The 45,827-nt window shown below is 51.1% G+C and carries 40 protein-coding genes; 17 read left to right on the plus strand and 23 right to left on the minus strand.

What is annotated here, in order from left to right; all coding sequences use genetic code 11:
* The 3 genes from ACP5SG_RS01260 to yajC form a co-directional block, all read left to right on the plus strand.
* Positions 1-570: glutamate ligase domain-containing protein (locus tag ACP5SG_RS01260; RefSeq protein WP_428121239.1), on the plus strand; the 570-nt coding region annotated here is incomplete at its 5' end.
* Positions 567-1,682 (plus strand): tRNA guanosine(34) transglycosylase Tgt, encoded by a 1,116-nt coding sequence (tgt, locus tag ACP5SG_RS01265; RefSeq protein WP_237889736.1) that lies wholly within the window; start codon positions 567-569, stop codon positions 1,680-1,682. The genes ACP5SG_RS01260 and tgt, both read left to right, overlap by 4 nt.
* Positions 1,676-2,020: a preprotein translocase subunit YajC gene (gene yajC, locus ACP5SG_RS01270; protein WP_237889732.1), complete on the plus strand. Its 345-nt coding sequence runs from the start codon at positions 1,676-1,678 to the stop codon at positions 2,018-2,020. The genes tgt and yajC overlap by 7 nt, the downstream gene beginning before the upstream one ends.
* A gap of 148 nt (positions 2,021-2,168) precedes the next feature.
* On the opposite strand, the gene ACP5SG_RS01275 is transcribed toward yajC, so the two are convergent.
* From ACP5SG_RS01275 to ACP5SG_RS01290, 4 genes are read right to left on the minus strand one after another with little or no spacing between them, the layout of a single operon-like run.
* A complete protein-coding gene (locus tag ACP5SG_RS01275) occupies positions 2,169-3,002 on the minus strand; it encodes a cytochrome b N-terminal domain-containing protein (protein ID WP_428121243.1) in 834 nt (277 codons plus the stop codon).
* Positions 2,999-3,403 carry a ubiquinol-cytochrome c reductase iron-sulfur subunit gene (locus ACP5SG_RS01280; protein WP_237889728.1) on the minus strand — a complete coding sequence of 135 codons (405 nt, stop codon included), beginning with the start codon at positions 3,401-3,403 and terminating at the stop codon, positions 2,999-3,001. The genes ACP5SG_RS01275 and ACP5SG_RS01280 overlap by 4 nt, the downstream gene beginning before the upstream one ends.
* On the minus strand, positions 3,400-3,621 hold the full coding sequence (locus ACP5SG_RS01285; RefSeq protein ID WP_424661687.1) for a DUF2905 domain-containing protein: 222 nt from the start codon (positions 3,619-3,621) through the stop codon (positions 3,400-3,402). The genes ACP5SG_RS01280 and ACP5SG_RS01285 overlap by 4 nt, the downstream gene beginning before the upstream one ends.
* Before the next feature lie 6 nt (positions 3,622-3,627).
* Positions 3,628-4,218, minus strand: coding sequence for an epoxyqueuosine reductase QueH (locus ACP5SG_RS01290; RefSeq protein WP_237889727.1), 591 nt, complete (start codon positions 4,216-4,218; stop codon positions 3,628-3,630).
* Positions 4,219-4,523: 305 nt separating this feature from the next.
* Between ACP5SG_RS01290 and ACP5SG_RS01295 the strand changes: the two genes are divergently transcribed.
* Entirely contained in the window at positions 4,524-5,255 is a 732-nt protein-coding gene (locus ACP5SG_RS01295; RefSeq protein ID WP_424661688.1) for a class I SAM-dependent methyltransferase, read from the plus strand.
* On the opposite strand, the gene ACP5SG_RS01300 is transcribed toward ACP5SG_RS01295, so the two are convergent.
* Together ACP5SG_RS01300 and ACP5SG_RS01305 are read right to left on the minus strand one after the other, a co-directional pair.
* A complete protein-coding gene (locus ACP5SG_RS01300; RefSeq protein ID WP_424661689.1) occupies positions 5,185-5,784 on the minus strand; it encodes a hypothetical protein in 600 nt (199 codons plus the stop codon). The two genes, ACP5SG_RS01295 and ACP5SG_RS01300, sit on opposite strands and share 71 nt — an antisense overlap.
* Positions 5,785-5,792: 8 nt before the next feature.
* Positions 5,793-8,792 (minus strand): AIR synthase-related protein, encoded by a 3,000-nt coding sequence (locus ACP5SG_RS01305; RefSeq protein ID WP_424661690.1) that lies wholly within the window; start codon positions 8,790-8,792, stop codon positions 5,793-5,795.
* 209 nt (positions 8,793-9,001) lie between these two features.
* Between ACP5SG_RS01305 and ACP5SG_RS01310 the strand changes: the two genes are divergently transcribed.
* The 6 genes from ACP5SG_RS01310 (at position 9,002) to ACP5SG_RS01335 (ending at position 15,945) form a co-directional block, all read left to right on the plus strand.
* Entirely contained in the window at positions 9,002-11,608 is a 2,607-nt protein-coding gene (locus tag ACP5SG_RS01310) for a TIGR03960 family B12-binding radical SAM protein (protein ID WP_424661691.1), read from the plus strand.
* Positions 11,609-11,706: 98 nt separating this feature from the next.
* On the plus strand, positions 11,707-12,321 hold the full coding sequence (gene yedF / locus ACP5SG_RS01315) for a sulfurtransferase-like selenium metabolism protein YedF (RefSeq protein ID WP_237889719.1): 615 nt from the start codon (positions 11,707-11,709) through the stop codon (positions 12,319-12,321).
* 168 nt (positions 12,322-12,489) lie between these two features.
* A complete protein-coding gene (locus tag ACP5SG_RS01320; protein WP_424661692.1) occupies positions 12,490-13,620 on the plus strand; it encodes an MlaE family lipid ABC transporter permease subunit in 1,131 nt (376 codons plus the stop codon).
* Positions 13,617-14,417, plus strand: coding sequence for an ABC transporter ATP-binding protein (locus ACP5SG_RS01325; protein ID WP_424661693.1), 801 nt, complete (start codon positions 13,617-13,619; stop codon positions 14,415-14,417). Before ACP5SG_RS01320 ends, ACP5SG_RS01325 begins: the two co-directional genes overlap by 4 nt.
* A complete protein-coding gene (locus ACP5SG_RS01330; protein WP_424661694.1) occupies positions 14,390-15,358 on the plus strand; it encodes an MlaD family protein in 969 nt (322 codons plus the stop codon). The genes ACP5SG_RS01325 and ACP5SG_RS01330 overlap by 28 nt, the downstream gene beginning before the upstream one ends.
* A 50-nt stretch (positions 15,359-15,408) precedes the next feature.
* Entirely contained in the window at positions 15,409-15,945 is a 537-nt protein-coding gene (locus ACP5SG_RS01335) for an ABC-type transport auxiliary lipoprotein family protein (RefSeq protein ID WP_428121256.1), read from the plus strand.
* 125 nt (positions 15,946-16,070) lie between these two features.
* Here the strand turns inward: ACP5SG_RS01335 and ACP5SG_RS01340 are convergent, their stop codons facing one another.
* The 10 genes from ACP5SG_RS01340 to ACP5SG_RS01385 form a co-directional block, all read right to left on the minus strand.
* A complete protein-coding gene (locus tag ACP5SG_RS01340; protein WP_428121259.1) occupies positions 16,071-17,531 on the minus strand; it encodes an efflux transporter outer membrane subunit in 1,461 nt (486 codons plus the stop codon).
* A 1-nt stretch (position 17,532) separates the two neighbouring features.
* Positions 17,533-20,703: an efflux RND transporter permease subunit gene (locus tag ACP5SG_RS01345; RefSeq protein WP_428121262.1), complete on the minus strand. Its 3,171-nt coding sequence runs from the start codon at positions 20,701-20,703 to the stop codon at positions 17,533-17,535.
* 9 nt (positions 20,704-20,712) lie between these two features.
* Positions 20,713-21,915: an efflux RND transporter periplasmic adaptor subunit gene (locus ACP5SG_RS01350; protein ID WP_428121266.1), complete on the minus strand. Its 1,203-nt coding sequence runs from the start codon at positions 21,913-21,915 to the stop codon at positions 20,713-20,715.
* Between the two features lie 13 nt (positions 21,916-21,928).
* Positions 21,929-22,627, minus strand: coding sequence for a TetR/AcrR family transcriptional regulator (locus ACP5SG_RS01355; protein WP_428121271.1), 699 nt, complete (start codon positions 22,625-22,627; stop codon positions 21,929-21,931).
* 81 nt (positions 22,628-22,708) lie between these two features.
* Positions 22,709-23,431 carry a response regulator gene (locus ACP5SG_RS01360; protein WP_237889698.1) on the minus strand — a complete coding sequence of 241 codons (723 nt, stop codon included), beginning with the start codon at positions 23,429-23,431 and terminating at the stop codon, positions 22,709-22,711.
* Entirely contained in the window at positions 23,428-26,130 is a 2,703-nt protein-coding gene (locus ACP5SG_RS01365; RefSeq protein ID WP_428121278.1) for an ATP-binding protein, read from the minus strand. Before ACP5SG_RS01365 ends, ACP5SG_RS01360 begins: the two co-directional genes overlap by 4 nt.
* A 182-nt stretch (positions 26,131-26,312) precedes the next feature.
* Positions 26,313-26,897: a potassium-transporting ATPase subunit KdpC gene (kdpC, locus tag ACP5SG_RS01370; RefSeq protein ID WP_428121281.1), complete on the minus strand. Its 585-nt coding sequence runs from the start codon at positions 26,895-26,897 to the stop codon at positions 26,313-26,315.
* A gap of 38 nt (positions 26,898-26,935) precedes the next feature.
* Positions 26,936-29,005 (minus strand): potassium-transporting ATPase subunit KdpB, encoded by a 2,070-nt coding sequence (kdpB, locus tag ACP5SG_RS01375; protein ID WP_237889695.1) that lies wholly within the window; start codon positions 29,003-29,005, stop codon positions 26,936-26,938.
* Positions 29,006-29,026: 21 nt separating this feature from the next.
* Positions 29,027-30,835 carry a potassium-transporting ATPase subunit KdpA gene (kdpA, locus tag ACP5SG_RS01380; RefSeq protein WP_428121288.1) on the minus strand — a complete coding sequence of 603 codons (1,809 nt, stop codon included), beginning with the start codon at positions 30,833-30,835 and terminating at the stop codon, positions 29,027-29,029.
* On the minus strand, positions 30,832-30,924 hold the full coding sequence (locus ACP5SG_RS01385; RefSeq protein WP_237889693.1) for a potassium-transporting ATPase subunit F: 93 nt from the start codon (positions 30,922-30,924) through the stop codon (positions 30,832-30,834). The genes kdpA and ACP5SG_RS01385 overlap by 4 nt, the downstream gene beginning before the upstream one ends.
* A 307-nt stretch (positions 30,925-31,231) precedes the next feature.
* Here ACP5SG_RS01385 and ACP5SG_RS01390 point away from each other — a divergent pair, with 307 nt between their 5' ends.
* The 3 genes from ACP5SG_RS01390 (at position 31,232) to ACP5SG_RS01400 (ending at position 36,099) form a co-directional block, all read left to right on the plus strand.
* Positions 31,232-32,473, plus strand: coding sequence for an MFS transporter (locus ACP5SG_RS01390; RefSeq protein ID WP_424661816.1), 1,242 nt, complete (start codon positions 31,232-31,234; stop codon positions 32,471-32,473).
* A 73-nt stretch (positions 32,474-32,546) separates the two neighbouring features.
* On the plus strand, positions 32,547-34,970 hold the full coding sequence (lon, locus tag ACP5SG_RS01395; protein ID WP_428121293.1) for an endopeptidase La: 2,424 nt from the start codon (positions 32,547-32,549) through the stop codon (positions 34,968-34,970).
* Complete coding sequence (locus tag ACP5SG_RS01400; RefSeq protein ID WP_424661802.1) at positions 34,945-36,099, plus strand: M20/M25/M40 family metallo-hydrolase; 1,155 nt, start codon at positions 34,945-34,947, stop codon at positions 36,097-36,099. Before lon ends, ACP5SG_RS01400 begins: the two co-directional genes overlap by 26 nt.
* Positions 36,100-36,219: 120 nt before the next feature.
* Here the strand turns inward: ACP5SG_RS01400 and ACP5SG_RS01405 are convergent, their stop codons facing one another.
* The 6 genes from ACP5SG_RS01405 to dapA all read right to left on the minus strand — a co-directional run bounded on the left by ACP5SG_RS01405 (position 36,220) and on the right by dapA (position 40,875).
* The gene (locus ACP5SG_RS01405) at positions 36,220-36,489 is read right to left on the minus strand and encodes a hypothetical protein (RefSeq protein WP_237889690.1); all 270 of its coding nucleotides are present in this window, start codon (positions 36,487-36,489) and stop codon (positions 36,220-36,222) included.
* Positions 36,486-36,989 (minus strand): 2-amino-4-hydroxy-6-hydroxymethyldihydropteridine diphosphokinase, encoded by a 504-nt coding sequence (gene folK / locus ACP5SG_RS01410; protein WP_237889689.1) that lies wholly within the window; start codon positions 36,987-36,989, stop codon positions 36,486-36,488. Before folK ends, ACP5SG_RS01405 begins: the two co-directional genes overlap by 4 nt.
* A gap of 5 nt (positions 36,990-36,994) precedes the next feature.
* Positions 36,995-38,161 (minus strand): LL-diaminopimelate aminotransferase, encoded by a 1,167-nt coding sequence (locus ACP5SG_RS01415; RefSeq protein ID WP_237889688.1) that lies wholly within the window; start codon positions 38,159-38,161, stop codon positions 36,995-36,997.
* 9 nt (positions 38,162-38,170) lie between these two features.
* Complete coding sequence (locus ACP5SG_RS01420) at positions 38,171-38,932, minus strand: fumarylacetoacetate hydrolase family protein (RefSeq protein WP_428121302.1); 762 nt, start codon at positions 38,930-38,932, stop codon at positions 38,171-38,173.
* A 45-nt stretch (positions 38,933-38,977) separates the two neighbouring features.
* Complete coding sequence (gene dapB, locus ACP5SG_RS01425; protein ID WP_428121305.1) at positions 38,978-39,784, minus strand: 4-hydroxy-tetrahydrodipicolinate reductase; 807 nt, start codon at positions 39,782-39,784, stop codon at positions 38,978-38,980.
* A 200-nt stretch (positions 39,785-39,984) separates the two neighbouring features.
* Positions 39,985-40,875 (minus strand): 4-hydroxy-tetrahydrodipicolinate synthase, encoded by an 891-nt coding sequence (dapA, locus tag ACP5SG_RS01430; RefSeq protein WP_237889850.1) that lies wholly within the window; start codon positions 40,873-40,875, stop codon positions 39,985-39,987.
* A 161-nt stretch (positions 40,876-41,036) separates the two neighbouring features.
* Here dapA and ACP5SG_RS01435 point away from each other — a divergent pair, with 161 nt between their 5' ends.
* The 3 genes from ACP5SG_RS01435 to rfbD are packed head-to-tail and all read left to right on the plus strand — an operon-like array spanning position 41,037 to position 43,573.
* The gene (locus ACP5SG_RS01435; protein WP_237889685.1) at positions 41,037-42,068 is read left to right on the plus strand and encodes a carbohydrate kinase family protein; all 1,032 of its coding nucleotides are present in this window, start codon (positions 41,037-41,039) and stop codon (positions 42,066-42,068) included.
* Positions 42,069-42,113: 45 nt separating this feature from the next.
* A complete protein-coding gene (gene rfbC, locus ACP5SG_RS01440) occupies positions 42,114-42,659 on the plus strand; it encodes a dTDP-4-dehydrorhamnose 3,5-epimerase (protein WP_237889684.1) in 546 nt (181 codons plus the stop codon).
* A complete protein-coding gene (gene rfbD / locus ACP5SG_RS01445) occupies positions 42,659-43,573 on the plus strand; it encodes a dTDP-4-dehydrorhamnose reductase (RefSeq protein WP_237889683.1) in 915 nt (304 codons plus the stop codon). Before rfbC ends, rfbD begins: the two co-directional genes overlap by 1 nt.
* A gap of 55 nt (positions 43,574-43,628) precedes the next feature.
* Here rfbD and ACP5SG_RS01450 read toward each other — a convergent pair whose 3' ends face one another.
* Complete coding sequence (locus tag ACP5SG_RS01450) at positions 43,629-44,114, minus strand: hypothetical protein (protein WP_237889682.1); 486 nt, start codon at positions 44,112-44,114, stop codon at positions 43,629-43,631.
* Positions 44,115-44,482: 368 nt separating this feature from the next.
* On the opposite strand from ACP5SG_RS01450, the gene ACP5SG_RS01455 reads away from it, so the two are divergent.
* The coding region (locus ACP5SG_RS01455; RefSeq protein ID WP_428121313.1) for a GAF domain-containing protein at positions 44,483-45,827 on the plus strand (1,345 nt) is incomplete at its 3' end.

Consider the following 45,827-nt stretch of genomic DNA (forward strand, 5'->3'; position numbering starts at 1 on the left):
GCGCTCCTCATGGAACTGGGATTCAACCCACAGGAGGTACTCCACGGCCTAAGCCTCTGCCCTGGCGTAAAGCGGCGTCAAGAGGTAAGGGGCATTGAGGCGGGCGTTACTGTCATAGACGACTTTGCGCACCACCCTACGGCTGTAAAGGAGACACTCCGGGCGCTAAAAGAAAAATACCGGGACAGGCGGATAATCGCGGTATTTGAACCGAGGACCAACACATCTAGAAGGGCGGTATTCCAACATGCCTACCCTGAGGCCTTTCTCGACGCCGATATGGTAATGGTGCGCGAAGTGCCTGACCCTGAAAAGGCCCCGCCTGGAGACAGATTTTCATCAAAAAGGCTTGTGGAAGACCTAAGGGCGTTAAAAATCGATGCGGCCCTTTTCCCGGATGCCAAGGCAATTGTGGAGGCACTTCTCCCTTTGTGCCGGAAAGGGGATGTGGTGGCGGTGCTCTCAAACGGGGCATTTGAAGACATACATGACCGACTCCTGGGCGCATTGAAGAATAAAGACCTTTTATGCAAATCATGTGCGACCATTCTGGATGGGGGCGCACATTGAAACAGATCTTTAAAGAGCTTGCTTGCGACCCGTCTTCTCTTGCAAGGACAGGCAGGCTTCTGAGCAGCCATGGCGAGATAGACACTCCATGCTTTATGCCTGTCGGCACACAGGGCACAGTCAAGGCCCTGAGCCCCGAAGACCTCAAGGACTGCGGTGCCGAGATCATCCTTTCAAACACCTACCACCTCTATCTGAGACCAGGCCACGAGCTGATAAGGGAGATGGGCGGCCTACATAAATTCATGTCATGGGACAGGCCCATACTTACGGACAGCGGCGGATTTCAAGTCTACAGCCTGGCCGAATTCCGAAAAATCGAGGAAGGCGGGGTCATCTTCCGTTCCCACCTTGACGGATCATATCACAGGCTCACCCCGGAACTCGCCATCGAGATACAAGAGGCCCTGGGCTCCGACATCATGATGTGCCTCGACACCTGTATTCCATATCCTGCCGGATATGAAGAGGTCAAAAACTCCACCGAACTAACCACCCGCTGGGCCGCAAGGTGCAAAACTGCTAAAAGTCGTGAAGAGCTGCACCTGTTCGGAATCATACAGGGCGGCATGTCCTTTGAACTCAGACAAAAGAGCACAGAGGCGCTCCTGGATATTGGCTTCGACGGTTATGCCTTTGGAGGCCTGAGTGTAGGAGAACCTAAGGAACTGCTCTTCAAGGTAATAGATACCGCAAGGCCCTTGATCCCACGCCATTATCCGGTCTACCTCATGGGCGTCGGGACGCCAGAAGACCTTGTAGAGTGCACGCTACGCGGCATAGACATGTTCGACTGCGTCATGCCGACCAGGAATGCAAGAAACGGTATGCTCTTTACTTCTTTCGGCGGCATTGTTATAAAGAATGCGTGTTTTCAAAGAGACCCGAGGCCAATTGATCCTGAATGCACCTGTTATACATGCAGGAACTACTCAAGGGCATATCTCAGGCACCTGTTTATGACAAAAGAACTCCTTGTTTACAGACTCCTTTCGATACATAACCTTCATTATTACCTGGATCTCATGAAGGAAATGCGCACAGCCATAAAAAACGGTAGATTTCAGGCCTGGAAACAGGTATTTTATCAAAAAAGGGGGGGATTATGCTAGGGACGTCGATAGCGTTTGCAATGGGGGCATCGTCGGGAGGTGCTGGCGAGGCCGGAAATCCGCTTCTGTCGCTGCTGCCGCTGGTCATCATCTTTTTTATCTTTTATTTCCTTCTTATTCGTCCGCAGCAAAAAAGGGCGAACGAACACAAAAAGTTCCTCGATTCCCTTGAAAAAGGACAAGAGGTGACCACGGCAGGCGGCATCATCGGCAGGATCACCGGCCTCACAGAAAAGGTTGTAACCCTTGATGTGGGCGACAATATAAAGATCAAGGTCGCAAGGTCGCACATCTCAGGTCCAGGACCTTCAAAGACTGAAGCCGCAAAGCAGGAATAAAGGCTGCACCGATCAATTACGCTGCAAAGATTTCTGGATTTGGTTCTGCCTAGAACGACTCCATGGACCATCCATAACAGTTCCTTTGGGAGACCCTATGCAGCAATCCACCTCTACCTTTACAAAAGAGGATCGGTGTGCGGATCTGTCATCTGATGCTCATCAAAAGAAGAAGCCCTAGATAGGTCAGCCCCCAACCTGCGATAAACCATAGCCATGGTCTCTTGTCCCTGACCCAGGCAAGGACTGCAAGGGCAAAAACGGGCATGACAGGATAGATGACACCCGCTACAACAGGGGGCAAATATCTCAAGAGCTCCTGCACCCCGAGGAAAAACCATGGACCCTTGATAAGGCCTGACGCCTGCTGCGGGAGGTCTATGGGGGCATGAAAAATAAGACTTACGAAACCAGATGCTATAAGAACTGCGAACCATGCCCACCACCTTAAAAACACCCGTTTTGTATGATACCATGTCCCTATACCCCAAAGTATTGCGGCAAGGAGTATATGCAATGCATAGACTCTGTTCAGCCCTTCATTGGCAATGGCCACAAAAAAACGGTCAAGTGTACGGCCAAGCACCGGTATGTCTAAAAGCAGGTGCTCCGCAATCATGCCAGCCGCCTTACCAGTCGCATCCCACCTCAAGACATAGCCTGTAAACAGCGCAAATACCGCAGGGGGCACAAGACAAACGACCAAAACGGTCCAGTAGATACGACCCTCCACCGTGGCGTAGATACTGGATAGCCTTGGAATGGATTGTACTATATGAAGACCCAAGAGGAGCAAGAATGCCTGGCTCGACCAAAAATGGAGCGCCCTGAAAAATGGACCAAACGGAATGAGGGCCTCCATCGCAGCACACGATATAAATGGATCCGCCACTTCGTATTGATACGCCACCACAAGGCCCGAAAGGATTGAAACAAGAAGGGCGGATGTTGTAAGCTCACCCACACGTCCAAAGGAGGTCAAGGCAACCCCCGCGGTATCTCTACTATATACCCGCCCTTGCCTGCAAGCTTCTTTACGGCGAACCGCGGGAGGTCCTTTTTTGCAGGGCCTGAGATATATCTCCCGTCCCATGAAAAGTGGCTCTGATGACATGGACACACAAAGCCTTTCTTGCGCCCCATGTAATTGATAGTGCACCCAAGATGGGTGCATTGCCTGGAGACGGCTATCGGCCCCTCCGGCGTCTCAAACAAGGCAAACTCGGCCTCCATGACCGGCTCATCGCCTTTGGGCCTTGTGTGCACCTTCACCTCTTTCGGTGGACGGAGCCTTACATATGACACAAAGGCATATATCGGATAGGCAAAAACGGCCGCCAGGCCCCATTTTGCGGCCTTTTTGAGCAGATATCTCCGGTTCATCTACGGAATATAGAAAATATTATGGTAAGAATTATACTTATTATAATAGATGTAGCGAGCGGAAAATAAAAGATAAAATTTTCTCGCCTAATGACAATATCCCCAGGCAATCTACCAAGATATGGAATCTTAGGCCCGAAGATCATGACAAATCCTATGACTGCAAGTAATACACCAATTATTATAAGCGTCTTTCCAAATTCAGGAATGATATTCATCTTTACTTATAAACCTGCAATTTGATTTCTGGCCGAAAAATCTCCCCTGAGCCTCTTTATCCTTTTAGCATAACGTTCTGCCTCGCTGAAGATACAGCCGCAATAGGGTTGTCTGTATATACCAAGCCTCTTTGAAATGGCTATACCTTCATTCCATCCACTGCGAAAGTCTTGGTAATAGAATACTACACCATAACGCCTGCCAGCCTCATCGCCTATCTCGCGTATGAGTCCATGGCGTTGGTACCTGCTGTAAAGGAGCGTTGTAGTGTAATATGGAACTCCTAACTCCGCAGCCTTTTTTGCAGCCTTTTCCACGCGCATCCTGTAGCAGACTGGACATCTTTCATCGACCTTGAATCTCCCGCCCATCTCAACAAGCCATGTCTCGAGTCCATAGATCTCTTCGTCATGGATAACAGGCAACCCATAGGTCTCGGCGACTGTCTTGAGGGCCTCCAGTCTTTTTTCAAGCTCTGTGAATGGGTGTATGTTCGGGTTATAAAAATAGCCCACTGCATCCACCCCTTGTTTCTTCAAAACATCAGCCGGATAGGCGAGGCAAGGACCACAGCATATATGAATCATCAAATCCATAGACTAAAATAAAATTTCAAGGCCGAGTGGTCAACAATCAAATTTATATTATATATCCCATACGGCCTTGCCCGCAACAATCCGCTACGCAAATACACAGTTATGGATAATATGGTGTACAAGCGACGCTCGATGTATCGGAAGGGTTGTTCTAACATCAGATGTTTTTGACAAAGGCTTTGCATCTTAGTCGGAGATGCAATAAATTATTTTTTAAAATTTTACCTGCATCTCCATCTAACCGTTATTAAAAAAATGGTTTATTATCTGACCCGCAGCTGAATCAGACTATTAGGAGTTCTTTTATGCCATTTCAAAAAACAGGCCGGATCGTAAGACGAGGCCAAAAAAAGACCGCAAACATAGATTTAGATATCAATGCCATAAAAAAAGCCTACCGTCGTTATGCGCAAGTCTATGACTTTTATTTCGGCGCCATCTTCAATCCTGGCCGCCGTTCCGTCATAGAACGAATGAACCTCTCAAACGGAGATAGGATACTTGAGGTTGGAGTGGGGACAGGGCTTTCGCTCCTTATCTATCCGCGTAACGTCAGGATTACAGGCATAGACATCTCGCCGGAGATGTTGGAGCAGGCCCGTAAACGAAAAGAAAAATGTGGCCTTGACCATGTAGAATCCCTTGAAATCATGGATGCGGAGGCAATGACGTTCCCTGATAACAGCTTCGACAAGGTCGTGGCTATGTACGTGGCGTCGGTCGTTCCAAACCCAAAACGCCTCATCAATGAGATGAAGAGGGTATGTAAGCCTGAAGGTGAGATATTTATTGTAAATCACTTCCGTCACGGCAACCCACTGATAGGCAAAATCGAATGCATGGTCGCCCCTTTATCGAAGCATCTTGGATTCAGACCGAACTTCTGTCTGGACGATTTCATTAAAGACACAAGCCTAGAACTTATAGAAAAAAGCCCTGTCAATATGTTTGGATACTGGACGCTTCTCAGGGCCCGCAACAACAAAGGGATTCAGAAGACGCATCATCACAGACAAGGAAAGGCGAGAGTTTCTTAATATAATCGAGTACATCAGGATCAGCAAGGCCTAGGTCGGCGGCGAAATCAAGCAATACGTCGAGAGTACAATTTATCGACGTCGGCCTGGCACCGCTCGAAACATCCGAGGACTCCCGGGCAAGAAAAGACTTGAGTGCTGCTGCTATTTCTCTTTTAATAATCCCTATATCCATTGGCACCCTCAATGCAAAGGCCTTAAGCCTCTCCCAGTTGATTAAGGCCCTCTGGAGGCCCCTATATATGCGCTTATCTCGGTTGGCTGGATCCATATCCCTCAAGATTATAAGACGATAGCGGTCAACAACGGCAGTCTTCAGATGCATCAAACCGTTCTCGCCTATATCTTCCATGGATAAACCAGGGCCGTCAGGATCTTCGGTCAAGTAATAAACGGCGCCATGATAAGCTATCTCGGGGATCTCCCCGGAATGAAGGATCATGAAGGCCTCTTCCTCAAGCATGGCAACTATGTCGATTGGGGCAAACGGTTTTTTATAACCTGCAAAACCATCGCCAGTCATCTTCATCTGCAATACTACCACGAAAGGGGTCTCTGCCAGGCCTCTTTAAGTGCATAGATATCTTCCTTCAGCACCACGTTGCCCCCGAACTCAAATATCAGCAAAGGCCGAGGACTCACTGTCCCGATCATCGCAAACTCTGTCCCTGCCATAGTCTCTTCAAATACGAATCTGAAATCGGGACGCACCGTCACAACAAACCTGCTCTGGCTCTCACTGAATAACAGCGTATCAAGGCGATCAACACCTTGTCTCGGCACCTTTTCAAGGTCGATGTCCATCCCTAAGCCGCCACTAAACGCCGTCTCGGCGATGGCCACACCAAGACCGCCGTCAGAGCAGTCATGGCATGAGGCGATAAGACCTGCCTTGATCGCCCTTGAAACCAAATGATACCTCCTGGATGCCTCCTCCATCCTAACCCTTGGGATGCTGTTTCCAACAAAACCGAACTTGGCGTAATATTCAGACGCCCCTAACTCAGGATAAGTTACGCCCAGGACATACACAAGGTCTCCCGGCCGTTTTGCATCAATGGTGACCGCCTGCCTTACGTCATCCATCCTCCCTATGATGGAAAAGAGCAAGGTAGGGGGGATCGATATCTTCACACCGCCGATGAATGCATCGTTTTTCATGCTGTCTTTACCGGAAATGCACGGGATGCCGTATGCAGTGCATATATCATAAAGGGCCTTGTTGGCCCGCACAAGCTGGGCAAGCTTATAGTGGCCGTCCGGTATCTTCTCGGAGTGAACCGGATCGCACCAGCAGAAATTGTCAAGCCCGGCCATATAATCCATATCCCCTCCGGCAGCGACCGCATTTCTTACCGCCTCATCCACGGCAGCACATACCATATGATATGTATCGATGTCGCTGTAACGCGGACAGATGCCGTGGGCAACTACAAGGCCTTCAAAAGAATCGAGATCGGGGCGGATGACCGCGGCGTCGCTCGGGCCATCGTGCAATGCACCGGAAAGCGGCTTTATGACGCTACCGCCCTGGACCTCATGATCATACTGGCGGACCACATATTCCTTGCTGCATACATTGTACCTTGAAAGCAGGTCTTTTAACTCCGATCCAAGGTTTTCCGGCATTGGAAGCACCGGTTCTTCATATTGCGGCCTCGACCACACCGCCCTTAGCTCTGGTCTTGGGACCCCGTTATGCACAAAATCCAGGTCCAGATAGGCCACAGTCTTGCCGTTGAACAGACAATGGAACTTGCCCGAAGAGGTAAATATCCCCAGGTGTGTGGCCTCGACGTCCATCTTTTCGGCAAGGGCCATGAATTCATCCAGCTTGTCTGGCGGGACCGCGACGGTCATCCGCTCCTGGGCCTCTGAAAGCAATATCTCCCACGGCCTTAAACCTTCATATTTTAAGGGCGCCCTGTCAAGATGAAGCTCGAACCCGCCTGTCTCCAGGGCCATCTCCCCAACGGATGAGGAAAGCCCGCCTGCTCCATTATCTGTTATGGAGTTGTAAAGACAAAGGTCTCTGGCCCTTAGGAGGAAATCCGTCATCTTTTTCTGTGTTATCGGATCTCCTATCTGAACTGCAGTAGCAGGCGACCCCTCATGCAGTTCCTCTGATGAAAACGTCGCACCGTGTATCCCATCCTTGCCGATTCTGCCCCCACACATGACGATGCAATCGCCGGGCCTGGCCTTTTTCTCATGACCAGGCCTTCCGCAGACCTCTCTCGGCATGAGTCCACCGGTACCACAAAAGACCAGGGGCTTGCCTATATAACGCTCATCAAAGAGGATCGAGCCGTTTATCGTAGGTATCCCGCTCTGGTTGCCGCCATGTTCGACGCCTTCCCTTACACCTTCAAAGATACGCCTCGGATGTAGAAGCCCCTTGGGAAGCGGCCGGTCATAATCAGGGGGGCCAAAACAAAAGACATCGGTGTTAAAAATGAGCCTTGAGCCCATGCCGGTCCCAAAAGGATCGCGGTTTACTCCCACGATACCGGTAAGCGCCCCACCGTAAGGATCAAGGGCCGATGGGCTATTATGGGTCTCGACCTTGAAAGCCACGTTGTAACGCTCATTAAATCTAATGACCCCTGCATTGTCTTTGAACACCGATAAACAAAAATCCCTGTCTCCCTTGTCCCTTCTAATCCTTTCTGTTGCAGCCTTTATATAGGTGTCAAAGAGGCTATCTATGACACGTTCCTTCCCATCTTCAACATAAATTATCTTTGCGTTGAATATCTTGTGTTTGCAGTGCTCGGACCAGGTCTGCGCAAGGGCCTCGAGTTCGACGTCGGTAAAATATACACCAAGACCGACCTCCTCTCGCCCTTCAAGGACATCCGGCCTTTTTATATAATCCTGCAGGGCCTTCATCTCTTCAAGATTCAGGGCAAGGAGCCTCTGTCTCGAGAGGGCTAAAAGCCCATCGTCTGAAAAACCTGAAATGTCTATCTCCTCCACTGTAGAATCAATGACCTCTCTAACCTTTGGAACGAGATAGAAAGGATTTCGCCTCTCATGCCACAAGACATCCAGTTCATCTCGCGCTACAATAGTGGTCCTTTGTATCAGGGCATTTGCAAGGAGTCCACTGGCCAAGATCTCAACGGAGGCCCTGTCAAGAGTGCCTTTGACAAGATATTGGACAGAAGTATAAACACCCTCGTGACGGTCAAGGCGCCGGCCAAGCATGAGTTCAAGCGCCTCCTTCGCAGTCCGCCCTTCATTATCCGTAACGCCTGGTCTGAAACCCACTTCGACAACCCAATCCCATTCAAAACCAAGCATCTTGGCCAACGGACTGTCAACGGAGACTATATTTATCACCGGGTCTGAAAACGGACCCCTTGCGGCCGCAACAAGTTCATCAGGCGTAAGCCCTGCGTCTATAAGATAGACCTTAATAGTCCTGACATCTGTAACATCGAGCCCTAGATCTTCTCGTGCCCTTTTTGTTATCCGCGCCCCTAGTGCATCTTTCAGCCTAGTAAGAAGCGCGACCTCGATCCTGTCTGCCATAGATCCTCCGGTCAATCCTATCAAAAATCAAGAGGTAAAAAGTCATGCCGCAAAGAGTGCTTGTCGAAGGTCTCAAAAATAATCATGCCCTTGTATTTATTCCATATCACCCTGTATGTCCATCCCGAATTTGTCGGCATGCCTGGCATCCATCAACCAGCAACCACATACTTGCATATCGATCACCTGCCGGTTAATCTGGCAACCCCATGAAAATCACCAATATTTATGACATATTGCCACTCATAAAGAAACCTGGCCGATACCTTGGGAACGAGGTGAATGCAAGACGCAAGGCCTGGGACGAGGCCTCGGTCAGGATTGCGCTCATATTCCCCGATCTCTATGAAATAGGGATGTCCCATCTCGGGCTCCAGATACTTTACCACATATTAAATGATACGCCATGGGCGCTTGCAGACCGGGCCTACTGCCCGGACAGAGATATGGAAAAAAATTTGAGGGAAAAGGGCCTACAGCTCTTCGGAATTGAGAGCAAAAGGCCGCTGAGGGCCTTTGACATCCTCGGCATCACCCTCCCTTATGAACTCTGCTACATAAACATCATCACCATTCTTGAATGTGCAAAGATACCGCTCCTGGCGAAAAACCGCGATGACCCGGATTGGCCTGTTGTCATAGGTGGTGGAAGCTGCGCGGTGAATCCTGAACCGATAGCTGGGATATTTGATGCGATACTTATCGGAGATGGCGAAGAGGCCGTCATTGAAATGGCATCAACGGTCCGTTCATGGAAAGAGGCAAAGGGCACAAAAAGAGAACTCCTTAGCGCCCTCTGTCATATAGACGGCGTCTATGTACCTGGATTTTATAGAGCGATATATAACAAGACGGACGGGGTTTTTTGCGCCATCGAACCCACCGGTCCGGCAGGTCTTCCCATATCCCGCCGCATCGTCTCCGACCTTTCTAACGCCGGTTTTCCAAAAAGACCAATCCTGCCTCACACACAGATAGTCCACGACCGCCTTGGCGTGGAAATTGCCAGGGGATGCACACGCGGCTGCAGGTTCTGCCAGGCAGGGATCATCTATAGGCCTGTGCGGGAACGTACCCCTGAACAACTAATGGATATATTTGAAAGCGGACTCAAGACCACTGGCTGGGAGGAGATATCCCTTCTTTCTCTCAGCACTGGCGACTACGGGTGTCTGGGCCCACTCCTTTGCACCCTTATGGAGAGATTTACACAGGAGAACGTATCTGTGTCCATGCCGTCTCTGCGTGTCGGGACCCTTACGCCAGAGATGATGGCCCAGATAAGGCGGGTCAGGAAGACCGGCTTTACGCTTGCCCCGGAGGCCGGGAGCGAGAGGCTAAGGCGCGTGATAAACAAGGGGATCACAGAAAAGGACGTTCTCGAAACCGCATCCCAGGTCTATGCCATGGGCTGGAACGGAATAAAACTCTACTTCATGATCGGGCTTCCAACAGAAACCATCGAAGACGTCCTTGCGATAAGCGAGCTTGCTAAAAAGGTCCTCGCCCATGCAATAAAAGGAAGACAGGGCTTAACGGTAAGCGTGGGGACCTTCGTCCCTAAACCTCACACACCGTTCCAATGGGAAAGACAGATCACAACCGACGAATCATGGGAACGGATCAGACTCTTAAAGACAAAGATAAGGGGCCATGGCCTTAAACTGAAGTGGCATGACCCAAGACAGAGCCTCCTCGAGGGCGTATTTGCACGAGGAGACAGGAGGCTCCTCCACGTCCTTTTAAAGGCGTGGCGGCTTGGGGCAAGACTAGATGCCTGGAGAAATCACTTGAGGGCTGACCTATATTATGAGGCGGCAAATGAGGAGGGGATTGATCTTGCTAGCTATCTTAACACCATCGAAATAGGCAGGGTGCTTCCATGGGGCCACATCCAAACAGGCGTAAGGATGGACTATCTCTTAAATGAACGCGAGCTAGCATTTAAAGAGGCGTACACACTGGATTGCAGAAGCGGGGCCTGCTATGGCTGCGGTGTATGCAATTTCAAGGAAATAAGGCCGATCTTGTTTAAAAAATGTAGTCTTTCTCCTGAGAAATCAGATGACGCCGAAAAGGCGAAGAGGTGCACAGGGGGGAGATATTTTTACAATATTGCATTCATACAGATGGGAAATGCACGATTTATCGGCCACCTAGATCTATCCCATACCATCCACCGGGCGGCAAGAAGGGCCGGCCTTCCCCTTCTGTACTCGCACGGCCATCACCCGATGCCGCATATCTCATTCGGCCCCCCCATCCCACTCGGCATGGAGTCCCTTTGGGAAACCATGATAATAGGACTTACGGAGCCGATCGAGGAGTCGGACGTATTCCAAGCGCTGGAAAGAGAAATGCCTGATGGGATAACGCTTACATCGATAAAACTCACGACCTCACCCCGCATCCATTATACTGACGAAAAGACCGCTTATCTTATATACCTCCCGGGATTGGACACCGAACAATGTAAAAGGGCAATTGACCGTTTCATGAAGGCGGGGTCATGGCCTGCAATGCGGCACAAAAAGGGCATTGAGACCGTGTTGGACCTCAGGAAGGCTGTGAAGTCCCTACACATCCTTATGCCTGATAAATTCGAAAACGATCAAGCAATCCATCCATGGATCTCCAGCCTTGCTGAAGAGACAAAAAATAATGATATAAAACAAGCCTTTCTGGGCCTTGAAATGCAGCGCATTAACGGACCACAACCAAGACCATCCGAGATAGCAGCGGCCCTCTTCGGTCTGACGGACGGAGAGGTGCTGAAGCTCAGAATACTTAAACTGGCCCCGAATAATGGACTATAGAAAAATCATATCAAAACAACGAATTATATCCGAAATTTCTATTAGACACATCGACATCACGTGTTTAGATTAACTTCGACATAGGGATGGTGAAAGATATGGAAACACGGGATTGCCGCGGCCTTGCATGTCCAAAACCGGTACTTGTGGCCAAAGAACTTATCGAGACACATCCGAACGAAATAATCGAGGTCATCGTTGACAATGAGGCATCAAGACAAAACGTCACCCGCTTTTTAAAGAGCCAGGGCTGGGAGACTGCTGTAAAGGCATCAGAAAATGGGGTATTCGTCATAAGTGGGGCACCCCCCACATGCGCCATCGAATTAGGCGCCAAAGGGACAGGACAAAAAAGATCAGAGGCCGCAGAAGGACATCAAAAGATACTCATCATTATACCTACGGATGTATTCGGCCAGGGGGACGAAGACCTCGGCCGCGCCCTGATGAAGAACTTTATTTCCACGCTCAAGGAAATGGGAGATGACCTCTGGAGGATCGTTCTGCTGAACAACGGGGTAAGGCTCGCCATAACCGGCTCAGAACACCTTGATGAATTAAAAGGGCTTGCACACAGAGGTGTTGACATACTGGTATGCGGCACATGCCTCAATCACTTCCGTCTTCTTGAGAAAAAGGCTATTGGCGAGACCACTAACATGCTCGACATCGTCACATCTATGCAGCTTGCCACGAAGGTCATAAGGATTTAGACCGGTTATCAATCAGGGCCGGCAACTAAAAATCTCGCTAATAGCATGGTTGCATAAGGGTCTTTCCCTTACGAAAATGCCCTCCCGATGCATATACCATCACACCCCCCTGAGAAATATCTTGAAATGGCACTGCATTTTGTGTTAATTATGCAATTAGATCATGTCATGAATCCCTCCTTTATCACCCTGAAAGACGATAACCAGCCCATCCTCATACTAAGCGGCCGATGGCTGCTTGGAAATCTTTCTTCCATAAAAAAGGAATTTGAAGGCCTTAAGGCCAAACTCCCAAGGACCGGGGTCATCTTTCTCGACTGTAAGGACATCGAAGAGATGGACACGGCATCGATGCTCTTTTTTATCAGTATGCGCAAGTCATTATTGAAGTCCGGTCTCAAGGTCTCGGCAAAGGGGCTGAACCCTTCTTTTTTAAGGCTCTTTAAGGTCATGTCGCTCTGCTATGTCGAGGCCGATTTTAAACCAAGGCATCCAAGGCTTGTCTCGCGCCTGCTCTATCATATCGGCGAAAATACCGCCCAAGCGGTAGGCGACTTCCGCTCGTTTCTGGATTTTACAGGCCGTTCGACGCTGGCCTTTCTAAAAGACCTGGCCCATCCAAGCGGCATCCGACTGAATGAGCTCGCTGTTAACATTCAAAATATTGGCGTCATGGCCGTACCCATCATTGCGCTTTCCGCCTTTCTGATCGGGGTCGTAATCGCCTTTCAAAGTGCCGTACAACTGAAAAACTACGGGGCGAACATCTTTATTGTGGACATGGTGGGCATCTCCATACCAAGAGAGCTCTCTCCTCTCATCACCGCTATCGTGGTTGCAGGCCGAAGCGCATCCGCCTTTACCGCGCAGATCGGGGCCATGAAAGTCACCGAGGAACTGGACGCAATGGAGACCCTCGGCTTTGACACCTATCGCTTCATCATCCTCCCTCGCATTTTGGCCACGATCATTACCCTTCCGCTCCTCATCTTTTTTGCAGACATAGTCGGCATCTATGCAGGCATGCTCGTCTCAAGCCTTCAGCTCGACATAAGACCCGCACAGTTTCTGGAGCGCCTTGAAGAGGCGGTGAGCATAAGACATTACCTCATCGGTCTGTTAAAGGGCCCGTTTTTCGCCCTGGCCATTGCATCCATTGGCTGCTTCAGGGGCCTTCAGGTCTCTCGAAACACGCAGAGCATCGGCCGCTACACCACTGTAAGCGTGGTAAATTCCATCTTCGCAGTCATCTTTTTGGATGCAGTCTTTTCGATCATCTTTACGGAGCTTAAACTGTGAAAAAGGCAGTTATCGAGACGAAACACATAGAAACCCGTTTCGGCGACACCGTCGTTCACAAAGACGTCTCCTTTACCGTATATGAAGGTGAGATATATGGCCTTCTCGGTGGAAGCGGCTCAGGCAAGACCACCCTCCTGCGGCAAATGATCATGTTGAGCAGGCCATCCAATGGGAGCATAACGGTGCTGGGAAGAAATATACTTTCTATGACCGAAAAGGAAGCCCATGCCCTAAGGACGAAATGTGGGGTATGTTTCCAATTCGGGGCGCTTTTTACATCCCTTACGGTCTTCCAGAATATAGCGGCTGTATTAAGGGAATACACCGACCTGGACGAAGAAGACATAGACCGCATAGTCCGGGCGAAACTCAAGATGGTAGGGCTTGAACCGAGAGCGGGGGATCGTTATCCATCGGAACTGAGCGGAGGCATGGTAAAGCGTGCCGCACTTGCAAGGGCGCTCGCAATGGACCCAAAACTACTCTTCCTTGATGAACCCAGCTCAGGACTTGATCCAGTAAGCGCCGAGGCATTTGATAACCTTATACTTACGTTGAAAAATCTTCTCGGATTAACCATTGTAATGATTACTCACGACATGGATACCATCTTCAATGTCCTGGACCGGATGGCTGTTCTGGCGGATGGCGTTGTGGCGGCGGAAGGCAGGCTCGAAGACATCTTGAAAAAAAATGACCACAGGTTCATTAAGGAATTTTTTGGCACGAACCGTGCGTTAAGCAGGGCAGAAAGGAGGAAGGCTCCATGGAAACCAGGGCTAATTACACCATAGTAGGCCTCTTTGTAATGATTTTTACAATAGGAGCGCTGGTATTCGCTATGTGGCTCGGCGGCTTTTATAAGAAAGACAGGTTTAAGTACTATTACACGGAACTTAAAGAATCGGTGTCCGGACTGAATAAAGATGCGCCTGTCAAATATATGGGCGTGACCATCGGAAGCATCAAAGACATAATGATCGATCCTTCCAACCCCACAAAGGTGCGGATACTGCTGGAGGTCCAAAAAGACACCCCTATTCTCCAAGGCATGTATGCGACCCTTAACTTTACCGGCATAACCGGCATCGCATATATTGAGATCAGAGGCGGCAAGCAAGGCGCCTTGCCCTTAACGGCAAAAAACGGTGGGATCCCCGTTATCCCTTCAAGGCCGTCCCTCTTTTCAGAGGTAGGGATGTCAGCGGCCAACATAACTGGCAAGCTCGAACAGGCAATCGATCGCATAAACAGGCTGATGACCGATGAAAATGCAGATCATCTCAATGCCTTCCTGCAACATCTCGATGAACTGTCAGGTCGGTTGAACGACGGATTTTCTCCAAAAAATATAGACAACATCCGTTTACTCGTAGAAAATCTAACTGAGGCCTCGCAAAGACTGAAAAACATCGCGACGGAGGCCGACAGCCTGAGACCTATGGCCAGGGAGCTGTCCCAAAAGGCAGACCTCACCCTGGACAGGCTTGCCTCCGCCTCTTCAAATATCGACGAATTAAGTCTAGAACTGGACAAAAAGGTAAAGGCAGGCGACTACGATATAAAACCCATGCTTGAACCGTCTGTCTTTATGCTGAACGACACACTTCGCGAGGCTAGATCCCTGCTTTCGACACTGCATGAAGAGGCAAAGGCGATCGGAAACAGCCCAGCCGACCTCCTCTTAAAGAGATCACGTCCACTCCTCGGACCAGGCGAGGAATCGGAAAAATGAAGACGAAAACAGTAAAAATAGTCCTTTTCTTACCTGTTTTTTGCCTTTTCTTGTCCTCGTGCGTAAAAGTAAAAGAGGTCCCGCCTATCCACTATTACCGCATAGCTATAGAGACCAGGGGGCTTAAAGCCGTCGATATACCGGCCTATGGCTCAATCAAGGTGACAGTGAAGGGCATGATGAGCAGGTCGATATATTATCTAGACAAAAAATACGGCAAAAACGCCTTTTACTTGAACAGATGGGCGGAACCGCCGGATGATATGATCAAGAAAAAGATAATTTTAGCTATTAAGGAAACCGGTCTTGCAACCGATGTCCTGTCCGCAGACTCCCTAGCCTCGACGCAATATCTTCTCGAGATAGAGATAGACGACCTTTCGATGCACATACAGGATGATGGCGGCGAGGGGGTTGTGGTAATTTCAGCAGTCCTTGTCGATACAAAGCATTCCAGACCGATAAAAAACAGTCTTTTCAGGTGCGGCAGCCCCTCGAGCGCTGTAAGCCCGATGGACTCTGTGGATGCAATCAACAAGGCTGCGGACAGATGCGTGACAAGGATTTATGACTGGCTTGCAAAGTAGTCGCTAGAAACGCGACCTTGCTGAACTGATATTCTTAAACGCCAGGCGAACCTTACTGAAGCCAAGACAAGATCCATCCAGGCCGTAGTAAATTTGTATGGATGATTGTGCAATAATCAGGGACCTCATTGCTTGTCCGGATGGCTGACGTTAGATGATGTAGAATTCTGAGGACCGCCGCCTCCCAACACCTTATATAAGGTCACCAAATTCGTCAGACGGGCCAAACGGATGGCGATCAACCCCTGTTGGGCGGCATAGAGAGATCGTTGGGCGTCCAGTACGTTCAGATAGCTGTCGATCCCTTTTTCATAGCACGACATGGAAAGATGATATGTCGCAGCCGCTGCATCCGTCAACGACCGCTGCGCCGCCGCCTGTTCATCAATAGTCCCTCGCTGGGCAAGGGCATCGGCCACCTCTCTAAATGCCGTCTGTATCGCCTTCTCATATCTGGCCAATGCAATATCGCGATCAACCTTTGCCGCCCTCAGATTGGCGCTCGATGCACCGGCATCAAAAATCGGAAGGATCACCTGCGGCACGAAACCCCAAGTATCCGATCCTGACTTGAAGAGTCTTGAGAGCTCCTCGCTCATTAGACCGATATTGGTAGTGAGGGTAATACGCGGAAAAAAATCTGCACGGGCGGCGCCAATGTTTGCATTGGCCCCCTTGAGGATATCCTCGGCCTGGAGGATATCAGGACGCCTCAACAGGACATCTGATGGCAGGCCTGGGGCAACCTCTTTCACAGCAGCCAGTGTTTCGGAAAGGTCATGCGGAAGCAAGTCAGGAGGAACTGACTTTCCTACAGCCAGATTCAAGGCGTTTTCATCCTGCGCTACAAGGGTGGTGTAGCGGGCGACATCAACTTTCGCCGCCTCCACCTGCATCTGAGCCTGCCGCAGGTCCAGTTCAGAGGAAACGCCCAGCTCGAAACGGCGCCGAACCAGCTGATAGGCATCCTGACGGTTCTTCAGGGTGTCTTGGGCCAACTTAAGCTGCTCTTGGTCGGCGGCCAGCGCCAGCCAGGTGTTTGCAACTTCGGCTACCAGAGATATCTGCACACCCCGCTGTGCCTGTTCCGTAGCGAAAAATTGCTCCAAGGCCTGTTCTTTCAAGCTCCGGATGCGCCCAAAAATATCGAGCTCCCAAGCGCTTATCCCTAACTCAACGCTATAGCGTTTGATTGTAGGACTTTGCGCCCCTCCTGGGAGACCGCTGATCAGTTGGTGTTCCTTACTCCAGCTGCCGGATGCATCAATACCCGGGAAAAGCTCTGAGCGTTGGATCTGGTACAAGGCGATCGCCTTTTCTATATTGAGGGCCGCCACTCGCAGATCACGGTTGTTCTCCAAGGCCATAGCGACCACTTTACGCAATTTAGGATTGATAAAAAACTCTTGCCATGAGATAGAAGGTTGAACGCCAGACCAGCGGGCCTTATATGCCTCTCCTTTAGGCCACTGAGCCGAAACCGGGGCCGCTGGTCTGAGGTACTTTGGGGCCAAAGAACAACCGCCAAGGCAGAGAAAAAACCCTGACATGATACAGAAACAGATGACCGTCATCGTGCGTACCATATCAATTTACCCCCCGGACGTCCGAAGAAGTAATGGATTTTACAGAAAGCGGTCCCGGCTGCCCTTTCCTGAACAGTCTTGATATCAATACAAAAAAGAATGGGATAAAGATCAAATCGATAAAGGTGGCCGAGAGCATCCCGCCGGTGACTGCTGTACCGATGGCGTTTTGCGCCCCGGCGCCGGCCCCGTGGGTGAGGGCCAACGGCAAGGTGCCGAAAAAAAACGCCAATGAGGTCATAAGGACCGGACGAAGCCGGATCTTTATCGCGGCGAGTGTAGCTTCAATCAGACCAACCCCTTGACGCAATTGGTCTTTGATGAACTGAATGATCAGGATTGCGTTCTTTGTAGAAAGTCCCATGGTGGTCAAGAGCCCGATCTGGAGATAGACGTCATTCGACAATCCACGTAAAGTCGTCGCCGTAACAGCCCCGACAAGGCCCAGCGGCAGCATCAGCATATTGACAAATGGTATGGTCCAACTTTCATACAACGCAGCTACAGATAGAAACACCACCAGGAGCGAGATGGCATAGAGCGCAGGCGCCTGTTTTCCGGCCTGCTTTTCTTCATATGAAAGACCAGTCCATTCATAGCCGATCCCCGATGGCAGTTTGGCAGCCAGCCTCTCCATCTCGGCCATGGCCTCGCCTGTGCTCACCCCAGGCGCCGCCTGCCCCATAATCTCAACAGAAGGGATGCCATTATAACGCTCAAGCCGCGGCGAGCCATACTGCCATCTGGCGGTCGAAAAGGCTGAGAAAGGAACCATCCTACCCTGTTTATTGCGTACATACCATCTGTAGATATCTTTGGGCAGCATTCGGTACGGCGCATCGGCCTGAAGATAGACCTTCTTGACCCTGCCGTTTTGAATGAAATCATTGATATAAAGACCACCCCATGCAGCGGACAGGACATTATTGATGTCATCCAAGGAAATCCCCATACTGGCCGCCTGTACATCGTCGATATCGAGCTTAAATTGAGGGGTGTCATCCATACCGTTGGGCCGTACAGCCATCAATTTCGGATCTTTCATGGCCATACCCAAGAGCTGGTTGCGGGCCTCCATCAACCTTTCATGACCAAGGCCGGCCCGATCTTCAAGCTCGAAATCAAAACCGTTGGCCTGTCCCAACTCTATGGCCGGCGGCGGAATAAAGGCAAATACCACCCCGTCCCTGATTCGGGAAAATCTGGCCATGGCACGTCTCAAAACCGCAGGTGCCCGCAGTTCCGGGGACTGGCGCAACTTCCAGTCACGCAGCTTGATAATGGCCAACCCCATGTTCTGGCCACGGCCGGCGTAGCTGAAGCCGGCCACGGTGATCACCGCATTCACCGCCTTTTTCTCATCCTCCAGAAAATAGTGCTCGACCTGTTTCATCACATTCAATGTTCGTTCAAAGGTTGCCCCGGCAGGCAGCTGTATCAAACTATAAATAATGCCCTGATCCTCATCCGGCAGAAAGGCAGTGGGCAGGCGCAAAAAGAGAAAGACCATACATGCGACAATTATGCAGTAAACAATCAGATAACGTGCCGTCTTGCCGAATGAACGCCTGACGATCGACTCATATTGAACCCTCCTGCGATCGAACCATTTATTGAACCAGCGAAAAAAACCCTTCAACAAACCAAATTCGCCGAAATGATATCCCCTTTCCACCGGCTTGAGCATGGTAGCGCATAAGGCCGGGGTCAAGGTCATTGCAACAAAGACCGAAAGGATCATAGCGGAGATGATAGTAATTGAGAATTGACGATATATGACACCTGTGGAACCACCAAAAAAGGCCATCGGCAGAAAGGCTGCTATCAGCACGGTGGCGATACCCCAGAGGGCGCCCGTGATCTGCCCCATGGACTTGACCGTGGCGTCATGCGGCGACAGCCCCTCTTCCGACATAATCCGCTCAACATTCTCCACCACCACGATGGCGTCGTCAACCAGGAGGCCTATGACAATGACCATTGCGAACATAGTCAAGATGTTGATTGAAAAACCAGCTGCATATAACACCCCGAATGTGCCCAAGAGCACCACCGGAACCGCTATGGTCGGTATCAGTGTGGCTCGGATGTTCTGGAGGAATAGAAACATGATCACAAAGACCAGACATACCGCCTCGAACAAGGTCTTGACCACCTCTTCGATGGAGATCTTGACGAATGGGGTGGTATCATATGGATAAACTACCTTCATATGTGGGGGAAAATATCTTGACAACTCCTCCATCTTGGCCTTGATCCGGCCGACCGTCTCCAGCGCATTCGCTCCTGACGCCAGCCTTATGGCCATAGCCCCAATCGGTTTCCCATTATAGAAGGCCTGTACGTCATAGCTCTCGGTACCGATCTTGCAGTCGGCCACATCCCTCAATCTGACGGTGGAACCATCACTGTTCGTCTTCAAAACGATCGCGCCGAACTGCTCCGGTGTCTGCAACAAGGTGCGGGCTGTTATGACGGCGTTCAGCTGTTGCCCAGGCGCAGCTGGAGCGCCGCCAAACTGACCGGCAGAGACCTGAACGTTTTGGGCCTCTAGTGCAGCGATAACATCGTTGACGGTCAAATGATAGCCGTACAACTTGAAGGGATCCAACCATATCCGCATGGCATTCTGGGTGCCGAACAGCTGCACCTCGCCCACACCTTCAAGCCGGCTGATGGTGTCCTGGATATTGGAGATCAGATAATCAGTCAGGGCGTTGCGGTCCATGGACCCGTCTTCTGACACCAGACCAAGTACCAGCAGGAAGTTCTTGGTGGACTTGACCACCGCAATCCCTTGTCTTTGCACAACCTGAGGCAGCAGCGGCATGGCCAGCTGCAGCTTGTTCTGTACCTGCACCTGGGCGATGTTCGGGTCGGTGCCGGGCTTGAAGCTCAGGTTGATGGCCGCCGCCCCTGATGAATCGCTAGTGGACGACATGTATATCAGGTTGTCGATCCCGTTCAGCTTCTGTTCGATCACCTGCGTTACCGTATCCTGCACCGTCTGCGCCGATGCCCCTGGATACATGGCGTTGATGGTGATCATGGGCGGTGCGATAGGAGGATATTGAGAGACCGGCAGGGTCTTGATCGCCAAGAGACCGGCCAGCATGATCATGATGGCTATCACCCAGGCAAATACAGGGTGGTTTATAAAAAATCTGGGCATGATGCACCTTTACTTTTTGATCACCGCAGGCTTTGAAATGCCGGCAGGAGCTGCGGATTGAGGGACGCTGAATGCCACGACCTTGACCGGCGCTCCCGGGCGCACCTGCTGGAGCCCTTCCATAACGACCCGATCGCCTGCCTTAAGCCCTTCATTCACCAGCCACTTATCGCCAATAGTACGAGATACTTTAATAATCCGCGGTTCAACCCTTTCTCCGGCCCCTACCACCATGACCACGGCATCACCTTTTTGATCGCGGGTCACAGCGCGCTGTGGGACCAAGATCGCATGCTCATCGACCCCTTCTTTTACAATCCCGCGGACAAACATCCCTGGCAATAGTATATGTTTTGGATTTGGGAAGACGGCCCGCATAGTGACTGAGCCGGTATCCTGTTCCACCATAACCTCCGAAAACTTCAGGACGCCAGGCAATGGGTAGCGGCTTCCGTCTCCCATAAGCAATCCGACCTGCCCCAGATCGGCGGATGCGCTGCGTTTGAGCACGCCTTCCGCCATCTCACGCTCCAACTGCAGCATCTCAGCGCTGGATTGAGTTAGATCGACATAAACGGGGTCAAGCTGTTGGATCGTGGCCAATGCAGCAGGTTGATCGGCCGTTACAAGCGCACCGGCCGTCACCGCCGAGCGCCCGATGCGCCCTGAGATCGGCGCCCTTACCCTGGTGTAGCCCAGATTGATCCTGGCCGTCTCCACTGCGGCCTTGGCTGATGCAAGCTCGGCTTCGGCCTGCTTAAATGCGGCATAGGCATCGTCGTAGTCCTGCTGGCTCACTGCCTTGATCTTAACCAGTTCTCTGTAGCGCTCTTCCTTTAGACGGGCCGGGATCAAATTGGCCTCAGCCTTGGCCAAAGCGGCCTTTGCGTTGTCGTAGGCCGCCTGAAAGGGTGCGGGGTCGATCTGATACAGCACCTGCCCGGCCTTGACATCCGAGCCCTCGGTGAACAGCCGTTTCTGGATGATGCCACTTACCTGCGGGCGCACCTCTGCAACACAAAAGGCCGATACCCTGCCAGGCAATTCAGTGGTGAGTTCAACTTGTTCAGGTTGCACCGTTATCACAGCTACCTCAGGGGTTCTAGGCTGTGGCGGACCGGCCCCCTTTTTTTGCTCGCCGCAGCCGTACAACAATAGGCCGACGGCGAGGACCGCGGCCATCACAAACCTCACCCTGTTCATATTTCTCATGCCTAGCCCCTATTTAAATTTTTTGATCGTCGGAATTGTTTTCGGATGCCCGATCCCTGGCCAAAGATCCATTAAGAAACAGATCGACAATCAGCTGGGTACTCATTCCATAAGCATGTCGGTCCAATTCCTCCAGCCAAAAAAAGAGAAAGGTTCTGGTCAACCCCTCCAGGGCCAGGGCTAAATGATGAGGATCTATACTGCGAAACACCTTTGTGCGGACGCCCTTTTCCATCACGGAGCTCAGGGCCTTTAAGGTATCTCTATGCAGCTTGCGTATGTCTTGGTCAATACCTGCCTTTATGTTGAAACTTACCCCTTGCGTTTCGGCAAAATAGAGGCGTAGGATGGGTATGTTGTCGGCGAAAAGCCTTGCCTTTGTAACGACATAATCTCTAACGACCGCCAGGACATCGTCGTCTCTAGAGAGGACCTCGTTTAGGGTGTCGTGAAATTCCATGGCCTTTTCAAGCATCAAGGCCCTATATAGGTCTTCTTTGTTTTTAAAAAACTTATAAAGCGTCCCGATAGCAAACTCGGACCTTTCTGCGATCTCATGCATAGAGACGTTGTGATAACCCTTCTCGGAGAAAAGCTCCAGGGCAGCGATAAGCATCTCTTGACGTTGAGCCAACCTTTCCCTTTCCCTACGGGTAGGCCTTATATCCATCATCACTTTGCCCTTGAGACCCATATAAAATATACATGACACCTTATTTTATAAAATGACGTTGATTTCAGATTTTATAACAAGACGTCTATTTTGTAAATAAAAAATAGATCAATAAATGAATCAATCGCATCCGCCTTCGCTGTCCGCGATCTTAAACCTATATCCAACCCCTGGTTCGTTGATAAGAAATCTTGGCCGTGCAGGATCGGTCTCAAGTTTATGACGGAGCTGGGCCATATAGACCCTCAGGTATTGGGTCTGATGGATATAAAGGGGCCCCCATACCTCTTTTAACAACTGACTGTGAGTGAGCACTTTTCCTGCATTGCGGACCAAGGTGGCAAGCAACTTGTATTCGATCGGGGTAAGGTGCACGTCTTTCCCATCCAGAAAGACCCGGCGCTTTAGAAAATCCACCTCTAGGTTGCCGGAAATAAAGCTAGGCTGTTGTCGATCAGCCTTCCTCATCACCATATTGCGCAACGCCACCCTGATGCGGGCAAGCAATTCACCGGCGCCAAAGGGTTTAGTCAAATAATCGTCCGCTCCCAGGTCAAGCGCCCTCACCTTGTCTCTTTCCTGCTCCCTGGCCGAGATAACTATGATAGGGACGGAATTCCATTCGCGCATCCTCTGTATGACGCTGAGACCGTCCATATCAGGAAGGCCGAGATCCAACAAGACCACGTCGGGATTCCTGACAGCCACCTGTGTAAGCCCATCTTCCCCACTGGTGGCCTCGGCCAGCCTATAACCATGGCCTTGAAGGATTATCTTGAGAAAACGAAGCATCTGGGGCTCGTCTTCTATAAGAAGTATCTGTTCTTTATCACCGCTGGTCATGCCACATTCCGCATCTCTTCCTCAGGTTCCGGCATGGACGGCTTGCCTTCAATGGGCAGGGTGAATTTAAAGACAGCGCCGCCTCCAGGCCTGTTTTCAGCCCATATACGCCCCCCATGCGCATTAACAATGGCACGGCAGATGGTCAGCCCCAATCCTATCCCCCCCCCTGCGACAGAACCACGCACAAACTTTTCAAATATCCTCTCTTCATCACCCGCCGGGATACCCTTTCCCCTATCCGCCAATTCCACAAGAAGGACATCTTCCTTGATCCTGGCGGTTAAATTGATCTGGGTACCAGCTGGGGTGTATCTGATGGCATTGTCCAGCAGGTTCATGAGCACTTGCTCGATAAGTAATGGATCAAAAGGGACCAGCGGAAGGTCGGCAGGGATATCTACTTTGAGCTCGCGGTCTTTCAGCTTTTCGGAAAGACGGTTCAGCACCACCCCGACGACCTCTTCAATCGATTGCCACTCCTTTTTTACGCTTATAGCCTTGGTCTCAAGCCTGATCATATCGAGGACATTGCGTATAATCTCATTGAGATGTTCAGCCTCTTCATATATAGTCGAGATCAATTCATGCATACCTTGCTGATCAATGTTTATATCCCTCTGAAAAAGTGCTGTTGCAGCCCCGGTAATAGCCGCCAGAGGTGTGCGCAAATCGTGGGAAATGGAGCTGAGCAAGGTATTCCTAAGGCTCTCTGTCTCGGCCTTTAAGACAGCGCGTTGCGCCTCTTCAGCGAGGAAGGCCCGTTCAAATGCAACGGCTATTTGGTTGGCAAAACTCTCAAGCAGCTGTATATGCTCCTGATCAAAAATACTTGCCGGTTTGTTAGGCAGAATACCCAAGACACCCACCGTCCTCATCGAGGTAGCAAGGGGTAGATACAAAGCCATCGCACCTGGCAGCGTATCTGTTCCCAGACCAGCCCGTTGCCTGTGTTCAAAGACCCAATGGGCAACACTGAACTCCCTCTGATCAAGGGCGAAGGTCTCTTTGCCAGTGACAGGAACGGTCAGGGCACCTTTTTCATCCGGTACAAGGATGACAACCTTGCAAGACAAGACCTCGTTCAGATGTTTTATGATGGTAGAACTCAGCTCAGGGATCCCACGTTCATGCACCAGCTCGCGGCTTAGCCTATAGAGGGCCGCCGTCCTTCTTTCCCGCCGCCTGGCGGCATTTGCCTGCTCACGAACCCGCAGGGTGAGTTTGCTGATGACAAAAGCTACAAAAAACATGACGATGAACGTAAAAAAATACCTCATATCCAAGACGGAAAAGGTGTATACAGGGGGTACAAAGAAGAAATCTAGGGCTGTGATGCTGGACATCGTCGCAAAAAGAGATGGCCATTTGCTTGTACGGCTCGCCACAAGCACAATGCCGAGCAGGTATGTCATCGCCACGTCTACAAGCGTTAAATAAGGACGCATAATAATAACAAAAACAGTGAAAGCTGCGACAATTCCGATGCTGAAAAACCATTCCTTTGCATCCGTCCGCCGTTGCTGCGGCCTAGCAATGGGACTCGGCGACGGCTCGCCTGAGTCACCTGTAATCACATAAACGTCTATATCGCCGCTCCCTCTGACCACTTCATCCAGGAGGGAACCGAATATCCTGTCCTTCCAGCGTGGATGGGTCGGCTTTCCTATAATGAGTTTGGTGACATTGCGGGAACGGGCATAATTGAGTATTTCTTCGCTGGCCTTATGACCGGAGAGTATTACCGCCTCCGCCCCAAGACTTTCAGCAAGCCGCATATGTTCGGATAGCCGCCTAAGGTCGTCTTTCGATGGCTTCACCGTCGATGGGGCCTCAACAGTAACCGCTATCCAGTCCGCCCTGAGGCCTGCCGCCATCCGCCTGGCAGCGCGGATGAGACGGATCGAACGCGGATTTGCCCCAATACATACCATGATACGTTCCGCTGCTGGCCATATAGCCTTGACTCCTTTCCCGATCCTATATTTCAGCATCTGATCGTCAACACGTTCAGCAGTACGGCGCAATGCAAGCTCCCGCAAGGCCAAAAGGTTGCCCTTCCGGAAGAAATTCTCCCTTGCGTGAATGGCCACCTCAGGGATATAGACCTTTCCTTCCTTTAGGCGCTGAAGCAGTTCATCAGGCGGAAGATCTATGAGCTCTATGTCATCAGCACGGTCGAGCACGGAATCCGGCAAGGTCTCACGAACCCTGACCCCGGTAATCTGGGCGACTACGTCATTGAGGCTTTCAAGATGCTGAACATTCAGCGTAGTGTATACGTTTATCCCTGCCGCAAGCAGCTCAAATACGTCCTGCCAACGCTTCTTGTGTCGGCTCCCTGGCGCATTGGTGTGGGCCAGTTCATCAACAAGAATTATCCCAGGTCTGCGGGCAAGCGCCGCATCAAGGTCGAATTCCCTGAGAACAGTGCCTAGGTATTCAACCTCGCGCCTTGGGATAATCTCCAGGCCCTCAAGCATGGCCCCTGTCTCAGGGCGACCATGGGTCTCTACTATTCCAACTACGATATCGGCGCCCTCGGCAAGTTTCTTTCTAGCCACATTGAGCATGGCATAGGTCTTTCCGACACCAGGGGCGGCTCCGAAAAAAATCTTTAATTTCCCTTCTTTTTTTCGCCTCTCTTCCTCTTGCACCTGCGCTAAAAGGAGATCAGGGCTTGGCCCGGCCTCTTCCATTCTTCTTTTCCTCGTCTCATTTAATGCACGATTACCCGTTCATACCATGGCTTAGCCCGACAGTCTTTTTCCAGCTGTGGACATCCTGTGCACAAGACACACAGAGGCCATCCGGGCCTCCTTGTTGTCGAGATCCAGATCCTCCCAGAACAGTGGCACAACAATACAGAGGTTTTATGATTTTATAGGTCATCGAGTGCCAAATTCAACTTAAGGACATTGACCCTGGGTTCCCCCAATATCCCGAATTCACGTCCTTCGGTATTCGCAGCTATAAGGGCACGGATCTTTGCCTCACTGATACCACGCGCCAAGGCGACCCTCCGTACCTGATATTCCGCCGCAGCCGGGCTTATATGCGGATCAAGACCGCTGCCTGAGGCCGTGACCAGGTCCACTGGTATCTTTGCCGTATTGCCTGGGTCTGCCGCATGGAGGGCCTGAATCCGTGCCTGTACCGCCTTTATAAGTTCAGGGTTGTCAGGCCCCAGATTGGAGCCAGAAGACAAGGAACCATTATAGGGATAGGGAGTGGTCGCAGAAGGTCTTCCCCAGAAGTATTTCGGGTCGTCGAACTGTTGACCGATCAGTGCAGACCCTACCGGTTTGCCGTTCTTTACTATGATGCTGCCGTTTGCCTGATATGGAAATATTGCCTGCGAAAGTCCGGTCACAAGCAGTGGATATGCAATTCCAGTAAGAAGCGTGAGCAGGATCAAAGCCATGAACGCTTTACGAATTATTATGAACACTTTAATATCCTCCATTTTTTTATCAACCTCAATCTTATCAATGCAATAGGCTGTTATACAATATGCAGGGCTGTTATCAGCATGTCGATCAACTTGATCCCGATGAACGGTATAACGAGCCCGCCACCGCCATAGATCAGAACGTTATTGCGCAGTACTATCTGTGCGCCCATAGGACGATATTTTATACCGCGAAGCGCAAGGGGAACCAGAAAAAATATGATCAGGGCGTTAAAAATCACCGCGGAAAGGATGGCGCTTTGCGGAGAGGTAAGCCTCATGATGTTCAACACCCCGAGTGACGGATAGATCGAAATAAAGGCGGCAGGCAGGATGGCAAAGTATTTGGCCACATCATTCGCTATACTGAAGGTGGTAAGTGCGCCGCGTGTCATGAGGAGCTGCTTTCCGATCTCAACGATCTCGATCAACTTTGTAGGGTTTGAGTCCAGATCCACCAGATTGCCAGCCTCCTTCGCGGCCTGTGTCCCGGTATTCATGGCCACAGCGACATCCGCCTGGGCGAGCGCGGGCGCATCGTTTGTACCGTCGCCTGTCATGGCGACCAGCCTGCCGCCTGCCTGATACTCCCTTATGAGCTTCAGTTTCGCCTCAGGCGTTGCCTCGGCCAGAAAATCATCAACCCCTGCCTCTGCAGCAACCGCGGCCGCCGTGAGCGGATTGTCTCCTGTTATCATGACCGTCTTGATTCCCATCTTCCTCATTTCCGCAAAGCGCTCCTTGATACCGCCCTTGATTATGTCGTTTAAACGAATAATACCGAGCACCTTTGCCCCTTCAGCCACAACGAGAGGCGTAGCTCCCTGCTTGGCTATATCGTCGGCCATGGTACGGACAACATGCGGGAATATCCCCCCCTTTGATGAGACATATTTTTCCACGGCGTCCACAGCGCCCTTGCGTATCTCCCGTCCCTCGAGATTTACGCCGCTCATACGCGTCTGGGCGGTAAAGGAGACAAATGTTACACCAAGCGAATGAATATCCCGTTCTCGAAGACCGTATTTTTTCTTTGCCAGAACCACAATACTCCTGCCCTCAGGAGTCTCGTCTGCAAGGGAGGCGAGCTGGGCTGCATCGGCCAGGGTCTGGATGTTGATTCCAGGTGCAGGCAGAAACTCAGTGGCCTCCCTGTTGCCCAGTGTTATAGTCCCTGTCTTGTCGAGCAGCAGTACATCAACGTCGCCGGCCGCCTCTACGGCCCTGCCGGACTTTGCAATCACATTGGCCTGAATCATTCGATCCATGCCTGCTATGCCTATGGCTGGAAGCAGCCCACCTATGGTCGTTGGTATAAGGCAGACCAAGAGTGAAACGAGGACAGTGATGGTTACAGGGCTACCTTGAGCTGCGACCTTGGCGCTGAATATGGAGAAAGGAAGAAGCGTCACGGTTACCAGCAAAAAGATGATGGTCAGACCTGCCAAGAGGATATCCAGGGCTATCTCGTTAGGTGTCTTCTGGCGTTTCGCACCTTCAACCATTGAAATCATTCTGTCCAGAAATGTCTCTCCGGTATCAGCGGTTATCCTTATGACAAGCCAATCCGAGAGGACGATCGTCCCTCCTGTAACCGCGCTTCGATCCCCTCCGCTTTCCCTAATTACAGGCGCACTCTCTCCGGTTACGGCGCTTTCGTTGACAGAGGCCACTCCGGCAATGACTTCACCGTCGCTGGGGATGATATCCCCGGCCTCCACCAGGACAATATCCCCTTTTTTGAGCCGTGAAGAGACAACCTGAGTGACTTCCGCATCTGGCTCGGGCTTTGAGAGCTTTTTGGCCATGATATCTCGGCGTGTCTGGCGCAGTGCATCGGCCTGTGCCTTGCCGCGCCCTTCTGCCATGGATTCTGCAAAGTTTGCAAAAAGCAAGGTGATCCAGAGCCAGACTGATATTTGCAGGATAAAAAGGGGCGATTCCCCGGTGTTTCCTAAGAGAGAGCGGATAAAAAGGAATGTGGTAAGCATGCTTCCCGCCTCGACGACAAACATCACAGGGTTCTTGATTTGATGGGCTGGGTTCAGCTTACTGATCGAATCTAACAATGCCCGCTTCACGATGGCCGGCTCGAAGAGAGAGCTTTTAGATTTTCTGTTCATTATTCCCTCGCTGATAAGATATTATCTACCTATCATCATGTTCATGTATTCGGCGATCGGTCCAAGGGCCAGACTGGGCAGGAAGGCCAAGGCCCCTACTATAAACACGACCCCGATCAAAAACATGATGAACAAGGGGGTATGCGTCGGCAACGTCCCAAGGCTCGCAGGCACATGCTTCTTCCTGGCCATAGATCCCGCGATCGCAAGGACCGGGAGTATCACCCAGAAACGGCCTAAAAACATCGTAATTCCAAGGGCAGTGTTGTAAAATACCGAGTTTGCATTGAGACCGGCGAAGGCACTGCCATTGTTATTTGTAGTGGATGTAAAGGCGTAGAGTATCTCTGAAAATCCATGGGGTCCAGGATTTGCAATACCAACAACACCAGCCTTTGTAGAAACCGCAATTGCCGCGCCAACCATGACGAGTCCATTGACAATCAGGATCACCAGCGAGGCCATCTTCATCTCAAACGCCTCGATCTTCTTACCGAGATATTCAGGCGTGCGGCCTACCATCAGTCCGGCGATAAAGACAGTAATAATTGCAAATATAAGCATGCCATAAAGCCCTGAACCCGCACCCCCGAATACAACCTCACCCAATTGCATCAGAAACATTGGACAGAGACCGCCGAGGGGCGTGAATGAATCGAACATAGAATTTACCGAGCCGTTCGAGACGGCCGTGGTCACTGCTGTCCAGAGGACGGAATCGATGATTCCAAAGCGTGTCTCCTTGCCCTCCATGTTGCCGCCAGGCTGAAGCGCGCTCGCTGTCTGATCAATGCCGAGCGTGGCGAAATTTGGATTGCCGCGCTGTTCGCTCCACAGACACAGGGACATCAGCGCGATTAAGATGATCAGCATAGCTGCAAATAGCGCTCGGCCTTGTCGCACATCGCCAACCATTTTTCCAAAGGTTATACAAAGCGCAGCCGGTATAAGCAAAATCGCCAGGAGCTCCAAAAAATTCGACAGCGGCGTCGGGTTCTCAAAGGGATGGGCGGAATTAGCACCAAAAAACCCCCCGCCGTTTGTGCCGAGTTGCTTGATGGCGATCTGAGAGGCCGCGGGTCCAAGCGGTATAACCTGTTCCCTTGTCTGCACCTTTTCAACAACAGGTTTGCCGCTTGCGTCAATGACCGGCCTTCCGTCGCTGTTGAGCCTTACCCTGTCGTAGCTGACGCCCTGGACGAGCCTTACAATCTTATACCCGCTTAGGCTCTGTACCACACCTTGAGATACGAGGAACAGCGATAATATCAGCGATAGTGGCATAAGGATATATAATATCGATCTAGTGAGATCGACCCAGAAATTGCCGATGGTCTGAACGGAACGCCTCTTGAACCCGCGGATCAGGGCCACGAGTACGGCCATTCCCACAGCTGGCGAGACAAAATTCTGCACAGTAAGCCCTATCATCTGCGTCAGATAACTCATCGTAGCCTCTCCACTATAGGCCTGCCAGTTAGTGTTTGTCACATAGCTTACAGCGGTGTTAAAGGCAAGGTCGGGAGGGACTGCCGGAAAGTTCTGAGGGTTAAGGGGCAAGACGCCCTGGATGCGCTGCAGAAAATAGAGCAGGAATATACCGCCAACATTGAAGATAAGCACAGCCATGGCATATTCCTTCCAGTCCATCTCTTCGTTTTGACTGACGCCGCAAAGCCTATAAAAAATCCGCTCCACCGGCCCTGCTATGCAATCCAGGCAGCATGGCTCTCCTTCATAAACATGGGCCATATAAACTCCCAGCGGTCCTGCCAGGAGCAATAGGACGCCAAAATATAAAACAACTTGTAGGATGCCGTTTAATGTCATGAGAACATCTCCGGTTTCAAAAGTGCTATTATGAGGTAAACAAATACCCCAAACGTCACTATACCCACTATCCAATAAAAGATATCCATCTTTCCTCCTCTCCTTAGATGCCTTCCAGTAACTTCAGGAACAACCATGACAACCCTAAGAACGCCATAACTAAAGCGGTATAAAATACATCCATAAAACTTCCTCACCGACTTATTTTTTTAATAAGGATATCAAAAGAGAGATAAAATTGATGCAAAAAATGGGCTGAAAGATATAAAAATTTTATAAAGATCATGAGCGCCGCTTTGAACGTTTTCCAAACCCACTCTATGGGAGGTGCTGATACATATTTACAAATCAACACTAATTACATTATAGTCATCGGCCATTCCCCGGAAAGGAGCAATGACCTTGACTGAAACGGAATGGAATGGGGCCTCTCCGGAAACTGGATACGCCCACTGGCAGACAGGTTCATTAAAGGTATTAGGGGCCATCAGTTTTTCCCATTTTTTGAACGACACCATCCAATCATTGATCTTTGCAATATATCCCCTTCTAAAAAACAATTTTGCGCTCACATTTGTCCAGGTCGGTACGATCTCCCTAGTCTATCAGATTACCGCCTCTCTGCTCCAACCGATGGTAGGGTTCTATACGGACCGGCATCCCAGGCCTTATTCCCTGGCCTTTGGCATGGGCTGTACCCTATGCGGCCTCCTGGTCCTGGCTATGGCCTGGAACTATGACGCGTTGCTCATCGCTGCCGCCATGGTAGGCATGGGGTCATCGGTCTTTCATCCCGAATCCTCACGCGTTGCGAGAATGGCATCAGGCGGAAAATATGGATTTGCACAGTCCATTTTCCAAGTAGGTGGCAATGCGGGCACTGCCATAGGGCCCCTAATGGCGGCCTGGATCATTATCCCATGTGGGCAACACAGCATCTTATGGTTTTCGTTTCTTGCCATGCTTGCAATCGTGGTACTTATAAATGTAGGGCATTGGTATGAACGCCGCCGCACATATAAAGGCGGGGGATCCAAAGGCCATCAGGATGCAAAATCAGCGTTTTCCAGGCGCACAGTCACCATCTCCCTACTGATCCTTTTGGCGCTCATATTCTCCAAATATTTTTATCTGGCAAGTATCACCAATTACTTCACCTTTTATCTAATGCACCGCTTTCATCTGCCAATGCAGCAGGCACAGTATTACCTCTTCACATTTCTATTCGCCGTTGCGACGGGTACGCTCATCGGCGGGCCAATCGGCGATCGGATAGGGAGAAAAAAGGTCATCTGGCTCTCTATCCTCGGGGCTGCACCATTTACCCTTGCCCTGCCCTATGCAAACCTGACATGGACTGGTATTCTGGCCTTTGCAGGCGGTTTCACTCTGGCATCCGCCTTTTCCGCCATCTTAGTGTTCGCCCAAGAACTCATTCCAGGCAAGGTGGGCACCATTTCCGGCCTGTTCTTCGGACTTGCCTTCGGTATGGCCGGTATAGGCGCTGCCGTGCTGGGGAAACTGGCTGACATGTATGACATTGAATTCGTCTATCATATCTGCTCATATCTCCCATTACTTGGGGTGCTGGCCGTATTCCTGCCGGATATCCGACTTAAAAAAGGGATAGACGATTAATTTATCTTGGCAATTTATGACGGCCATTTATACTTAGATAAAAATCCGAGAGATTTTTTAAAGAGGCCCCTGCATGGGATTGTGGAGCGATATGGACATTGACGATAATTTTATTATCACGGACGATGCTGGCGGACAGCAGACAATAGAAATACCGGATGAGCTGCCACTTATGGCGCTGAGGGATGTAATAGTATTCCCTTCAATGGTAGTCCCGCTCTTTGTCGGCAGAGAGGCCTCAGTAGCGGCTGTAAACGAGGCGCTGAGGTCAAATAGACTTATCTTTCTAACGGCCCAGAAAGACCCAGCTGAAGAGACCCCGGACAGAGACGACTTTTATCATCTAGGCGTGGCGGCTGCAATCATCAGGACGCTTCAGCTCCCTGATGGGCGACTGAAAATCCTTGCCCAGGCCTTAATAAAGGGCGAGATATTAGAATTCCTACAGGAAGAACCATATATCAGGGTGCGCATAAGACCAATAAAAGAGGAGGAACCCGGCGAGATCACAGTAGAGATCGAGGCGCTTATAAGAAATGTCAAAGAACAGGCCGAGAAACTCTTTGCCCTGAAAGGGGTCTTCAGCCCAGAGATAGGGGCTGTATTGAACAATCTCTACGAGCCTGGTCGGCTTGCCGATATGGTGGCATCAAATCTGAAGTTAAAGCCTGCCGACGCACAGAATCTTTTAGCAGTTGCAGACCCTGTTGAAAGACTAAAGGTTGTAAACGACCTCCTTGCCAGGGAACTTGAGGTCACGACCGTACAGGCCAAAATCCAATCCGAGGCCAAGGAGGAAATGACCAAGACCCAACGTGAATACTTCCTCAGGGAGCAGTTGAACGCCATAAAGCGCGAGCTCGGCGAGATAGACGACAGGACTGAAGAGCTCAGCGAGCTCAGGAAAAAGGTCATAGAGGCCCGCATGCCGCCCGATGCCGAAGAAGAGGCGTTAAAACAGATAGGGCGTCTGGAATCCATGCACCCCGATGCCTCAGAGGCCTCGATAATCAGGACCTATCTCGACTGGTTGATTGAACTGCCGTGGTCCAGATCCACAAACGACAAACTGGATGTCGCAAGGGCACAGAAGGTATTGGATGAAGACCACTATGACCTCGAAAAGGTCAAAGAACGCATCATAGAATACATAGCTGTAAGGAAACTGAATCGATCTGTAAAAGGACCTATCCTTTGCTTTGTCGGACCGCCCGGCGTCGGCAAGACCTCCCTCGGCCGCTCTGTGGCAAGGGCCCTGGGTCGCAAATTCGTCAGGGTCTCGCTTGGCGGCGTAAGGGATGAGGCGGAGATACGCGGTCACAGGCGCACCTATATAGGGGCACTCCCAGGCAGAATCATCCAGGGAATCAAGAGGGCTGGGACCAACAACCCTGTATTTATGATGGATGAGGTGGACAAGATTGGCACTGACTTCAGGGGCGACCCCGCTGCTGCCCTCCTGGAGGTTCTTGATCCAGAGCAAAACAACACATTTTTCGACCACTACATAGACCTTCCGTTCGACCTTTCAAGGGTTCTCTTTGTACTGACGGCCAATGTGACTGACTCTATCCCGTCCGCCCTCCTGGACAGGCTTGAACTCATAAGGCTATCAGGTTATACGACCGACGAAAAGGCGGCCATTGCAAGGCGCTATCTCCTTCCGCGCCAAATCAAAGAACACGGCCTTAAGAAAGATACACTCGATATACCTGACACCACCCTTATGAAGATAATAGAGGAATACACACGTGAGGCCGGTCTCCGTGAACTCGAGCGTCAGATAGCAGCGGTCTGTAGAAAAGCGGCCCGCCGTATCGCAGAAGGGGAAAAGGGGCCGTTTAAGGTCACGGCCCTAAGTCTCAGCAGATATCTCGGCATCCCACCGTATCAACCTGAGCTCGCCCAAGAAGAGAGTCAGGTTGGGGTGGCGACGGGTCTTGCGTGGACACCTTTCGGCGGAGAGGTCCTGAGGATTGAGGCCACACTTATGAAGGGTAAGGGCGGCCTTACCCTTACAGGTCTCCTTGGCGAGGTTATGAAGGAATCTGCCCAGGCCGCCCTGAGTTTTGCAAGATCAAGGGCCGAGTCCCTGGGTATTGATCCACAGACATTTGAGAACAAAGACATCCACATACATGTCCCGGCAGGGGCCATACCAAAAGACGGGCCTTCTGCCGGCATAACCCTCACGACCGCCCTTGTCTCCGCGCTGACAGACCGGCCTGTAGATAAAGACGTGGCAATGACGGGGGAGATCACCCTAAGGGGCCGGGTGCTCCCCATCGGCGGACTCAAGGAAAAGGCCTTGGCCGCCCTGAGGGCCGGCATCTCAAGGGTTGTGATCCCTGAAGGAAATTTGAAAGACCTTGAGGAGATACCTCGTCATATCCGAAAAAAAATAACCTTCCATGTAGTAAAATATATGGACGAGGTACTAAAGATCGCTATCAAACAGGACGTGGACAAAAATGAGAAAAAAAGAGATAAGACCTGATTTAAGGCGCCTTTCTGATACCTTTATGGAGCTTGTCAAGATCAACAGCCCGTCCAGGGAGGAAGCTGCGGTCTGTGCGTGGCTCAGGAGACATTTTTCAGACCTTGGATTTGAGGTAATCGAGGATAAAACCAAGTCCGAGACTGGATCCAGCAGCGGCAATCTAATAGTGCGCACCCCTGGCGTGAAAGACGTCCCTCCACTCTTTTTCAACGCCCACATGGACACGGTCGAACCAGGAAGGGGTATAAAACCCATCTTCAAAGAAGGTGTCTTTTCCACTGACGGCTCGACAATCCTCGGCTCTGACGACAAAGCGGCCATAGCCATCCTGATAGAGGTTGCAAATCTCTTAAAAGAATACGATGTGGCCCACGGCCCTGTGGAGTTCCTCTTTACTGTTTGCGAGGAGATAGGGCTCCTGGGTGCCAAGGCTTTTGACCCTGCGCTTCTTAAAGCCAGGGCAGGCTATGCCCTTGACGCCACCAACCCGGATATGCTCATCACCATGGCCCCTGCCGCGATCAGATTCCATCTAAAAGTAGTTGGAAAGGCCGTGCATGCAGGCATCAGGCCGGAAGACGGGATAAACGCCATAAGGATTGCGGCCAAGGCCCTCTCTACAATCCCGATGGGACGCATAGACGATGAAACAACGGCGAATATCGGGGTCATCCGGGGCGGCAATGCGACAAATATCGTACCAGGCGAAGTGGAGATGGACGGTGAGGTGAGGAGCCATAGCCCGAAGAGGCTCCGTGAGGTGGAGGACGAGATCATAGGGCGCTTTCACAAAGTGGCCTCTGAATTCAGAAAGGATGGCTTGGACGGCCTCCCGTTAGTACAGGCTGAGGTAAGAGACGACTACCCTGCCATGTCCGTCCCCGACGACCACCAACTTGTCAAGGCCGCGATGGATGCTGCAAGGGTCTTGGGTAGGGATATTAAGACCGGAAAGACCGGCGGCGGGAGCGATGCCAATATCTTTAACGGCAAGGGGCTTTCAACTGTTATCATGGGGATAGGTATGCAAAATGTCCACAGCACCAGTGAATTCATAAGACTGGAGGACATGGCAAGGGTTTGCAGGCTTGTGATTGAGATAATCAAGAGCTGGCCAGGTTGTTGAAAAAACCCTTCTGCTACTTTACATCCTGCCCATGGCTCGCCGTTGCAGCGTACTTTAGGCGCCCACGCCTCACCATTTCTCGCACGCCTCCATCTGACGTTTGAAAACCCGAGAGGATTCTTAGCGGCGGCCGGAGCCAGCAATGAATTGTTTTCTACACCTTTCAGAGCAGAAATAATGGATCTTGCCATCCATTATAAGCGCAACAGCCTGCCTTTTCGGGACAAAGACCCCACAAACAGGATCCCTTACGAGTTCATCGTGGATGGGTGGTGGAGGCTGGATCGCACCCCTCGTATTGCCAGTCGCACCGCGATAGCCCCTTAAGAAGGGTTTGATGAAGGAGAAATAGATTACCCCATATAGCAAGATAAAGAAAATAAATTTCAAGACCGCGATCCCTTATCCATCATCCTGACCGACGGTATTTCTGGCAGTCGGCTTAAAAGCATTGCGACCGTTTCACCTTCTGGGCCGATATTGAGATCAGGCGCTATTTCGACCAATGGGGCAAGGACAAAACGCCTCCCAGACGCCCTTGGATGAGGAAGTGAAAGGCCGCCTTCGTCTATCTTAACGCCTTCATAATAGAGGAGATCAATGTCTATCGTCCTGTCAGGGCCTTTTGACCTGTCCCTCCCGAGTTTATGTTCGATCTGCAAGAGCATATCAAGGAGGGGGTACGGCAGAAGACTGGTCTCTATTCCAGCTGCCGCATTTACAAAGAGATGCGTTGTGTCGACCCCTACAGGCTCTGTCTCGTAAAATCTCGACATGGAGACAACCCTGATCTCAGGCGTCTTTTTAAGGAGCTCGATCGCTAAAAGACAATTTTTGCGCCTTGGCCTTAGATTCGCTCCAAGGCCTATGTACGCCATCTTCCATGCCATTTCTGTTAGTTCAGCACCTTTTCAAGCCGCCCAATGGCCTCTTCAAGCCTCCCGACCGGCACCGTTAGTGCCATTCTTACGTAACCCTCGCCCGGTGCACCGAAGCCGCTTCCAGGGGTACAGACTATCCCAGCCTTTTCAAGAAGCAGACCCGAGAAACTCTGGGACGTATGGCCCTTCGGCACAGAGGTCCAGACGTAGAAGGTGGCCTTTGGAAATGGGGCCGCAATCCCAAGACGCCTGAGCCCCTTGACCAACATGTCCCGCCGCTCCGAATAGACCTTCCGCATCTCCTCTATAAAGGACTGATCGCTTTGGAGTGCGGCTATGGCCGCCTCCTGTACTGCATTGAACTGTCCGGAATCCACATTGGACTTCACCTTCTTGAGCCCTGCTATCAGATCCGGATGTCCTATGGCAAAACCAATCCGCCAGCCTGTCATATTGTAGGTCTTGGAGAGCGAATGGAACTCTATGCCCACGTCTTTTGCTCCGGGAATCTCAAGAAAGCTCGGCGCACGGTACCCATCATAAGTCATCTCGCTGTAAGCCGCATCGTGACAGACAATGAGCCTGTGCTCCTTTGCAAATGCAACCACCTTTTCGTAAAATCCTTCCGGTGCAATCGCCGCCGTGGGATTATTGGGATAGTTGAGCCACAGGACCTTCGCACCTTTGAGCACCTCTGGGGCTATGGAGTCAAGATCGGGAAGGAATGCATTTTTTTCAACAAGCGGCATGAAATGGGTCTTTGCGCCTGCAAAGAGGGTACCTATGTGATAGACGGGATAGCCAGGGGTTGGAACCAACGCCACATCGCCAGGGTTTAAAAATGCAATCGGGAAATGGGCGATCCCCTCCTTTGAACCGATCAGACATGCAACCTCTCTATCAGGATCAAGCACCAGACCGAAACGCCTCCTGCACCACTCCGCGACCGCACACCTGAATTCCGCCATGCCGGCGGAGGACGGATAGCGGTGATTCTGCGACCTTCCCGCCGCCTCTTTGAGCCTCTCCACAACAAACTGCGGGGTTGGGAGGTCGGGGTCTCCGATACCCAAGTCTATGACATCTACGCCCCGTCTCATCACCTCTTCCTTCTTGCGGTCAAGCTCCACAAAGAGATACGGCGGGAGCGATGAAAGCCTTTCTGATATCTTAAAATCCATATCGACCTCTTATATGACCTTGTTTCTGAGTTCGCCTATGCCCTCGATACTTACAATGACCTCGTCTCCAGGATACATCGGTCCTATGCCCTTTGGCGTCCCAGTGGATACAACATCGCCAGGTTCAAGCGTCATTATATGTGAGATGAAACTTATCAATTCAGGAACATCGTGAATGAACTGACTGGTCCTCGACGACTGTTTGAGCTCACCGTTTAACCTGCATTCGACAAGGGCGTCGGATGGATCGAACTCCGTCTCTATCCATGGTCCGATGGGGCAGAATGTGTCAAAACCCTTCGCCCTGGTAAACTGCACGTCCTTCATCTGCAGATCCCTGGCCGTTACGTCGTTTATGCAGGTATAGCCTAGGATGTAACCCTTTGCCATTTGCGGAGGCACATTTCTTGCTTTTCTGCCTATAACCACGCCTAACTCTGCTTCATAGTCCACGCGATTTGACTGTCCGGGCCTCACGATCTCATCGCCTTGACCTATCACAGAAGAAGGGGGCTTTAAAAAGATAAGCGGCTCATCCGGCAGAGGCATCTTGAGCTCTTCGGCATGGTCCTTGTAATTCAATCCGACGGCCACTATCTTTGATGGTGTGCATGGGGCAAGAAGGATGACCTCATCGGCCTGGTACGTCTCGGATGTCCCCACGATCATACCCTCGAACGGGTCGGCTACGATCACACGGACATATCCGTCCCGCCAGATGCCGTAACGGGGCGACTTTTTTTCTTTTGTCATAAACCTGACCAGTTTCATCTGCCTCCCTCCCTCATTCCAACGGAAGATCAGGTCAATGCCCTTTTATTTCAAGCCCAGGACATCCTGCATATCGTAAAGGCCGGGGCCCTTTCCAACAACCCATTTTGCGGCCCTGACCGCACCCTTTGCGAAGGTATCACGGCTTGAGGCCTTGTGTACCAATTCAATGCGTTCGCCGATCCCGCCGAAAAGCACGGTGTGTTCGCCTACGATGTCGCCGGCGCGGACGGTCTGGATGCCAATTTCCTTAGCTGTCCTCTCGCCTATCAACCCATGTCTGGCATAGACACCCACCTCTTCAAGCTTCCTTCCCACAGCAGCAGCTGCAACTCTACCGATCTGCAAGGCCGTACCGCTCGGCGCGTCTTTTTTCATCCTGTGATGGGCCTCGATTATCTCAATATCGTAGTCGTCACCAAGGGTCTTTGCTGCCATCTCGACCAGTTTGTACAAGAGATTGACGCCAACGCTCATGTTCGGGGCGAGGACGCATGGAAACGATCTGGCCAGATTTCTGATCTCATCGATCTCAGCGGCGGAAAGACCGGTAGTGCCTATCACCATAGGCTTTTTGGCGCCGGCTGCAATGCGGGCATGATTCAATGTGGCCTCATGGAACGTGAAGTCGATTAGTACATCCCCCTCATCGATCACACCTTCAAGACCTTCTTGGACAATTATACCGAGGGCCCTATTGAGCCCTGCGACTATGCCAGCGTCCTGTCCCGCGAACCGTGATCCCTTTTTCTCAAAGGCGGCGGCAAGCGTAATGTCTTTATCGGCCTCTATAATGTTGATTATACGACCGCCCATGCGGCCCCCGGCGCCTGCTACTATTGCGCGGATCATATCTTCCCCCCATGGTAGGCTGTTGAAAAAACGCCTGTCGCTGCATTGCGCTCACGGTTCATCATTGCGGCGCGCCATAACTACGCCTCATCATTCACCTTTCGCGCCCTTATACCAGACGCTTTTGAACAGCCTGCATAATTTTAGTCAGCTATTGAAAACCCCCACACCGGATATTTTTGCACACCGTGCATTTTAAATCAGATAAGCCCGTAACCCTTGAGCACCTCTTTCAATCTTTCCTGATTTGCATTGCCCATCTGGCAGAGCGGCAACCTCAACTCGCCGGACGGTATCTTCCCCATAAGCGCTAAAGCAGCCTTGGCCGGCACAGGATTTGTCTCGATAAACAAGGAATCGAACAGGGGAAAGAGTTTTAGGTGCATGTCTCTGGCCTTATCCATATGACCGCTCAACGCTGCATCCATCATGGCAGCCATCTCCTTCGGCATAACGTTTGACGCAACTGATATGACGCCCTCTCCGCCTATCGCAACAGTCGGCATGGCCGTGAAATCATCTCCGGAAAGCACGATAAAGCCCTTCGGACACAGCCTTATCACATTCGTAACCTGTCTCAGGTCGCCTGTCGCCTCTTTTATGCCGATTATATATCTGTTTTGGGCACAGCGCGCGACCGTCTGTGGGAGCATATTTACGCCTGTTCTGCCCGGGACATTGTAGAGGATCATCGGGAATTTGCACTCATCCGCCACCTTTTTAAAGTGTTGATAAAGCCCTTCCTGCGTAGGCTTGTTGTAGTAAGGTGTTATGACCAAGGCCGCATCAGCCCCTGCCTTTTTGGCGTGCCTGGTCAACATGATGGTCTCGTCAGTGGAATTGGACCCTGTACCTGCTATGACCGGCACGCGCCCGTTTACTGCAGCTACGGTGACCTCGACGACCTTCATGTGTTCTTCGTGGCTGAGCGTCGCCGACTCACCAGTGGTCCCGCAAGGCACGATCCCATGGGTTCCAGACTTTATCTGCCACTCAATAAGGTCTTTCAACGCCTGCTCATCCAACACCCCATCTCTAAAAGGAGTGACAATCGCAACAATGGCACCCCCTATCTTCTTATCTTTTTTCATCGTTGCACCTTCCTTTTTGCACGCCCTGGCGCTGCATGCCATGATCGGACCCTCCATATATAGTTTTGGCCAGATCGGCCTTCCAAATGCCTTTTGACCAGATTAAGATAAATTATTAAAGGGTTTGTAGAAAATGGGCAAGTAGTTTAAACAGGTTATTTATGATGACCGAAAAAGACTTCCTGGGCCATGGGGCGCTTAATCTGGATATCATCTATGAAATAGACGACCTTGATGCCCTGCGCAACGATGGTTTCGCCCTTGAACCAGGACACGAAATCACAGGCAGCCACGAAGACGCCATCAGGCTCTTAAGGCGTCTTGACACCTGCGGAAGGCTGATTACAAAAAGCGGCGGCGGCTCTTCCGCAAACACGATCTGCGCCCTGGCGCGTCTCGGATTCAAGACAGGCTTTCTGGGCGCTGTAGGCAAAGACATCGCTGGGGAATTCATTCTTGGCTCCATGTCGGGCGTAGAGACCTCCATGGTGACTCGCGTGGGCAGGAGTGCCATATGTGTGGTAGTTCTCGACACGGCAAGCCGCGACAGGGCGATGATGGTCATCCCGCCTGATCAGGAATTCACCCTTACTGACTGGGCACCAGCCGATTGTTTAAAAGGGACGCGCTGCCTCCATCTTAGCTCGGTAGTGACGAAAAGAGGTCTCGAGAACCAGATCAGGCTGGTGAAGGCCTTACTTCCAGACCAGATATTGAGCTTTGACCCTGGTGAAATATACGCATTGATGGGCCTTGAAAGACCTATCATAGAGATATTCAAGAGGACTGATATCCTCTTCGTCACAAAGACGGAGGCAGGCCTTTTCACAGGAAAAACCGGCACCGAAGCCGCCAATTGCCTGCTCCCCATGTTGAATCACGATCCCATGTTATCAAAAAGGCGACCGTTTTTCACTGAGACAAGGGGGCCTGCAATAATCCTGAAACAAGGGGCAATGGGGGCATCTCTCCATTCAAGAGGGCTTACCGCTCATGTCCCGACGGAACCGCTTAAATTTGAAATAATTGACAATACTGGGGCAGGCGACGCCTTTAATGCAGGCGTTTTGGCAGGCATATTCAAAAACAAAGACGTCACGGCATCTCTTGCAACAGGGGCGCGACTTGCAGCGCATTCTCTTTCGGCCTTTGGCAGGACATGGATGGATGGACTCGACGGCCTTATTATTTAATTTAACATGCAGATCGGTTGATTCAAACGGAGGTGATTCAACAAGATGAACGTCATACCGACTGTCATCCCCGAAGTACTCATCATCGAACCGAAGGTCTTTGGGGATGAGCGTGGTTTTTTCTTCGAAAGTTACAATAAAAAAAGGTTTATGGAGCTTACCGGCATAGACCGTGAATTCGTACAAGACAACCACTCACGCTCAATCATGGGCGTGCTCCGCGGCCTCCACTACCAGATCAGGCAGACGCAGGGGAAACTCATCAGGGTCATCGTAGGTGAGGTCTTTGATGTCGCGGTTGACATCAGGCGCAGCTCGCCGAACTTCGGGAAATGGGTGTCGGTAAGACTCAGCGCGGAGAACAGGCGCATGTTGTGGGTGCCGCCCGGATTTGCCCATGGGTTTCTAGTCCTGTCCAAGGTGGCTGAATTCCTTTACAAGACCACGGACTACTGGGCACCTGAATTCGAACGCACCATCATCTGGAACGACCCTGACCTCGCCATAGACTGGCCGATAAGCAACAAACCCATCCTTTCTCCAAAGGATATGGCCGGTAAATTCTTCAAGGACGCAGAGGTATTTGCTTGATGAAAATCATCATAACAGGCAAAAATGGACAGGTAGGGTGGGAACTTGCGCGTACACTGACCACCCTTGGGGATGTGGCTGCACTTGGCAGAGAGGCCATGGATCTTTCGGATCCGGCCTCGATCAGGACAGTCATCAGTGGACTGAGGCCTTCGATTATTATAAATGCAGCCGCATATACCGCTGTAGACAGGGCCGAAGAAGAAAAAGGACTTGCCATGGCTGTCAATGGGATCGCGCCAGGCGTAATGGCGGAGGAGGCCCGGCGTCTCGGCGCCCTGCTGGTGCATTACTCAACCGATTATGTATTCGACGGCACAAAATGCGGTCCATATACAGAAGAAGACCCCACCAACCCGATAAACACCTATGGAAAGACCAAGCTTGCCGGAGAAGAGGCCGTCCGGTCTTCCGGCTGCAACCATCTCATATTTCGCACAAGCTGGGTCTATGGGACAAGGGGTGCAAATTTTCTCCTGACCATGCTCCGATTGCTTAGGGAAAGAAACACCATCAAAATAGTGGACGACCAAAAAGGTGCGCCCACTTGGAGCCGCATGATAGCAGAAGTCACCGCCCAGGTGCTTTCAAGATTTGTAACCGCTGGCGGGGGGTTTGAGTTTCCGCCAGACCACGCTGGACTTTACCACTTGAGCGCAGGCGGGACGACCACCTGGTATGGCTTCGCCTGCGCCATTTCAAACGCCACCGGACGAGGCTGTGCATGCAAAATCATGCCTATTCCCTCCGAGGGTTACCTTTGTACAGCCAAGAGACCCAAAAATTCGATCATGTCAAACGAAAAACTCTTCAGGGCATTCGGCATTAAGATGCCGAATTGGGACGTCCAGTTCAATCTCTGTATGGAAGGGCTGAGGGCGCCATCCCAACCATTTCATCCTCCTGCCAAATGAGGTGTGATTATTGCCGAACCCGGCCCCTGCTCTGCAGATCGAAACCTTCCTTAATTCAGTTGCGGTCTCCATGCCCGCGCCCATGGCCGTGTTCATGCCATTCGCCGCGACCTTCATTCCATTCAATGCGCCCATGGCGCCTCCATTCCTTCTTCAGCTGTCCGTATGGAATACGGTGCTCCCTCTCATAAATAATCCGGTAATTGCTATGATGATAGATCCTGGATAAAGGGGGCGGTACATGACGCCTCTCCACTATCATCCACGGTCCATTATACGTCCTTGCACAATACCAATGCCTCCCGCGCGGCGACCACCAATATCCGTTGTAAAAAAATACGTCGATGTCGAGATCCGGGACGAAATAGACCGGCGAATCCGGTATCATGATCACCTCCGGCGGCGCATGAAACACAATCGGCGGCGGGCCGAGATTGATATTGATGTTCACACCTGCAGAGGCCTCCTGCGCTGTACAGGCAATAAAAAATACGCCCAAAAGGGCGGCCAATCCAAATAACCTATAACCATTTGTCTCCATTTTTACCTCCGGTCAAATCGGGCCTTCCGGCCGTATTTATGGGAACTCCTAGAAATCCATTGTCTGCCGATTATGTGCGGGCAGAATCCCAAATCCGAGATATACTTTATAATAAAAAATTATAACATAAAATCGATATCGAAATAAGAGAAATAAGATGGGATCTCTTTTCAATCCTTTTTGACCCATTCCAACGTTAAAAGAAAAAGGAGGAGGGTTAAAAGATCAGCTTGTCAAACGAATATCCCATGACTATATAAATTGGACAAGCTGGATCTCGCGGTTCAAATTTTGCCGTTTTTGACAAACAAAGAAAAGACGTAGGTTTATATCGTCAAAACCGCACGGAACAAAATAAAGGGCGTGAAATGACCGGATCAGAAAATAAATTAAGCCCGGATCTGCTGAAAGAGATACTGACCAGAAGCCTCAACGAAATCTATGTCTTTGACGCCGATACCCTGAAATTCCTCTTCGTCAATGAAGGGGCCTACAGGAATCTGGGCTACAGCCTTGACGAACTCTATAACCTGACCCCTTATGACATAAAGCCAGGGTTTACCCAAGAGGCCTTCCGCTCGATGCTCGAACCCTTGCTAACGAAGGAGCTGGATCAGCTCGTTTTTGAATCCATGCACCGCAGAAAAGACGGCTCCGAATATCCGGTTGATGTCCATCTTCAGATGATGGAAAAAGATGGCGGACAGGTCTTTCTTGCCATCATAAATGACATCACGGAACGCAGACAGACCGAGGACCGTCTCCATAAACTAAACCGCCTTTATGCCCTCCTGAGTGAGGTCAATCAGGCCATCGTACGTATCAAGGAGCTGCAGGCGCTGTTTGAGGATATCTGCCGCATCGCCGTTGAAAAAGGCGGTTTCCGCATGGCGTGGATAGGCATTGCCGATCCCTCGACACAAAAGGTTGACGCAGTGGCCTGCGCCGGCGTTACAAATGGTTACATCGACAAGCTCGGCATAATTTTGTCCGATGAGTTGCGCGGCAACGGCCCGACAGGCAGGGCCATGCGAGCCGGAGCACATGTTGTGTGTAACGATATCAAGAATGACCCAAGGATGGGACCCTGGCGCGAAGACGCCATCCGCATTGGCTACCGCTCCTCTGCCGCCCTTCCTCTGAATGTAGCAGGAAGGCTCAAAGGTGTCTTGAACCTCTACAGCGATAAAACAGGTTTCTTTGATGAAGAAGAGGTCAAACTGCTTGATGAGCTGGCGATGGACATCTCGTTTGCAATGGAGGTCGCCGAAAAAGAGACGGAACGCAGAAAGGCCGAGGATGCGCTCAAGGAGAGCGAGGCCAGATACCGCGGCCTTTCAGACCAATTCAGCGCACTCCTCGACGCAATACCCGACAACCTGACCCTCCAGGCCCCTGATCTTACGGTGCTCTGGTCAAACAAGGGCGCCGCCAACAGCCTCGGTAAAAAACCGGAGGAACTCGTGGGCAGACACTGCTACGAACTGTGGCACCAAAGGACCATGCCGTGTGAGATCTGCCCTGTCCAACAGAGCTTCACGACGGGCCTACCTTTCATGGAAATCGTCACCACGCCGGACGGCAGGATATGGGAATTGAGAAGCGTGCCCATCAAGAAAGACGGCAAGGTCACCCATGTCATCGAGCTTGGAAAGGATATCACCGAAAAGATCCGTCTCGAAAAGCAGCTCCTTCACGCCCAGAAGATGGAGA

The sequence above is a fragment of the Dissulfurimicrobium sp. genome (assembly GCF_049968175.1).
GTDB classification, from domain to species: domain Bacteria; phylum Desulfobacterota; class Dissulfuribacteria; order Dissulfuribacterales; family Sh68; genus Dissulfurimicrobium; species Dissulfurimicrobium hydrothermale.

Bases quoted from the DNA above. Each gene is read 5' to 3' on its own strand.
- ACP5SG_RS01305 (WP_424661690.1), bottom strand. From the start codon at position 8,792: ATGGCAGACAGGATCGAGGTCGCGCTTCTTACTAGGCTGAAAGATGCA.
- ACP5SG_RS01385 (WP_237889693.1), bottom strand. From the start codon at position 30,924: ATGGATATCTTTTATTGGATAGTGGGTATAGTGACGTTTGGGGTATTT.
- ACP5SG_RS01350 (WP_428121266.1), bottom strand. From the start codon at position 21,915: ATGAGAAATATGAACAGGGTGAGGTTTGTGATGGCCGCGGTCCTCGCC.
- ACP5SG_RS01280 (WP_237889728.1), bottom strand. From the start codon at position 3,403: ATGAACCGGAGATATCTGCTCAAAAAGGCCGCAAAATGGGGCCTGGCG.
- ACP5SG_RS01420 (WP_428121302.1), bottom strand. From the start codon at position 38,932: ATGAAACTGGTCAGGTTTATGACAAAAGAAAAAAAGTCGCCCCGTTAC.
- ACP5SG_RS01290 (WP_237889727.1), bottom strand. From the start codon at position 4,218: ATGGATTTGATGATTCATATATGCTGTGGTCCTTGCCTCGCCTATCCG.
- ACP5SG_RS01415 (WP_237889688.1), bottom strand. From the start codon at position 38,161: ATGGATTTTAAGATATCAGAAAGGCTTTCATCGCTCCCGCCGTATCTC.
- dapA (WP_237889850.1), bottom strand. From the start codon at position 40,875: ATGAAAAAAGATAAGAAGATAGGGGGTGCCATTGTTGCGATTGTCACT.
- ACP5SG_RS01320 (WP_424661692.1), top strand. From the start codon at position 12,490: ATGAATCCCTCCTTTATCACCCTGAAAGACGATAACCAGCCCATCCTC.
- yajC (WP_237889732.1), top strand. From the start codon at position 1,676: ATGCTAGGGACGTCGATAGCGTTTGCAATGGGGGCATCGTCGGGAGGT.
- ACP5SG_RS01390 (WP_424661816.1), top strand. From the start codon at position 31,232: ATGACCTTGACTGAAACGGAATGGAATGGGGCCTCTCCGGAAACTGGA.
- ACP5SG_RS01360 (WP_237889698.1), bottom strand. From the start codon at position 23,431: ATGACCAGCGGTGATAAAGAACAGATACTTCTTATAGAAGACGAGCCC.
- rfbD (WP_237889683.1), top strand. From the start codon at position 42,659: ATGAAAATCATCATAACAGGCAAAAATGGACAGGTAGGGTGGGAACTT.
- ACP5SG_RS01365 (WP_428121278.1), bottom strand. From the start codon at position 26,130: ATGGAAGAGGCCGGGCCAAGCCCTGATCTCCTTTTAGCGCAGGTGCAA.
- folK (WP_237889689.1), bottom strand. From the start codon at position 36,989: ATGGCATGGAAGATGGCGTACATAGGCCTTGGAGCGAATCTAAGGCCA.
- ACP5SG_RS01285 (WP_424661687.1), bottom strand. From the start codon at position 3,621: ATGAATATCATTCCTGAATTTGGAAAGACGCTTATAATAATTGGTGTA.
- kdpA (WP_428121288.1), bottom strand. From the start codon at position 30,835: ATGACATTAAACGGCATCCTACAAGTTGTTTTATATTTTGGCGTCCTA.
- kdpC (WP_428121281.1), bottom strand. From the start codon at position 26,897: ATGGAGGATATTAAAGTGTTCATAATAATTCGTAAAGCGTTCATGGCT.
- ACP5SG_RS01310 (WP_424661691.1), top strand. From the start codon at position 9,002: ATGAAAATCACCAATATTTATGACATATTGCCACTCATAAAGAAACCT.
- ACP5SG_RS01450 (WP_237889682.1), bottom strand. From the start codon at position 44,114: ATGGAGACAAATGGTTATAGGTTATTTGGATTGGCCGCCCTTTTGGGC.
- ACP5SG_RS01340 (WP_428121259.1), bottom strand. From the start codon at position 17,531: ATGGTACGCACGATGACGGTCATCTGTTTCTGTATCATGTCAGGGTTT.
- rfbC (WP_237889684.1), top strand. From the start codon at position 42,114: ATGAACGTCATACCGACTGTCATCCCCGAAGTACTCATCATCGAACCG.
- ACP5SG_RS01400 (WP_424661802.1), top strand. From the start codon at position 34,945: ATGAGAAAAAAAGAGATAAGACCTGATTTAAGGCGCCTTTCTGATACC.
- ACP5SG_RS01295 (WP_424661688.1), top strand. From the start codon at position 4,524: ATGCCATTTCAAAAAACAGGCCGGATCGTAAGACGAGGCCAAAAAAAG.
- ACP5SG_RS01435 (WP_237889685.1), top strand. From the start codon at position 41,037: ATGATGACCGAAAAAGACTTCCTGGGCCATGGGGCGCTTAATCTGGAT.
- lon (WP_428121293.1), top strand. From the start codon at position 32,547: ATGGGATTGTGGAGCGATATGGACATTGACGATAATTTTATTATCACG.
- ACP5SG_RS01300 (WP_424661689.1), bottom strand. From the start codon at position 5,784: ATGAAGATGACTGGCGATGGTTTTGCAGGTTATAAAAAACCGTTTGCC.
- kdpB (WP_237889695.1), bottom strand. From the start codon at position 29,005: ATGAACAGAAAATCTAAAAGCTCTCTCTTCGAGCCGGCCATCGTGAAG.
- ACP5SG_RS01330 (WP_424661694.1), top strand. From the start codon at position 14,390: ATGGAAACCAGGGCTAATTACACCATAGTAGGCCTCTTTGTAATGATT.
- yedF (WP_237889719.1), top strand. From the start codon at position 11,707: ATGGAAACACGGGATTGCCGCGGCCTTGCATGTCCAAAACCGGTACTT.
- dapB (WP_428121305.1), bottom strand. From the start codon at position 39,784: ATGATCCGCGCAATAGTAGCAGGCGCCGGGGGCCGCATGGGCGGTCGT.
- ACP5SG_RS01345 (WP_428121262.1), bottom strand. From the start codon at position 20,703: ATGCCCAGATTTTTTATAAACCACCCTGTATTTGCCTGGGTGATAGCC.